Source organism: Streptomyces daghestanicus (assembly GCF_020521275.1).
Classification (GTDB): Bacteria; Actinomycetota; Actinomycetes; order Streptomycetales; family Streptomycetaceae; genus Streptomyces; species Streptomyces griseoviridis.
This window is the reverse complement of record NZ_BNDX01000008.1, coordinates 1-56,548: the sequence shown is the minus strand read 5'-3', so window position 1 is coordinate 56,548 and position 56,548 is coordinate 1. Positions and strand designations below refer to the sequence as shown.

Below are 56,548 nucleotides of genomic sequence, written 5' to 3'. Positions count from 1 at the left end.
CACAGCGTGCCGCGTCCCTCCGCGGTGCCGACGGTGCCGCCCAGGTACCACTGCGAGCGCGTCGTCCCGGGCTCGCGGTGCGCCAGCACGCCCCGGATGCCGCGCGCCCGGGTCGCGTACGCCTCGCGCACCCCGGTCCGTCCGGCGGCGTCCGTCGCGGGCAGGCCGGCGCGGCCCGGGTCGGTGCTGAACGGGTAACGCCACAAGCGGGAGACCCGGTCCGCGCCGGCCCGCACCGACTCGCCCGCGACCAGGCTGTCCGGCGCCGTGGAGCGGTCCAGGGAGAGCACCTCGGGGCGGGCGGCGCCAGGAGCGGCGGACGCCCGGTACGAGGCGACGGCGGGCAGCACATAGGGGTGGCCGTGGGCCGCCCAGCCGCCGGGCACCCGGCCCACGGCGTCGCCGTCGGCGGTGGCGCGCTGGATGCGGTGCAGGTCGTAGACGTAAAGCGCGTTGCGGTCCTTCGGGCCGGCGGTGACCAGCAGCTTGTCCTGGTACCAGACCATGCCGGTGACCGGCGAGGCCAGCGCCCGGTAGTCCCGGCCGCCGTCGACCGGCAGGACGAGCAGCGCCGAGGTGTAGGCCGGGTGGCCGGAGCCGTCGGGGGCGGCGGCGCCGGCGTCGACGAAGGAGACCCGGGCCAGCAGCCGGCCGGTGGCCGGGTCCTCCCGGGACCAGGCCGAGAGGATCACCCGGTCGTCGCCCCAGCGGCCGTCGTCGTCCGCGTCCGCCGAGGTGGTCACGGCCCCCGGGGACCAGCCGCCGGTGTCGGCGCGGTCCCAGCAGTAGGCGCGGGCCGCGGCGGGCTCCTTCGGCAGGGACTCGCGCTCGGCGTCCGTGCAGTCGTCCGAGGGGCGCAGGGCGTGGTCGGCGGAGGCGAGGACGGTGCCGACGCCCACCGTGCCGCCCATCGACGCGGAGAGCCGGCCCAGCCAGCGCCGCGGGACCTGCCGCTCGGTCAGGTCCAGGCGGGCGGTGTCGGCGGCGGCCGTCAGCTGCTTCAGCCCGCCGGGTCCGTCGGTGACCTTCGCCTGCGAGGCGCTGATCATCGTGGCGGCGGCCGTCAGGGCCAGGGCCGCGCCGGCCAGGGTCGCGCGCAGTGCCCTGCCCCGTCTGCGCCGACGGTGTCTGCCGCGATGCGTCATAGAACAACAACCTCCACAGGCAGCGGAACCAACTGCGCCCGTCGGATCGAGCGTTGACCGGGAGACAGGAGGGACGGCCCGGGCAGCGACTCTACGACAGACGGCACGCTCCGGGGGTGCGGGTCCCGTAAAAGAGTGGAAGAAACCCCGTCCGCGCCCCCTCCGTCCACCGTCCGGGGCACACTCCGCCCCCCTCGGGGCACACTCCGCGCCACCGTCCGGGGTGCGTCCGCCGCTCAGCGCGCGGTCGCCGGGCGGCGGTGTTCCGTGACCGCCGGGGCGGTGGAGTGGGGGAGCAGGTCACGGGGGTCGTCCGGCAGCAGCACCTCCACCTCCGCCTCCTCGCAGAAACGATACGGCCGGTGTGCCAGCAGCCCCCCGAGATACCGCCGTACCCGGGACAGCTCGGCCCGGACGGTCACCGTGCGGGCCGGGTCGCCGAACATGTCCGCGGCCAGGCCCGCGGCGCTGCGCCCGCCGCGGTGGACGGCGAGCAGATAGAGCAGTTCGGCGTGGCGGGGGCTCAGTTCATGGGTCCAGGCGCCCGCGCCGCCGCTCACCCGCACCGACCAGTTGCGCCGCTGGCTCAGGTCCAGCTCGACCCGGGTGACGCCCCGCGCCGCGGGTTCCCCGGTGGCCCGCACCAGCCAGCCGTCGCCCAGCGGCTCCACCGCGCACGGTCCCAGTGCCGGCAGCCGGCGCTCGCCGGCCGCGAGGGACTTGGGCAGTGCGATCCGCTCGGTGTACGGCATCCCGGTCACCGCCGCCGTCCACCCGTCCCGGTCCACCACCAGCGCCCGTCCGCCGGTCCGGGCGAGGACCGGCGCCGCCACCGCGCGCAGCCGCTCCAGCGACCGCGTGTGCAGCTCGCGCAGCCGGGCCTCGGCGAGCTTGGCCACCGCGCCGACCCAGGCGAGGGTCGCCGGGTGCGTCGTCTCCAGCGGCCCGCTGACGTCGACCACTCCGAGCAGCCGCCCGTCGCGCGGGTCGGTGATCGGCGCGCCGGCGCACGTCCAGGTGGCGTGCGAGCGGACGAAGTGCTCGGCGGCGAACACCTGTACGGGCCGACGGATCACCGCCGGGGTGCCGACGCCGTTGGTCCCGACGACGTCCTCCCGCCAGTCCGCGCCGAGTTCGAAGCCGAGCCCGTCGGCCTTGCGCAGCACCCGCGGACTGCCCTCCCGCCACAGCACCCGGCCCTCGTCGTCCGCGACGACCATGATGTGCTGGACGACGTCCACCGACGACAGCAGCCCCTCGCGCAGCACCGGCAGCACGTGCCGCAGCGCCGACGCCTCCCGCCGGCGCTCCACCTCCTCCCGGGAGAGCAGACCCGCCCGCACGTCGTGGTCCGGGTCGACGCCGCTGCGCAGCATCCGCTCCCAGGACCGCTCGATCACCGGGCGCGGAGCCGCCGGGGCCCGCTCACCGGAGAGCCTCGCGGACCGCACCGCGTCGAGCACGCGCGCCGCGTGCGCCGCGTCCACGGCCGCCACCTGCGTCGCATCCATCGGTGAGGGCGTCATCGGTCTGCGTCCTCTCGGGAGGTGGGTGGGAGGAGGGGCCCGCACAGCGTCCGGCGGATGCGTCTCATTCTGACCGCTTGCCCCCGCCCGAGGGGCACAGTCCGCGCACAGCGGGCGGGTAACTTGCAACCCTCTGCAACCCTGGTGGAGCGCCCGCGCGGTGAACCAGACTTGTCCCGCGCCGCCTTGGGCGGCGTACGCGCCCTGGAACGGGCGGGAGCGCGGGGGTGGTGCCGTGTCGGCGCGGCACCACCCCCGTTCGCGCCCCGCGTGCGACCGTCCGGATCAAGCCACCGGCCGGGCCCGCTCCACCACGGACGCCAGGTCCAGGGTCGCGGGCAGCGTGCCGAACGCCGCGCCTCCGTCGCCGCCGAGCCGTCCCGCGCAGAACGCGTCGGCGACCTCCGGCGGCGCGTACCGCACCAGCAGCGCCCCCTGGAGCACCAGCGCCAGCCGCTCCGCCAGCCGCCGCGCCCGCGCCTCGGCGTGCGACAGGTCGGCCAGGTCGGTCAGCAGGTCCCGGATCGCGGCGTCCAGCCGGCGGTCGGCGCCGCGCGCCCCGCCGACCTCGGTCAGATACGCGTCCAGCGCCGCCGGCTCCCGGGTCAGCGCCCGCAGCACGTCCAGCGCCTGCACGTTCCCGGCGCCCTCCCAGATCGAGTTCAGCGGCGACTCGCGCACCAGCCGGGGCATCCCCGACTCCTCGACGTACCCGTTGCCGCCCAGGCACTCGGCGGCCTCCACCGCCAGCGGGGCGCAGCGCTTGGTCACCCAGTACTTGGCGGCCGGCACCGCCAGCCGCAGCAGCGCACGCTCCCGTTCGTCACCGGCCTCCGCGGCGTCCTGGGCCGCCGCGAGCCGCAGGCCGAGCGTCGTCGCCGCCTCCGATTCCACGGCGAGATCGGCCAGCACATTGCGCATCAACGGCTGGTCGATGAGTTTCCTGCCGAACGCCTCCCGGTACGCCGTGTGGTGCGCGGCCTGCGCGACGGCCTGCCGCATCAGCCCGGCCGAGCCCAGCACGCAGTCCAGGCGGGTCGCCGCCACCATCCCGATGATGGTCCGCACCCCGCGGCCCTCCTCGCCGACCCGGCGGGCCCAGGTCCCCGCGAACTCCACCTCGGCGGAGGCGTTGGACCGGTTGCCCAGCTTGTCCTTCAGCCGCTGGATCAGGAACACGTTGCGACCGCCGTCCGCCAGTACCCGCGGCACCAGGAAGCAGGTCAGGCCGCCCGGCGCCTGCGCCAGCACCAGGAACCCGTCCGACATGGGCGCCGAGCAGAACCACTTGTGCCCGGTCAGCTCGTATGTCCCCGCCTCGGCCAGCGGCCGGGCGGCGGTGGTGTTCGCCCGGACGTCGCTGCCGCCCTGCTTCTCCGTCATTCCCATCCCGAACAGCACGCCGGCCTTCAGGTGCGCGGGCCGTGCCTCCCGGTCGTAGACCGTGGAGGTCAGCCGCGGCTCCCACTCGGCGGCCAGCGCCGGGTCGGTGCGCAGGGCGGGCACCGCGGCGTGCGTCATCGACAACGGGCAGGTGGTGCCCGCCTCGACCTGCGTCCACAGCAGGAACGCGGCGGCCCGCCGGACGTGTCCGCCGGGCCGGGACCAGGCGGCGGTCAGCCCCGCCGCGACGCCCTTGCCGAGCAGCCGGTGCCAGGCCGGGTGGAAGTCGACCTGGTCGACGCGGTGGCCGTACCGGTCGTGGCTGCGCAGCACCGGCGGCTCTCCTTCGGCCTGCGCGGCCCACTCCTGGACCTGCGCCGAACCGCAGCTGCGGCCGAGGCCGGACAGTTCCGCGGCCGCCTCCTCGCGCAGTTCGGCGGGCAGGTGCCGGGCGACCGCCTCGGTCAGGGCCCGGTCGGTGGCGAAGACGTCGTACCCGACGAGCGGCGTGGCCTGGTTCGTCACGGTGTGGGTGCTGCCTGTCATGGGGTGCAACCTACCCGCGCCGCCGCCCGCCGTGCCTCGCCGTGTCCGCCGGGCGGACCGCGGGATGAGGGGCGGCGCGCGCGGCGGATACCTTTAGGTCGTGCAGCCAGCAAGTGAATCCCCCGAGCGGCCGTCCGGACGGCTCCACCGCGCCCGTGCGCTCTACCGCAACGTCTCCAAGCGCAGGACCGCCTGGCTGCTTCTGAAGGACACCGTCAACTCCTGCATGGAGTACCGCATCCTCGGCCTGGCCGCCGAGGCGGCGTTCTTCACCCTGCTGTCGGTGCCGCCGCTGCTGCTCAGCCTCCTCGGCCTGCTCGGCTACGTGGACCTGTGGATCGGCGCCGACACCACCGACAGCCTGCGCGCCAACATCCTCGACGCCTCCCGCGCGGTCCTCTCCGAGCGGGGCGTCAAGGAGATCACCGAGCCGATCCTCGCGGACGTGATGAAGGGCGGCCGGCCCGACGTCATCTCCCTCGGCTTCCTGCTCGCGCTCTGGTCGGGCTCCCGCGCGGTGAACGTCTTCATCGACACCATCACCGTGATGTACGGCCTCGACGGCGTCCGGGGCATCGTGAAGACCCGGCTGCTGTCGTTCGGGCTGTTCATCGTGGCGCTGCTGATCGGCTCGGTGGCGCTGCCGCTGATGGTGGCGGGCCCGGACGCGGTGGTGCGGATCGTGCCGTGGTCGACGACGGTCGTGCAGGTGCTGTACTGGCCGGTCGTGCTGGTCCTGTCGGTGGTCTTCCTGACCACGCTCTACCACGTGTCGGTGCCGGTGCGCTCGCCCTGGATCGAGGACGTCCCCGGTTCGCTGGTCGCCCTCGCCATGTGGGTCCTCGGCAGCTTCCTGCTCCGCATCTACCTCACCAGCACGGTCGAGGGCCCCACCATCTACGGTTCCCTCGCCGCGCCGGTCGCCGTCCTGCTGTGGATCGGCGTGTCCGCGTTCGCGGTGCTGGTCGGGGCGGCGGTCAACGCGGCCATCGACCGGGTCTGGCCGGCCGCCGCCACCGCCGCCGCCCGTGAGGCCAACGAGCGCATCCGCCAGGCCCAGGTCGCCGAGTACGTCGCCCGCACCGCCGCGGCGGGCGAGGCGGACCCCGACATGCCCTCGGAGTTCCCCGAGCGCTGGTCCCGCTTCCTCCCCCCGGAGGACGTGACCTCCCGGCTGCGCGCCCACACCAAGGGCGGCGCGTCGTCGGAGAAGTGGGACGGGCCGTCGCAGTAGTCCGGCGGCCGGGGCTTTCCCCGTAAGGGGCTCCGGGGCCGGTGCGAACGCCGTGCAGTGGCCGGCATTTCGGTATCCGGGTGCCCACGGGGAGAGCAGCATGTGGACCGCCCGCACGGCGCGGGACGACGGCGGGCGCATCGCCACCGACGGCCTCAGGGGCTGGCCGGGCCGTCAGCGGGACCTGCGTGGTCGCGTGAAGCGGGAGCCGGCGGGGGGCGCCCACGCCGGGCACCATGGGCACGGCCACCGAACCGATCACCGGGCTGCTGGCGCCGGGAGGCGTGGCCACCGTCCTGGCCGCGGCGGTCGTCACCTGGGTGCGGAACCGCACCGGGAGCCGGACCGTCAGCGTCGTCCGGCCCGACGGCACGGAGGTCACGGTGACCCCGGACCGGGTGAAGGGCCTCACCGCCGAGCAGACGGGTGAACCCGCCCAGCGGATCGCACGGCAACCCGGGCCGGGGGAGCAGCGGCCGCCGGAGCGCCCGGACCAGCAGGACCCGGAGAGCAGGCAGCCCCTTGAGCCGTCGGCCGCTGAGCCGCGGCAGTCCTCCGCGGGGTCGCGGACAGCGCGGACGCGGCAGGCACCGGAGATCCCGCACGCCCCCGTGCCGCCGCGGCCCTCCGGGCAGGCGCCGACAGCACGGCCGCGGTCATGCGGTCACCGCAGGCGGCGCCCGACCGGCCGGTCTTGAAGGAATCGGACGCGGTGACCGGGCTGTTGCGGTGTCACAGCCCTGTGCGGGTCCCTACGCGGACACGACGCGGCGGGCGTCGCCCGGAGTCCCCGAGGGCACCCGGGCTCACACGGAAACGTGAGCGGCACCGATCCAAGGAGCGACCATGCGCGCCAAGAAGTCCACCCTCCTCGCCGTCGCCTTCGCCGCCGGCCTCTCCCTCACCGCCTGCCAGAGCGACGACACGGCGTCCACGGATGCCGGCGGCAGCGCGGCGGCCCCCGTCGGCGACAGCGGCACCACCACCCCGGACCCGGGCACGGAGACCTCCGCTCCCGCCACCTCCACGTCCCCGGAGTCCGGCGCGAACGCGGACTCGGGCGTCGGGACCTGCTCCGCCGACCAGCTCGCCCTGAGCCAGAACCACGGCATGGGCGAGGGCGACATCCTCGTCCACCTGAAGAACACCGGTGACGTGAGCTGCCGGCTGAAGGGCTTCCCCGGCGTCGACCTGAAGGGCGCGGACGGCACCGTGAGCGCCGACCGCAGCGACCTGGCCGCCCCGCTGGTCACCGTCGCCCCGGGCGACGAGGCCCGCTTCACGCTGCACTACACCCCGAACCTCTCCGGCGGCAGCGGCGTCACCTACACCACGATGGTCGTCACCCCGCCGAACGAGACCCACTCCCTCTCCGTCCCGGTCACCGTGAACGTCGCCGCCACCGACAGCCCCGGCGCCACGGTGAGCGTGGACCCGGTGGGGACCGGCAAGTAGGGCGTACGGGGCAACTGACGGTGCGTCAAGGCGGTGCCGGTGCCCCCGGACGGACCGGCGCGCGGGCCGGCTTCGACGACGGCCCGCGCGAGGTGCCGGCGCACCCCGCCGGGGCGCCCCCGGCGGGGTGCGCGCGGGCTCCCACGGGCAGGACGGCCCCGGCGGACGCTCAACCGCCCGCCGGTGCCGCCGAGCTCGCCCGGCGCACCAGCCGGGTCGACAGTTCCGTGCGGGTGCTCTCCGGGCGGGCGCCGTCCATCATGCGCAGCAGCAGCCGCAGCGCCGTCGCCGACATCTCCGCCAGCGGCCGGCGGACCGTGGTCAGCGCCGGTGTCGCCCAGCGCGCCTCGGGCAGGTCGTCGAACCCGACCACGCTCACGTCCTCCGGCACCCGCAGCCCCCGCTCGGCCAGGGCCTCGTACGCCCCGAGCGCCATCGCGTCCGAGCAGACGAAGACGGCCGTCGGCGGCACCGGTAGCGCCAGCAGTTCCCGCATCCGCAGCCGGGCCGCCGCCCGGTCGAAGCCCGCGTGCCGGACGTACTCGGCGCGGTGCGCCACCCCCGCCGCCGCCAGCGCCGACCGATACCCCGCGACCCGCGTCCCGCTCACCGCCGCCCCCGGGTCCCCGGCGATCACCGCGATCCGCTCGTGCCCCAGCCCCAGCAGGTGCTCGGTCGCCGTCACCCCGCCCTGCCAGTTCGCCGCGCCCACCGACACCACGCCGGCCGGCGGCTCGGCCACCGGATCGATCAGCACGAACGGCACCCGGTGCCGCGCCAGCCACGCGTACTGCGCCCCGGTCAGCTCCGCCAGGTCGAACAGCACCCCGGACGAGCCCCGCGCCCGCAGCTTCTCCAGCCAGCCGCCGCGCTCCGCGGCCCCGCCCCGGGCCCGCTCCAGCCCGGCCGACACCACGACCTCAAGACCCGCGTCGTACGCCGCCTCCTCGACCCCGTGCAGCACCGCGCCCGAACCGGAGTCCGTCAGCGAGTGCACCACCAGGTCCACCATCCGGGGCCTGCGCACCGCGTCGAACCGGGGCCGGCGGACGTACCCGAGGCGGTCCAGCGCCTCCGAGACCCGGCGCCGCGTCTCGGGCGCCACGTCCTCGCGCCCGTTGACCACCTTGGACGCGGTCGGCACCGACACCCCCGCCTCCCGCGCCACCACCGCCAGTGTCGGTCCGGCCGCCGTGCTCGCACGCGCCGTACGGACCATGGGGCACCCACCTCCGAGGCCGAGGCTGTAGAAAGCGCTTCCTAAGCGCCCCCAATGTAGATCGCCCCGACCCCTGCGGGAAGACCCCGGGTCGGCCCGGATGGCCACCGGCCCGGTCCCCTCCGGGCGGCATACCGGCGCCCGGTGCGGGGTCGCGTCGCCGCGGAACCTAGTGCGCCAGGCGCAGGAAGGCGGTCCAGGCTTCGGGGGTGACGGTGAGGTGGGGGGTGGTGGGGGTTTTGGAGTCGCGGATGTGGATCACGGAACGCTCGTGGGCCACCTCCACGCAGTTGCCGCCCTCGTCGCCGCTGTGGCTCGACTTGCACCAGACGTGGGCGACCTCCAGGCACTGGCCACCTTCGCTGCCGCTGTAGCTGGACTTGAACCACTCGAGTGCGGTGCCGCTCATGCTTCTCCCGAAAGGCGATCCAACAGGTCCCGCGTGTCCTCGGTGTTGAGGGCTTGCGTTCGCAGCATCGCATACTTCTGAGTGAGCACCCCTACCCCGTTGGGGTCTGCGATCAAATGGCTTCCGCGCTGGGCCTCCATGTACGCGATCCGCTGGTGGTCGGGGGTTTCGAAGAGGACGAAAGGGCCGTCGAGACCGGCGTGCGTGGTGCGGCCCAGAGGCAGGATCTGGAAGCTGACGCAGGGCAGATCCGCGTACTCGCGCAGCTTCTGCACCTGTTCCATGAACACGTCCTGGCCCGGTCGAACTCCCCACCCGTGCGCGTACGTTCACCCGCGCGCGCCCGTACGAACCATCCGTACGGGATCGCGCACTGTCTCATCATGGGCACACAGCGTGACCATCGTCACGTGAACAGCGAAACTCCACCCGGGCCACGCGCCCGGTTCTACCGTCGTGAACGCCAGTCCGTGCCCGCCGCGCGGGCGTTCACGTTCCGCGCGCTCGCCGACTGGGGCGTACGCGGGCGCGCGGACGACGTACTGCTCTGTGTCAGCGAACTGGCGACCAACGCCCTGCTGCACGGCGTTCCGCCGGGCCGCGGCTTTCTGCTGCGGCTGCTGCCGTACGGCGACCGCGCCGGCCTGCGGATCGAGGTGCACGACAGCGGGGACGGCGTTCCGGCGCTGCGGGAACCGGACGAGGGCGGGCGCGGGCTGCTGCTGGTGTCGGTGCTGGCCGACAAGTGGGGGGTCGAGGACCGCGTCCCCGGCAAGATCGTGTGGTGCGAGCTGGAGCTGACCCGGGGGCGCGCAACCGCCGGGACACGCCCCCGTGAGCGCCCCTGATCAATCCCGTAGGGCCTCGGCGACGGCGGCGGGCGCCTCCAGGGGCAGCAGGTGGCCGACGCCGGGGACGATCGTCAGGGTGGCCTGCGGGACATACGGCAGGAGATGGGACCGCAGCACCTCCGGCGGTTCCACCACGTCGTGCTCCCCGGCCAGTACCGTCACCGGCACCTCGATGTCCCGTGCGGCGGCGGTGATGTCCTCGGCGATCCCCCGCAGCGGCCACTCCCGCCGCGCCTCCGCACCGGCGGCGAGGCTGTCCCGTACGGCCGTCGCCCGCACGTCGTCCGGCAGTGGCGCGGCGGTGAGCACCTGCCCGAGCGCGTGCGCCACCGACTCCGGCGAGTCGTAGGCGTGGGAGAGGCCCTGCCGGTACTCCTCGGTCACCGCGGGGGCCGGCCGCGGCGGGGCCGGGGCGACCAGCACCAGCCCGGCCAGTCCGGCCGGCCGGCGTGCCGCGAGCAGCTGGCTCGCCTTGCCGCCCATGGAGTGCCCCACCAGCACGTACGGCCGCCCCGCCAGGCACCCGTCCACGACCCGCGCGAGATCGTCGGCGAGCCGCTGGAGGCCGTACGGCCCCGGCAGGTCCCGCGACCGGCCCCAGCCGCGCTGGTCGTAGCGGACCGTGGCCCGCCCGGCCGGCAGCTGGGCCAGGACGCCGTCCCAGGTGCCGGCGGAGCCGCCCCAGTAGTGGAGGAACACCAGCGCGGGACCGTCGCCGCCGTTCACCCGCACGTCCAGGGACCCGCCCTCGACCTCGACCCGGGTTGTCGTTTCCGTCATCGTCATGCCTTCCCTTGCGTCTGCCCGCCTGTAGGGCAGGTCTTCGACGCTAGGTGGCGCGGCATGCGCGGCGTGGCGATGAGGGACACTGGGATTGTGGAAAACGGACACGATCGCGGCGGTGGCGTACGGCAACTGCGCTATGCGCCGGCCGTGGGATCGGCGTACGGCGTGGAGGTGCTCGACTTCGCCGCGCTGCGCCGGATGGACCCCGAGCGCCGCCGGGTCCGGCCGCAGCGCCCCGACTTCCACGTCCTCGCCCTGGTCGGTTCGGGCACCGGCGCCCATGAGGCGGACTTCCGGGACCACGCGCTGACGGCGGGCAGCGTGGTGTGGATCAGGCCGGGCATGGTGCACCGCTGGAGCGACGTCGACACCTGCGACGGCCCGCTCGTCCTCTTCCGTCCCGGCTTCCTGCCCGGCTTCACCGCTGCGGAGGCGGCCACCCCGGCCGGCTGGGACCTGGACGGCCCGCGCCTCTGTCTCGCCCTGCTCGCCGCCGACCACCTCCGCCGCGAGCACGACGCGGCGGTGACCGGCCCGGCCCTGGGCTCGCCCGCGCTCCTCGCGCACCTGCTGGCGGCCCTGCTCCTGCGGGTGCTGCCCGCCCCGCCCGCCCCCGTGGCACCGGCCGGCGGTCCCACCGCCGTCTTCCGTGCCTACCGTGCCGCCGTGGAGGCCCACTTCGCCACATGGCACCAGGTGGCCGACTACGCCCGCGCGCTGGGCTATGACGTGCGCACCCTCACCCGCGCCACCCGCGCCGCCACCGGCACCGGCGCCAAGGCATTCCTCGACCAGCGCGTCCTGCTGGAGGCCAAACGCCTGCTCGCCCACACCGACCTCCCGGTCGGCGCCTGCGCCCGCCGCCTGGGCTTTCCGGACACCGGCAACTTCACCACCTTCTTCCGCCGGCAGACCGGCCGGCCGCCGGGGGCCTGGCGCGCGGACCGGCGGTCGACGGCGGCCTTGCAGGAGGGCGCCTGACGCCTCGCTCGCCAGGTGCTCAAGCCCGTGGTCCCGGCCCGAGCGGCGTACCGGCCCCGTCCGCCCCGGTGAGCCGGGCGGTCAGCCGCGACAGCAGGGCGACGCACTCGCGCAGCCGCCGCCGCTCCTCGGGGCTGAAGGTGTCCTGGATGGCGGCGTCCACCGCGTGGGCCCGCCGGGCGCGTTCCTCCCTCAGCCGGGCCCGGCCGGCGTCGGTGATGTGTACCAGGAGCTTGCGGCCGTCACTCGGGTGCGGCTCGGTGCGCGCCAGCCCGGCGCCGGTCAGGTCCTTCACGGACTTGGCCGCCGACTGGTGCGTGACTCCGCGCCGGTGGGCGAGGTCGGCCGTGGTGAGAGGGCCGCCCCGGTCGAGGAAGCCGAGGACGGCCGCCTCCCCGGGCGACATGGTGTCCACGATCCGGACGGCCCGGACCAGCTCCCCGATCGACTGCCGCAGTTCCTCGGCCAGCGTGTCCTCGTCCATGGCCCCAGCTTAGGTAGCTCCGAGAGCCCACTTGCACAATTCAGTTGTACAGTTTAGTTGTGTAGCTTAGTTGTGCAGTTGTGCAGTTGTGCGGTTGTGCGGTTGTGCGGTTCGGCTGTGGGTTTCTCGAACGAAGGGCGTCATGTCATGCGACTCACCAAGTACGGTCACGCCTGTGTCCGCGTCGAGCGGGACGGCCGCCGCCTGGTCGTCGACCCCGGCGGTCTGACCGACCCGGCGGCCCTGGACGGCGCGGAGGCCGTCCTGGTCACCCACGAACACTTCGACCACTTCTCCGAGGAGACCCTGCGCCGCGCCGCCGAGGACAACCCGGCCCTGCGCGTCTGGGCCTGCTCCTCCGTGGCCCGGCAGCTCGACGGGCTCGGCGGCCGGGTCACCGCCGTGGGGGAGGGCGAGGCGTTCGAGGCGGCCGGCTTCGACGTGCGGGTCCACGGCACCTGGCACGCGCCCCTCCATCCCGACATCCCCCGCGTGCCCAACGTCGGCTTCCTCGTCGACGGCACCCTCTTCCACCCCGGAGACGCCCTCACCGTCCCCGGCAGCCCCGTCGACACCCTGCTGCTCCCGGTGCACGCCCCCTGGTCCACCATCGGCCACCTGATCGACTACGTCCGCGAGATCGCCCCGCGCGACGCCTACGCCGTCCACGACGGCGCCCTCAACGGCACCGGCACCGCGATGGTCGGCGGCTTCCTGGGCGACCGGGGCCCCGGCACCGGCGCGGCGTACCACCGGCTGGCGGCGGGGGAGTCGGTGGAGATCGGGTCACCGCGGAACTGAGGCCACCGCGACCTACGGAGCCGGAGCCAGCGCCCGCGCCACCCCGCCGATCGCCGCCGGCCCCACCCGGCAGCACCCGCCGATCAGCCGGGCCCCGGCCGCCCGCCAGCCCCGTACCCGCTCCGCGTCGAACGCGGCCGGGCCGGTCCAGGTCCGGGCGGTGGCGTCCCACGTCTCACCGCTGTTCGGGTAGGCCACGACCGGCTTGCCCGTCACCCGGGCCGCGACCGCGACCGCGTGGTCCACGTCCGCCGGGACGCAGCAGTTCACACCGACCGCGATGATCTCCGGCGCGTCCGCCACCAGCGCGAACGCCTCCTCCAGCGGCTGACCGGCCCGCGTCCGGCCGCCCGCCACGGTGTACGACAGCCAGGCCGGCACCCCGAGACCGCGCACCGCCCGCAGCAGCGCCGCCGCCTCGTCGGCGTCCGGGACCGTCTCCAGCGCGAGGACGTCCGGCCGGGCGGCGGCCAGCACCTCCAGGCGGGGGCGGTGGAACCGCTCCAGCTCCGCGACGGTGAGCCCGTAGCGGCCCCGGTACTCCGAGCCGTCGGCGAGCATCGCCCCATAGGGGCCCGCCGACGCCGCCACCCACAGCGGGCGGGCGGCGCCGGACCCGCGGGCGGCCGTACGGGCCAGTTCCACACTGAGCGCCATCAGCCCGGCCGCCCGCTCCCGGCCGGTACCGCGCGCCGCGAACCCCTCGAAGGTCGCCTGGTAACTCGCCGTGATCGCCACGTCCGCGCCCGCCTCGTAGTACGCGCGGTGCGCGTCGACGACCGCCTCGGGACACTCGTCGAGCAGCCGGGCCGACCACAGCGCGTCGCTCAGGTCGTGCCCGGCGGCCTCCAACTGGTTGGACAGGCCGCCGTCGAGGACGAGGGGCCGCGCGGCGAGGGCGTCGGCCAGGTCGGTGGACATGCCTGTGACGCTAACCGACGACGCGCGGGCGGTGCCGGTCGGCGGTCGAGCGGGGGCCGCACCCCGTGGGCGCCTCGTACGGCGCCCGGCGCAGGGTCCTGCGATGCTGGAGGGAGGAACGCGCGGACCTGTACGAGGAACGACCGGACAGACGGAACGACCGGGCGGTGGACGATGTGCCGTTGGCTTGCGTACTCGGGCTCCCCGATCCTGCTGGAGAACATGATCTACAAGCCGGCGCACTCGCTGATCGACCAGAGCCTGCACGCCAAGATGGGCGTCGAGACGACCAACGGCGACGGGTTCGGCGTCGGCTGGTACGGGACGTCCGGCACGGACGACGGGGGCCCGGCCGTCGTCCGGGAGATCGGCCCCGCCTGGAGCAACCGCAACCTGCGCGAGCTGGCCGGCCACGTCCGCTCGCACCTGTTCTTCGCCCACATCCGCGCCTCGACGGGCTCCGCCGTCCAGCAGACCAACTGCCACCCGTTCCGGCACGGCCGCTGGATGTGGATGCACAACGGGGCGATCGCCGAGTTCCCGCGCGTACGCCGTGATCTGCTGCTGGCCGTCGACCCGGAGCTGTTCCTGCACATCGAGGGCTCCACCGACTCCGAGGTGATGTTCTACCTGGCGCTCACCTTCGGTCTGGAACAGGACCCGCCGGGCGCGGTCGCGCGGATGGCCGGCCTGGTGGAGGAGGTCGGCCGGGCGCACGGCGTGGAGCACCCGCTGCAGATGACGGTCGCCACCACCGACGGGCAGTCCCTCTGGGCGTTCCGCTACTCGACCCAGCGGGCGTCCCGCTCCCTCTTCTACAGCACCCGCGTCGAAGCCCTCCGCGCCCTCCATCCGGACCTCGCCTTCCTCCGTGACGCCTCCGACGACACCCGCCTCGTCGTCTCCGAACCCCTCGGCGACCTGCCCGGCATGTGGAACGAGGTCCCGGAGAGCACCTACGGGGTGGTACGGCCGGGAGGCGGGGAACGGCTCCCGTTCGCACCGCGGGTGCCGTGACGGGCCCTGCCGCCGAAGGCCGGCTCCGTCGTCGCCCGGTCGCCGGCCCACGTGCCCCGATCGGCCTTCGGCCTTTCGGTTCATGACCGGCGACAGGTCACCGGACCGGTTCGGTGCGCATCGTCCGCGTGCCCGGCGCCGTCAGCAGCGCGAGCTTCTCGGCGGTGCCGGTGCCGGTGCGCGGGGGGAACCAGAGCAGTCGCTGGCGGCCGTCCTCGCTGAAGAGGTTGAGGCAGTCGAGGTCGAGCAGGCCGACGGCGGGGTGGATGATCCGCTTGCGCTCGTTCCTGCGTACCTCCACGTCCTGGTCGGCCCAGAGGGTCCGGAACTCCGGCGAGCGCCGCAGCAGTTCGTCCACCAGTTCGGCCGCCTCGGTGTCGCCGGGGCGGCGGCGCCCGACCGCCGCGCGCAGGTCGGCGACGAACGAGCGGGACTGCGGGGCGTGGTCCTCCAGCGGGTAGATCCGCCGCGCGGCCGGGTCGGTGAACCACCGGTGGATGAAGCTCGCCGCGCGGCCGCGGTGCGCGGACAGGTCGCCGAGCATCGCGAGGGCGAGCGGGTTCTGGACCAGAACGGTGTGCAGGTCGGTGCTCACCATCGCCGGGGTCCCGCCGATGCGGGTCAGCAGGTCGAGCATGGCCGGGTAGACGTGTGACGCCGACCCGCCCCGGTGCGGGACCGGGCGGTTCGCCAGCCGGTGCAGATGGTCGCGTTCGTCACGGCTGAGGCGCAGGGCACGGGCGAGCGCGGCGAGCATCTGGTCGGAGGGCTGCGAGCCGGCACCGCGCTCCAGCTCGGTGTAGTACTCCACCGAGGCGCCGGCCAGGACGGCGACCTCGTCGCGCCGCAGACCGGGGACGCGGCGCCGCGGGCCGGGCACGAGCCCGACCTCCTCGGGGCGGAGCCGCTCGCGTCGTGAACGCAGGAAGCGACCGAGTTCCGCGTACCTCGTGTTCGACATGGGCACAGCTTCCCCGGGCCGCGCCGCCGGCGCCAGAGGATGCCGTCCCCACCTTCGCCGCAGGCGGGCGGCCGGCCCGGTCCTCGCGGCGTCCCGGCCGCCCGTGCGCCGCCCAGGCGGTCGTCACGAACCTCGCACGTGACGCCGCCTGCCAGGGGACGGCGTCCCCACCTTCGGCGGCAACTGCCGCGGGCCCGCGCCGCGCTCCAGAGTGGACGCCATGAACACCGCACTCACTGACACACAGACCGGCCCCGGCGCCTCGCCGGCCGCGGGAAGGACGGTGCTGATCACCGGCGGCACGAGCGGGATCGGCGCCGCGACCGCCCGGCTCCTGCTCGGACGCGGCCACCGGGTCGCCGTCACCGGACGCGACCCCGGCCGGCTCAGGACCTTCCTCGGCGAAGCCGGCCACCCGGACCGCGTCCTCGGCCTGGTGGCGGACGCCTCCGACCGGGATGCCACGGACACCGCGGTCGCCCGCACCGTGGAACGCTTCGGGGCGCTCGACGCGGCGATCGCGAACGCGGGCAGCGCGTCCGCGGACCACTTCCGGGCGGGCGGTGCCGGCGTCGTCGACGACGGTGATCCGGAGCTGTGGGCGCCGATGGTGCTCACCAACGTGCTCGGCCCGGCCCTGCTGGCCAAGGCCGCCCTGCCCCACCTGGAGCAGTCCCGCGGCCGGCTGGTGCTCATCGGCAGCGTGGCCGGGATCAAGAACAGTCCGGGCAACCTCTACTCCGCCACCAAGTGGGCCGTGGTCGGTTTCGCCGAGAACCTCCGCCTGCACGCCACGACCCGCGGCGTCGGCGTCACGGTCGTGAACCCCGGCATGATCGACACCGCGTTCTGGCACGGCCAGGCGCCCCCCGTCGCGATGGGCCCGGACGCGGTGGCCGAGGCGATCGGGTTCGCGCTCGACCAGCCGGCCGGCGTCGACCTCAACACGGTGACGATCCGCCCGGTCGGCCAGCCCGTCTGACGCCGGAGGGCGGCGTGCCCGGGGCGCGGTCGGCCCCGCCCGGTCACGACAAGGAGGCGGCCCTGGCGGCGGTCGACGCGGCGATCGCCGGCTTGCGGGCGTCCGCCTACACCGCCGGCACCGTGCTGCGCGTCGACGGGGGGATCGGAGAACTCGCGTACTGGCGCCGCGCCGCCCCGGCCGGGGGGCGAGCCGGTCGCACGCGCGGACACTTCGGCCGGGACCGAACCGACCGGTGCCTACCGTTGCGGACATGGAACACACGCACCCGCGCACCCCCGCCGAAGCCGTCGTCCACACCGTCGACCACGTCCTCGCGCTCGCCGCCACCTGGACCCGCTGGGACGGCACGCCCGCTCATGCCGACGGCCGGGTCTACACGCCGCACAAGGCGGTCCGCCGGGTCGCCGACCATCTCGTCGACCACCTCGCCGAGCTGGAGGACCGGCTCGCCGGGCGCGATCCGCTGCCCGACCGCTGGCACGCGTCCGGCAGTACCACCGAGGCGGACCTCGCGCGCTTCACCGACGAGGATCTCGACGAGGCCCGCAGCCGGCTCACCCGGCTCGCCCGCGTCTGGGCGAACCGGCTCGACGCGCTCACCGACGAGCAGCTCGACCACTCGCCCGGCGAGGGCTGGAGCTTCCGCGAACTCGCCCGGCACCTCACGGAGTCCGTCTACTACGCCGACGCCGTGGGTGATCTGTCGCGCACGCCCCGTTGACCTCACCCCGGCACCCCCCTACCGTGTCGGCGTTCGTCATGTCAGATGACGTCCGCGATACCGAACGGGGAGCGGAGATGCTCGGTGTGAGGCAGGGGACGCGGGTGTACACGGGCCGGGTGAGGCGTTCGGGAAGGCCATGGGCGGCCGTCGCGGCGGTGGCCGTCGTGCTGGCGGGCGGGGCCGGCGTGCCCGCCGAGGCGCGCGAAGGACGGCCCCCCTCGGGCGTGGAGCGGTGCGCCGCCGGCACCTGTCACTTCGACGTCGGGCCGGGCACGTACGACGTCCAGGTGCTGCTCGGCGGCGACGCGTCCTCCCGTACGGCGATCAGCGGGGAGACCCGGCGGGCCCTGCTGCCGGAGACGGCGGTGGCGGCGGGGGAGCGGGCGGTCCGCTCCTTCACCGTGGACGTGCGCACGCCGGAGGGTGAGCCCGCCGGGCCGGACGGCACCCCCGGCCTCGACCTGGTCGTCGGCGGGCCGGCGCCCGCCCTGGCCGGCATCCGGGTGACCCCGGCCCGGCACGCCCGGCAGCTCCTCCTCGTCGGCGACTCCACCGTCTGCGACCAGCCGGGCGAGCCGTACACCGGCTGGGGGCAGCGGCTGCCGCAGTACCTGCGCAAGGGGCTGTCCGTCGCCAATCACGCCGACTCCGGGGAGAGCACGGTCAGTTACCTGGCCGACCCGCGGATGTGGGCCACGGTCCGGCCGCTGATCCGGCCCGGCGACCTGGTGCTGATCCAGCTCGCCCACAACGACAAGACGACCGACGAGGCCACCTACCGGGACAACCTGCGCACCCTGGTCGACGCGGCACGGGCCGAGGGCGGGCGGCCCGTGCTCGTCACGCCGGTCGTGCGGCGCTGGTTCAACGCCGACGGGACCCTCGACAACGGCACCGCCCTCCTCGTCAACGGCCTCGGCGTCGACCACCCCGCCGTGATCCGGTCGCTCGCCGCCGAGGAGGACGTGCCGCTGATCGACCTCACCGCCCGGACCAAGGCGCTCGTCGAGTCCCTCGGCGTCGAGGAGTCCAAGGCGCTCTACCTCACCGACGAGAAGCGCGACAACACCCACACCTCGGCGTACGGCGCCACCCTTTACGCCGGTCTGGTCCGGGACGCCCTGCGCGATCTGGGTCTCGTGCCCCGGGGACTCATCCGGCGGTGATCCGCAGCACGCCCGTGACGGTGCCCTGGAGGTAGGCGCCGTCGGGGGTGATCGTCCCGGCCATCTGCAAGGTGTCGTAGAGGGAACCGACGCCGACGCGGGCGCTGCGCACCACCGTGCCGGTGGCCGGGTCGATCTCCGCGTACCGGTAGGGGTCGAGCAGGCTCGTGCCCCCGGTGCCCGGGACCAGCGGATCGCGGAGCACCGTACGGAGCAGGCCGTCGGCGGTGGACAGCTTCGGGACGGCGGCGGAGCGCAGCGTGTTGTCCCAGACCAGGGAGCAGCCCGAGCCGTCGGCGGCCACGTCCACCCGGGTCAGGCCGCCCGCGAAACCGGCGCTCGCCGGGACGCTGTCGCCGGCGCCCTCCGGCACGGCCGGGTACGGGTAGCCGTACGTCCCGGCGACGAAGACGCTGCGGCCCGCGGCGACCGGGGAGTTCTCGCTGGCCGGCCCGGCGGCGGCGCGCAGCACCGGCACGCGGCAGATCCGCGTCCCGTCCGCCGAGCGGTACACCTCCAGGTGGGCGGCGTCGTCCGCGTTGTCGACGATGGTGACGTACTCCGTGCCCGAGACGGGGCCGAAGAAGGTCGGCGTGGAGCCGCTGCCCCAGCTCAGCAGGCCCGGCTTGCGGGCGCTGCCCCGGTCGTACGGCGCGCGCCAGGAGATCCTCGGGGTGCCGTCGGCGCCGGCGGTGAGGAGATAGGTGGCGTGGGTGGTCGTCACCGCCGTGCCCCGCGGAGCGGTCGAGATGCTGTTGGCGACGCGTTCGCCGGCCGGGAGGGTCAGCGCGCGGACGGTGCCGGTGGTGTCGTCCGCCGTGCCGACGACACCACCGCCGGTCGCGAACCAGACCCGGCCCCGCCAGTCGGGGGAGAGGCCGGTCACCGCGTCGCCCGCCGGGACGGCGGAGGCCAGGGAGAGGCTGCGGTCGACGGTCAGCTCCCAGGAGCCGTCGGCGGCCCGGTGGTGGCCCACCCGCAGCAGGCGGTTGCCGCCGTCCGCGACGACCAGCCGGTCCTCGTGGTCGAGGTAGGCGTACACGCCGCCCAGCAACGAGCCCTTGACGAGGGCCAGTTCGGCGAGGGAGGAGCCGTCGTCCGGATCGAGCAGGTGGACCGTGGGGACCTGGCCGAAGATCGGGGTGCACAGGGCGACGGGGTAGCCGTCGCCCCCGGCCAGCACGGTCGGGCAGGCCGAGGCGAGCGCGGTCCGCTTCGCACCGAGGGTGCCGGCGCCGGGGCCGGCCAGCGGGGTGGTGTCGGAGGAACCGGTGTCGCCGTGCATGGTCGCGGTGCCGTCCGGACCCGCGTACGGATTGTGCGGCGGCACGGGGGTGAAGTCGCCGGCGGCGTGCGCGGTGGCCGGGGTGAGGGCGAGGGCGAGGGCGGCCAGGAAGGTCACGGCGGTGTGCCGGTACGGTCTGCGGCGGCGCGCGGGGGTGCGGGGCATGGCGGAGGAGTCCTCTCCGGGACGGGTGGACCTGCGGGACGAGAACGGACACGGACGCGACAACGGACGGGGACGTGGAAACGGGCACGGGCACGGGCACGGGCATGGGGCATGGGCACGGGCACCGGCATGGGGCACGGGCAGGGGCACGCGGCCAGGGCCCACGGCGCGCGCGTACGCGCGCGGGAGGGGCGATGCCGTCGCGGCAGGAAGGGCGCGCGGCTCAGCGGCCGTCGCGACAGAGGGCGCCGGCCGTGCGCGCGAAGTCGACGTGGCGTCGTCGCGTGAGGGTCCGGCGGCAGGTCATGCGGCGATCGAACCAGAGCGGCTGACGCACGGTCAAGAAGGTGTCCGGCGTACGGTCACGCGTCCCGCGGGCGCCCGGTCACGACCCGGTGGGCCAGTTCACCAGCGCCACGTGCAGCGCCTCGACCGCCGTGTCCCAGGACGCCTCCACCGACCGGGGATCGTGGAAGCCGCCGGCCGCCTCCAGCGCGCAGTACCCGTGGAACGTACTGCGCAGCAGCCGTACGGCGTCGGTGAGATCCGGCTCGGCGAGACCGTAGGCGCGGAGCATGCCGTAGGTGATGTCGGCGGTGCGGCGCAGCGCGGGGGAGCCGGCCGCCGGCGCCGGGTCGACGCGGGTCTGGGTGGCGGCGTAGCGCCCCGGATGCTCCCGCGCGTACGCCCGGTACGCCCCGGCGAAGGCGGTCAGCGCGTCCTTCCCGGCCCGCCCCGCGACCGCCGCGGCGATCCGGTCGATCAGCTCGCCGCCGGCCCGCAGCGCCATCCGGGCACGCAGTTCGCCGAGCCCGCCGACGTGCGCGTACAGACTCGCGTCCTTGACGCCGAAGCGCCGGGCCAGCGCGGACAGGGTGACGCGCTCGAACCCCACCTCGTCGGCGAGTTCGACGGCGGCGGAGACGAGGCGGTCGGTGGTGAGGCCGGCGCGGGGCATGGCCTCAATGTAGGGCACGCTCCTCCGCGATCCGCATACTCTGCGCAGGTGAGACACATGCGTATCTGCGGGGCGGCGCATTACCACACGGTCCGGCGCCCCCGCCGCGCGAAGCGGCGAGCGGACGTGTCGACTACCTCCGCCGCTCACCCCGAGGTCGTTCGAGCTTCACCTCGCGCATCGATTCTCCTCAGGCGGCCCGAGCGGCACACGGGTCCGCAGCGACACCGCCGCGGCGACACGGCGGCCATCCACGAGGAGCGACATGGGTCACGGGCACGCGCACGGACACGGGCATCACCACCACCACGACCACACGCACGAGACGGCGCCCCTGCCCGCGGCGTTCGACACCTCCGTCCCCGACGAGGCGCTCAGCCCCGAGCAGCAGTCCCGCCGCACCCTGCTGCGCCGCGCCGGCCTGCTCGGCGCCGGTCTGGCCGCGAGCAGCGTGCTGACGGGCGCCGCGAGCGCCCCCGCGTTCGCCGGCGGCCGGAACGGCGGCGGCAGGAAGGGCTTCCTGTGGCTGGCCGGCGACCACCACATCCACACCCGGTACAGCAGCGACGGCAAGTACCGCGTCAGCGACCAGGTCCGCCAGGGCGCCCGGCACGGCATGGACTGGCTGGTCATCACCGACCACGGCAGCGCCACCCACGCCAAGATCGGTGTGGAGAAGGTCAACCCGGACATCCAGGCCGCCCGCAGCGCCCACCGGGACACCCTCGTCTTCCAGGGCCTGGAGTGGAACATCCCGGCCGCCGAGCACGGCACCGTCTTCGTCCACCCCGGCAAGAACGAGGTCTCCGTCCTCAAGGCCTTCGAGACCGGGTACGACGGTGCCGTGAAGGCCGCCACCGGCTCGTCGCCCGCCAACGAGGCGCTCGCCGTCTCGGGCCTCGCCTTCCTCGCCGACCAGGTCAAGCGGCGCAAGGTCAAGGACGCCCTGATGCTCGCCAACCACCCGGCGCGCAAGGGCATCGACTCCCCGCACGAGATCCGCGGCTGGCGCGACGCGACCTCCGCCGGGCACCGCATCGCCGTGGGCATGGAGGGCGCCCCCGGCCACCAGGCCGGCGGCCTGCCGGCGCCGCTCGGCCCCGGCGGCGCCCGTGGCATCTACGACAACAGCCCCGGCTCCGACTCCTTCGCCGACTACCCCCTGGAGTCCTACCGCACCTGGGGCGGCTTCGACTGGATGACCGCCACCGTCGGCGGCCTGTGGGACAGCCTCCTCGCCGAGGGCAAGCCCTGGTGGATCACCGCCAACTCCGACTCCCACCAGGTCTACGGCGACACCGCGGCCCGCGGCGGCGGCGACTTCAACGCCAACGGCCGCTACGACGACCCGGTCTACGGCGGCCGGATCGACGTCACCGAGAACGACTACTGGCCCGGTTACTACAGCCGCACCCACGTCGGCGCCGACGGCTTCTCCTACGCCGCCGTCATGGACGGCATCCGCGCCGGCCGGGTCTGGGTCGACCACGGCCAGCTCGTCTCCGGCCTCGACGTCCGCGTCTCGGGCGGCGGCCGCTGGGCCACCCTCGGCGGCGCCCTCCACGTCAAGAAGGGCACCCGTGTCACCCTCGGCGTGGACGTGGCCCTGGCCGGCGGCCCCAACTGGGCCGGGTTCCAGCCCACCCTGGCCCGCGTCGACGTCATCCAGGGCGACGTCACCGGCGAGGCCGAGGACAGGGACACCTTCACCGCCCCGTCCGCCAGGGTCGTCAAGTCCTACGAGGTGAACAAGAACGCCGGCACGGCCACCCTCACCTACGACCTCGGCCGCGTCGACCGCCCCGTCTACCTCCGCCTGCGCGGCACCGACGGCAACCGGTCCGCCGTCGGCGCGCGGGGCGCCGCCGTCGACCCGCACGGTCCCGCCATCGACGTCGTCGGCGACGCCGACCCGTGGAAGGACCTGTGGTTCTACTCCAACCCGGTCTGGGTCCTGCCGTCGTGACCCCGCCGCCGTACGTCGTCGGCGTCGACACGGACGTGACGACCCTGCGCGACGCCGACCACCTGCTGCGGGAGCTGGCCGCCGTGTTCCCCGGGCGCGAGGACCTGTACGGCTGCACCCACCTGGTGCGGCGGGGCGGCCGGCGGCGGGTGGCGCTCTCCCTGGGCAGCCGGTCCCGTACGGCGGTCGACGCCGCGCGCGGCGCGCTCACGGCCGGGGGGCACACGGTGACGGACGGCGCCTGGGACGACCGGGGGCGGGCGGTGCTCTACCCGGGCGCCGCCGCCCTGACCGGCACGCTCACGGTCGCGGAACTGCTGGACCGCTCCGCGATCGAACGGGTCCGCGTGCTCGGCACGCCCGGCGCACCCGACCCGGCGACCCCGCTCGTCACCCGGGAGTTCGTCCGCCCCCACTGGGAGGACGGCACCCTGGTCCTCGCCGCGATGCCGCACATCGGCGCCACCCTCGTCCCGTTCGAGGACCCGGCCCCGACACCCTGCTGCGCGGACCACTGACGCGGCCCACCGGGGTGCGCCTCCCCTCAGGGGCGCACCCCTAGCCGGCCAGTACGTCCCGCACGAACGCGTTGGTGAACTTCCCCTCCGGGTCCAGCTCGCCCACCAGCGCCCGGAAATCCCCGAGCCGCGGGTACAGGGCGCGCAGGGCCGCCGGGGAGGCCGTGAACACCTTCCCCCAGTGCGGCCGGGCCGCGAACCCCTCCAGCGCCTCCTCCAGCAGCCGCACCACCGGCAGCACCGCCGCCGTGTCCGCGACCCAGGTGAAGTGCGCCGCCACCGTGTCCCGCCCGTACGCCGGGCTCAGCCACTGCGCGTCGGCGGCGACCGTGCGCCACTCGCAGGTCTGCGTCACCGGAGCCAGCACCTCCCGTATCCCCTCCAGCGCGCGCAGCGCCGCCAGGGCGTGCTCGCGGGGCATCAGGTACTCCGACTGGAGCTCGGCGCCGCTGCTCGGGGTGAACTCGGCACGGAAGTGCGGCAGCCGCTCGTGCCAGGGCCCGGGCACGCCGAACTGCTCCGTGCAGTTCTCGGCCGGCATGCCGGGCACCGGGTGCATCTTCACCTTGGCCGGCACCGCCCACGGGAACGCGGACAGCGGCTGGTCGGCCCGGCGCTTGAGCCACACCTGCCGGAACCCCGGGTCCCGCCAGTCGGTGAACAGGCTCACGCTGTACGCCGCCGACAGCACCGCTTCCAGCGCCTCCGCGTCCAGCCCGGCCGACGGCAGCTCGGTGAAGACGTGCTGCTCGACCTCGTAGGCCGGCTCCAGGTCGAGGGTGAGCGAGGTCACGACGCCGAGCGCGCCCAGCGCGGTGACCGCCCCGCCGAACCGCTCATCGCCCCGCGCGACCGTCACCGTCGTACCGTCCGCCGTGACCAGCTCCACCGCGCGCACCGCCGACGCCAGTGAGCCGTTGGTCACACCGGAGCCGTGGGTGCCGGTCGCCACCGACCCGGCCACGGAGATGTGCGGGAGCGAGGCCATGTTCGGCAGGGCGAGGCCGTGCGCGTGCACCACCCGGGCCAGCTCCGCGTACCGCACACCGCCGCCCACCCGGACGGTCCGGGCGGCCGTGTCCACGTCGACCACGGACGGCAGGTCCGCCAGGGACAGCAGGACCCCGCCCGCGCCCGGCTCGGCGATCTCGTTGAAGGAGTGGCCGCTGCCCAGCACCCGCACCCGCGCGCTGCCCGCCACCAGCGACCGCACCGCGTCGAGCGTGTGCGGCCGGTGCAGTTCCTCGGCCGTGTAGGTGATGTTGCCGGCCCAGTTGGTCACGGTGGTGTCGGTCATCCCGAAGCCCTCCTGAAGTTCCGTCGAGGACCCGTGGTCCTCCGCCGGAAACCTACCTGGCTCGCCGAGAGGGCCCCCGGCGGGGAAGACGCCCGGGCGGGGGCATACCGTGAGAAGTCGAACGCCTGACCCGGGAGGAGACACGGATGGGCAGCCGTACCGCGCTGGTCGAGGATCTGATGGAGCGCTTTCCGCACGTTCCGCGGGAGGCGGTCTTCAAGGAGGACCTGCTCCGCGGCGGGGTGGCCTTCGACCCCAGCGCCCTCAGCGACAACGAGGGCGGTGAGGTCAAACCCAAGTCGTACTTCATCTTCTCCTTCGACCACGGCACCCTCCCCGAGCTGGGCGAGGCCGCGCTGCGCCGCCCGCCCGAGGAGATCATCCTCACCGGCGGCCCCTACGACCTGCGCCGCACGGTCGTCTCGGTCCGGGTGAACCCGTCCTCGCCGTACCGCGTCGCCGCCGACGAGCACGGGGTCCTCGGCCTCTACCTCGACGGCAAGCGGATCGCGGACGTCGGCGTGCCGCCGATGCCGGAGTACTACCGGCACACCCTCGGCAACGGGAAGTCGGTCATGGAGGTCGCGCCCACCATCCAGTGGGGCTACCTGATCTACCTGACCGTCTTCCGGGTCTGCCAGTACTTCGGCGCCAAGGAGGAGTGCCAGTACTGCGACATCAATCACAACTGGCGCCAGCACAAGGCGGCCGGCCGGCCGTACACCGGGGTGAAGGACGTCGAGGAGGTCCTCGAAGCCCTGGAGATCATCGACCGCTACGACACCGCCAAGGCGTCCACCGCCTACACCCTCACCGGCGGCGCCATCACCTCGAAGGTCTCCGGCCGCGACGAGGCCGACTTCTACGGCCACTACGCCAAGGCCATCGAGGAGCGCTTCCCCGGCCGCTGGATCGGCAAGGTCGTCGCCCAGGCCCTGCCCAAGCCGGACGTCCAGCGCTTCAAGGACTACGGCGTGCAGATCTACCACCCCAACTTCGAGGTGTGGGACGAGTACCTGTTCAAGCTGTTCTGCCCCGGCAAGGAGCGGTACGTCGGCCGCGACGAGTGGCACCGGCGCATCCTGGACTCGACCGAGGTCTTCGGCCCGCGCAACGTGATCCCGAACTTCGTCGCGGGCGTCGAGATGGCCGAGCCCTTCGGCTTCAAGACCGTCGACGAGGCCATCGCCTCGACCACCGAGGGCCTGCGCTTCTTCATGTCGCACGGCATCACGCCCCGCTTCACCACCTGGTGCCCCGAGCCCACCACCCCGCTCGGCAAGGCCAACCCCCAGGGCGCCCCGCTGGAGTACCACATCCGCCTGCTCCAGGCCTACCGGCAGACCATGGAGGACTTCGGCCTCTCCTCGCCCCCCGGCTACGGCCCGCCCGGCGCCGGCAACGCGGTCTTCTCCGTCAGCTCCTTCATGGACAGCCTCCCGGCGGACACGCCCGTCGAGGTCTGAGCCGGGCGGCCGGCGCTCCGGCCCGGTTCGCGCGGGCGTACGCCCGGCGGCCGGGCCGCCGCCGTTCCCGGCCCCGGCGCTTGTCAGCCGCGCCGGGCCCGTGGCAAGCTCGCCCCTTGCCGCGAGGTATCACAACTCCGCCATCGGCGTGGTGAGTTGGCCTCGCCCGTGGACGCGGGAGTTCCATGTCCGACCTGCCGATCCCCCAGTCCGCCGCCGGGGCGGGGCCGTTCGCCGAGTGCTGGGACGCCGTCCTCTCCTACGCCGACCTGTGCGCCGACGGGTCCGCCGCGGCAGCCCGGCTGGCCACGGAGGCCCTCGCCCGGCGCACGCGCGAGGCGGGCGGCACCGGCTCCCGTACGGCGTCCGGACCCGCCCACCGCCCGGTCCGGCTGCTGCCCCGCGTCCCCCTGCTGCTGACCGCCGTACGCGCCACCGCGGCGGCCTGGGAGGCCGGCGGCCGGGGCGACGACCTCACCCCCGGCCTCCGGCTCTGGCTGCGCTCCGGACCCGCCGCCCGCCACACCGGGCCGGCCGCCCGGCGCCCGCTCGCGCTGCGCGCCCTGCGGGGCCTGCCGCCCGCGGACGCGGAACTGCTCTGGCTGGCCGAGGTCGAGGCGCTGCCGCTGCCCGTGGTCGCCCGCCGGCTCGGCCTCGACCCGGCCGCCGTCACCGCCGAACTCGCCCAGGCCCGCGCCCTGTTCCGGGACCGCTGCCGCCGCGGCCACCTCGACGGCCCGCCGGACGACCCGTGCGTCCCCTACGCCCGCCTCCTGGCCGGCGCCGCCGCCTCCGGCACCCCGGTCACCCCCGACGACATCTCCCGTCACCTCGCCCGGTGCGCCGGCTGCGCGGAAGCGGCGGGCTGCTTGTGCACCGATCCCGGATCACTGTCCGCCGCCCTCGCCGACGGGGTGCTCGGCTGGGGCGGCCTCGCCTACCTGGAACGCCGGCGCCGGGCCGCCGAGGCACGCCTCGGCGCCGCCCTTCCGGCCCCGGCCTGCCCGGACGACGGCCCGCCGGACGACGGCAGCCGCCGTACCCGCGCCGTACGCCGGGCCCTCCTCTCCACCGCCGTCCTGGCGTCCCTGCTGGCCCTCACCGCGTCCCTGCGCCCCTTCGGTGACGCCGACGCCTCCGACACCCTGACCGGGACGCCGGCCACCCCGGCGGACCGCGGCCGACCCTCCGCCCCGCCGACCCCGGCCTCGCCCCCCACTCCTGGCCCCACGTCCACCCCGGCCCCGCGCCCCGCCCCCGCCGGCTCCGAGTCCGCCACGCCCCTGCGCACCCCGGCACCCCGGACATCGGCACCCCGGACCTCCGAACCCCGGACCACCACCCAGGCCGTGCCCTCCCCGCCGTCCTGCCGGGCCCACTACGACCTGGTCACCCAGTGGCCGGCCGGTTTCCAGGCCACCGTCACCGTCGCCACCGCCCGCCCCCTGGACACCTGGCGCGTCACCTGGTCCTTCCCCGACGGCCAGCGCGTCGGCCGGATGTGGGACGCGACCCTGTTCCAGTCCGGCCCCCACGTCACGGCCACCGCCGCCCCCTACAACGCCACCGTCCCCGCGGGCGGCACCCTGACCTTCGGCTTCCTCGCGTCCTGGGAGGGGAGGAACGGGGGGCCGGAGGGGGTGGCGCTCAACGGGCGGCCCTGTGCGGTCAGCTGACCCGGAGACACGGCCGTACCGGGGATACGACCGAGGGAGGAGACCCGCTCCCCCCGCGGTCGCACCGGCAGCCGCCGCGCGGCGCGCCCGCATGAGACCCCGGTCGCACACGAAGGAGACCCGGGACCGACGCGGCGGCGCCCGCCCCGCGCCGAGGATGGCCGGATGACCGAGATCATCGCGGGGCTGCACCTGTCCCCTCCGGAATGCCTCGCCCTGCTGGGTGCCGTCGCGCTGGTGGTGGCGCGCTGGCTTCCCCCCGCTGCCCGCCCACGCGTCACGGTCGCGGCGGGCGCGGTTCTCGTGCTGTCCGCCGGCGTGCTGGCCGCGGTGGGGTTCCGCTGGCAGATGCTGCCGGTCCTGGCGGCCGTCGCCCTCGTGTCGCCGTTCGCCGTCTCCCCCCTGCTGCGCCGGCGCGGCGGCCGGCCGGCGTGGCGGGCCCGGTGGTGGCTGGCGCTGCCGGGATCGGTGGCCTGCCTCGGCCTGATCGCGGTGGGGCCGTCGGCCGCCTGGGCCTTTCCCGTACCCGGATTCCCCGAGCCGACGGGCCGTTTCGCGGTCGGCACCCACGTGGCGCAGTGGACCGATCCACGCCGTCCCGAGACCTTCACCGCCGACCCGCACGACCGGCGCACGGTCGTGGTCCAGCTCTGGTACCCCGCGCGGAAGAGCCCCCCGGGCGCGGAGCGCGCCCAGTACCTCGGACGCACGGAGCACGAGGCGCGTACTGTCTCCGACGCCCTCGCCCGCCAGGTCGGCCTGCCCGGCTTCCTGGTCGACGGCGTCCCGCGGGCCCGCACGCACGCGGTCTTCGACGCCCCGGTGGCCGGCGGGGGCGGACGGTTCCCGGTGGTGCTGTTCTCTCCCGGGTCGGGCGGCGTGCGGACCCAGAACACCGCCTGGGCCGAGGAACTGGCCGCCCACGGCTATGTGGTCGCCGCCCTCGACCACCCGTACGACTCCGCCGCCGTCGTCCTCACCGACGGCCGGACGATCCGCAGCAGGACCGCCTCCACCGGTGACCGGGACAAGGACGAGGAACTGGCGGCCGACTGGACGGCTGTCCGGGCCGCCGACCTCGGCTTCGTCCGCACCCAGCTGGACCGTCTGGACGGAGGGGAGATCACCGGCCCGCTGGCCGGACGCCTGGACACCGCCCGGACCGCGGTCACCGGCCACTCCATGGGCGGCGCCGCCGCCCTGCTGGCGGCCCGGCACGACCGCCGTTTCGACGCCGTCATCGATCTGGACGGCTACCCCCACGGCCCCGCGTCCCCTTCCCTCCATCAGCCGACGCTCGCGCTCACCCAGGCCCTCACCCGCGCCACCGACCCGCGCTACCTGCCCCGCCTCACCGAGGCCCTCGAGCGCAACAGCGCCACGAGCTACCGGCTCACCGTCCCCGGCGCCGCCCACCTCACCTTCATGGACGGCCCCCTGTACCTGCCGCCGGTGCCCTCGATCGTCGGCTCCCTGGGCCGCACCAGGAGCCCACGCGTCGTCGCCGCCACCACGCTCGCCTTCCTGGACGCCACCCTGCGGCCCGGCCCCGGTGACCCGGCCGCCGCCCTGACGGCCTACGGCGACCTCAGCGTCCACCCTCCGGGCGACAGCCGCTGACCGCCCCCGGCCGGTGCCGGAGCGGCCGGCCACCCCGCGAACGGACCCGCGGTCGGTCGGGGTGTCCGCAGCGGCGGAACTGGTACGGGTGGGCAGCAGGTGTCATCCGGCCGGAGGGTTGGGGTCCCAGCGGTGGGCCATGGCGCCCAGTACAAGGCTGTCCTCCTTGCCTTGCTGGAAGGGCGGTTGCCATGTGGTCGGGGCACTGGTCACCTTCGGGGTGGAAGCCATGTCGATCTTGAAGGCTCTGCTCTCCGGATTCGGGGTGGTGCGGTAGTTGACGTAGTAAACGGTGTCCTGGTCCGCGACGGGCCATGGCTGGGCGTACGACTCGTATGTGCCGCTCCATGTGGCGAATCCTGCTCCCTTGAGGAACGTCGGCGGCACCTCAGGTTTGTTGATGTCCCCCCAGTAGACCCCCCAGTCGTAGGGGGCGTCATATGGATTCGTTTTCTGGTGCCCGGGGCGGACCCACCGTCCCTTGGTGGTGAAGGCAGGTCGTCCCCACATGTAGTAATTGCCTTCGGGCAGCTTGATGTCGTCGACGGCGGAGTTTTCCAGGTTGAAGCGGTACATGGTTCCCTTGTTCTCGTCGATCCGCCCGCCGCAGACGGCGACGAGGTATTGCTGGGGGACGATGCCGCGCCCCTCGACCCAGCCGTCGGCCAAGTGGAGGAAGCGAGGGGGGTCAGGGAAGCGGTAGTGGGGCTCGGTCTCCGCTCTCGGGCCGGTTTCGGAGTCGAGTCCGCTGAGGTGGTGGACGGTCAGGTAGCTCTGTTCGGCGGTCATCACCAGCGTGTAGGCGATGGCGTCGTAATCGCCCTCTTCGTCGGGACCGACCACCATGTCCGGCACCGACAGGATGATGTCGTCTTCGACGGTGCTGGGGATGTCGTACGAGGCGATGGGTGCCGTTCCGCAGCGGGTGCCATCGACCGGTGGGCCGTAGACCCGGATGACGTAGCTACTGTCGGACTTCTTCTCCAAGGTGTAGAGGGCCGAGTCGAGCGGCATCCAGTAGACCGCCTCACAGAACGTGCTGGTGTTCATCTGCCTGTACGTATTCTTCCTGGTCGCCTCGTAACAGCGTGCCCTGACGTCGACGTGGTAGGCGAGGTTGTGCGCGGTGTCCCAGGTGGCGGAAAGCGTGGTCTTCCACAGCCCTGCGGAACCGGACCCCGCAGCGGTTTCCGGCGGGACGCTGCGGAACTCTTCGCCTCGCGTTGCCTCCTGCCTGGTCGGCGCAGTGGCCGCTTGGCGGTGTATGTCGAACTGCGCCCAGTTCTTCGGGTGAAGGACGTTCAGCGCGAGGTCTAGTTGACCGAGTCGCGCGAACGGCTTCTCGGTCGTGGTGACGATGTCGTCTGTCGTGGCCATGGTGCATCCTCTTGTTCTGGTGGCCTGTGGGTGACGTCGGGACGGTAGGGGCGCGGACTCCGGACGGCCCTTCAGGGCACGATGATGTTGTCGGGCACGGCGATGTTGTTGCCTGTCGAGCACAGTTGCGTGTCCGCGGAGATTCCGCTGGACAAGGGGCAGACCGTGTAGAGCTTTTTGCTCCGGTCCAGCAGGAGGACTGTTCCGCCGGGACCTGCGAAGGCAGCATCCGTCGACCAGGTGGATGTGATGGAGCGGACGGTGAGGAAGTTCTTCGTGATGGCCGTGCTCGAGAACTTGGTGTTCTTGTGCGTGTTTCCGTTCAGCAGGCAGACCCATTGATTGCTCCCGCCGGATGCGGGGATGAAGTTCGCAGCCGCCGAGAAGGGCACGTATCCGTTGCTCATCGCGGGGAAGAGTTCCTTGTTCTTGGCAGGGTCCTGGGCGTTGCGCTTCCTTCCCCGCGCGTCCGTCGTGAAGTGGATCTGATACGTGTCGAACAGCAGGTGGAAGTCGGTGCGCGCGTCGGAGAAGGAGTGCTGCCCGGCGATGGCGGTGCAGAACGTCTGGTTCTGCATGACTTGGCTTCCGAGAGGGCGTTTCAGCTCGGGCCAGATGTCCAGAAGGCTGCTGTAGCCCTGGTCCGCCTGGCGGCGTACCCCCTTGGTGTCCGTCCAACTGGTACGCCACGTGCCTTGCGCGTCGAGGTAGCGGCGCTGCGCCAGCGGTGCCTCGCCGGTGACCCATCGGATGAAGTGGATCGACCACACGACGGGCTCCTGGTCGTTCGCCTTGGTGGCGCGGGCGCGCCCCGCATAGGCGGGGAAGGCGGCGTAGACAGGGTTCGGGGCGCTGTCCATCATGCGGTGCCCTTTCGCGGTGAGGCGGTGGTGCCGAAGGCGGTCCAGTGCATGCTCAGAAGGTGGGAGTGGGTGTAGTGGGGCGGGGTCAGGGTGAGCGCGGTGCCCCTGGGCAGGGGGAGGGTGAGCGCGGTACGGCTGGTGACCGGCCACTCCCTGCTCCCGGCAGGACCGTCCTCGGTGGCGTCCCCTTGCGGGACGCCGACCTTGAGCTTCAGGACCCCTTCATGGCCGCGCTCCGGTGAGGCGCCGGCGCAGTGGACGGTGAGCAGTCCGTCGGTGTGGGTCTGCGCGTACCAGTTCTCGAAGAAGGCGTCGAACTGCTCCGGAGCGATGACGTGGCGGCTGCCGTCGATGACGCCCTCAGCCTTTCGGAGCCCTGCCTGGGGAACGGACAGGAGGAGGTCGTCGAAGAGCCGCTCGGCGGGGGAACCGAGCAGGCGGACGGTTCCGGTGACGGTGAGCGGCCCGGTGGAAGCGGCTCCGCGTCGTACGTGGACTTGCGTCCACTGGGAGAGGCCGACCTCGCCGATGGTGGCGGTCACGACGAACACCACGGCCTGGTCGTCCAGCCGCGGCGTCGTCCAGGAGTTCTGCTGGTACTTCTTCGGGCCGGTGGTGCTGTACGGCGTGCGTCCGGTGCCGGCGTAGGAGACGGTGAGGACCGGGTCCGTGGAGGTTCTGGTGAGGTTCCAGGTGAGCCGGGTCGTCTGTCCCCGGGAGACGACCGGGTCGTCAGGTTCGAGGTCGGTGAAGGACAGCTCCGCGGTGGATTTGGGCAGGGTGTGGGAGGCGAGTCTCTGCTGCCTCTCACCCCCCTTGGACACCTGGTAGACCGCGAGGTCGGTGTCGTGGGGCGGGAGGCCGACGGCGATGTCCTCCAGGGTGATCCGCTCCACGGGCACGCTGGTGTCCCAGGTGGATGCTCGCCGGGCCCGGATGGCGGCCCTGCCGTTCTTGTCGTCGAAGGCGACCTGGTCGAAGGTCCAGCGACGGGCGTTGGTCGCCTTGGGCCTGATCGCTCTCGCGCCGTCTTTCGTGGTCAGTGCGCCGGGGCCGGCTCCGAAGGGAAAGTCGAGATCGAGGATGGCGCCGGTCTTCGCGTCGTAGTCACCGCGCCGGCAGCTCACCTGGATCGATCCGGACTTCCCCGCCAGCAGGGGATTGGGGTCGGGCAGGTATCCCTGGATCGTCACAGGGGTGGGGAGTGTCATTCCGGCTCCTCACCTGGTCCGGCAGAGGTGTTCGTGCCGCCCAGCGGGTGCGCGCCGCCCATGGCGTGCCACTGGGTGGTGAGCTTCCGCGTGCCCTTCCAGTACAGGGGGGTGTGGAATGTCACGCTGCTGCCGCAGAGGACGGGGACGGTGAAGGTGGTGTCCGGCTGGATGTGCCACTCCTTGAGCGGAGCGACGAGAGGCGCCGCGTTCTGCCGGGTGTGCAGCTCGGTGCGGTGGACCGGTGGCGGCGGGATGATCTCCAGGAGGAGCGACGGGCATGCCGTGCCTTCGTCCTCGGTGTAGGCGATGGTGAGCAGCCCGTCGGACGTCGCCGTCCCCGCATACGGAAAGACCAATTCGGTGTACGTGTCCACGTCCCGCCCGTTGACCGCCCCTTTGACCTTCCTCCTTCGGTCGAGTCCGTCGCCCGGCGCGGTCCCGGCGACCTGGTCTTCGGCGCTGTCGATCAGTTCGAGTTCCGTGAAGATGTCCTGGGCGCGGTGGACGATGCGGACGCTGCCCTTGGCGTCGAGGTCACCGAACTCGACGGCGGCGTCCTTGACGAAGACCGGTGTCGCCGCGCAGTGCGCGTCGGCCCCGTGGTGGGCGGTGAGGAAGAACATGACGACCCAGTCGTCCAGCCCGGGGCTCTCCCAGGAGCATCGGCCGTCATCGAGCACCTTGGGCTTCAGCTGGTCCTTGCTGTAGTAGACCGGCTTCATCCGAGGGCCGGCCAGACATCCGCTGTACGTCACGTCCTTGGTGTTGACCCCGGTGATCTTCCATGTGTACGTGGCAGTGGCGTTCTTCTGGATCGCCACGTCCTTGGCTCGCAACCCGGTGATCACGGGGACGGTGGTCACCTCTGGTTCGGCCAGCGTCTCGAAGCCCGCGGCGCCGGGCGCACGCACGCTCACCGCGCAGCGTGCGGTGCCGGCGGTGGCGTTGAGCCTGAGGTTGCGGAGCCGCAGGCGGAGCGCGGCTGGCGGCCCGGTGGCGGTCAGGCGCAGACGGGAGCCGTCGAGCTCCGGCCCGTCGACGTGCCAGCCCTCGGCGTCCGCCGCGGCGTCGACGGCGCGGGCGTCACCGGCGCTGACGAGATCCGTGTCGCTGTCGCCGACCGGGAGGGTGACCATGACGGTACAGGTCTGCCCGGTGTGTGAAGGGGGGCCGGTGGTGCCGGGGGTGAGGGCGAGCGTGAGGGCCGCGGTGTGCCCGACGACGGCAGGTTCGGGGGCGATGGTGCACGTCGCGCCGGTCCACGGTCCGCGGGGGGACCGGTGAGGAGACTGCGCTTGCTCGGTCACGGGGCCTCCTCGCGGTTCCCGGCGAGCGGGCGGCGGCGGTCGGTCAGGTTGAGGAGGAACCCGGCGCGGGCCGGTGCGCGCTCCGGCGGCAGATCGGTGTCGGGGACGGCCGGAGCGATGCCGTGGACGCTCCATGCCGTGCCGCCGGACGAGGTGCGCGGGGGCTGCGTCCACTGCCATGTGCCGGTCCATCCGGAAGGACAGGGCATGACCACCTCCGGGGGCCGGCCGGGTTCCGCGGGGGCGGCACGGGCCAGCAGGGGGCCGAGTGCGAAAGGCACCTTCAGATGGCTGAGGACCGGCCTGGCCTGGCCTTCCGGAAGCCGCAGCGTGGTGACCGGAAGGATGTCCGTGACGGCTCTGACGCCTTGCCAGGGGTCCATCAGGAGCGTCACACAGTGGTACGGCCGGACGGTGAGCGAGTCGTCGGCGGGACCCGCCCGCAGCAGCAGCGCGGGGTCCTGGCTGTCCGGGTCCCCGTCCACGACGCGGCGGATGTAGGCGGTGTCGGGCGGTACGGGCCACAGGGCCTGAGGGGCCCACAAGGTGTCGGCGGCATCACCGTCGCAGTAGGCCACCAGTCCGTCCTCCGGCAGTTCCGCGGTTCCCAGACGGACGGGCCACCGGTGGTCGGCCAGCTTGAGAGCGCCCGCCTGGCCGAAGGAGCTCTTGGCGCCCGCGGGCGGAGTGCCGTTGGTCTCCAGGCGCAGTCCGGCGCGGACCACCGCGATGGGCCGCCCGGCCAGTACGGCGGCGTTGTCGTGCTCGTACCGCGAGCGGGCGAGCGAGCTGAGCTGCTGGTCGATCAGGCTCAGCAGGTCATCGAAGTCGTCGGTCGTACGTGTGCGGGGAACGGCGAGGAAGGGGTCGAGGAGCTGGACCAGGCGCCGGGGCAGAACGGCGCGGGCCTGTGTCCAGGTCTCCGCCGGGGGACGGGGCGGCAGCGCCCGCCAGACCGTGGTGCGCACCACGTCACCCGGCCCCGAGGGCTGGTGGTGGATCTGGACCTGCCCGAAAGCGGTACCGTCCGGGTGGTAGACGATCAGTGTGTGGTCGACACGGTTGACCAGCAGCCATCCGCACAAGGGGTTGAGGACGGGGCGGAAGGCGGACGGCGGCTGGTCGGCGTGCGGATCGAGGATGTCGAAGCGCAGCCGGGCGCCGTGGGCGATCCGGGGCGGAAGCTCCGCGACGGTGGCCCGGTCGTGCCCCCCGTGGACGTAGCCGGAGCTGAGGCGGGTGGCCGGGGAGCAGTGGATGGCCCGGATGCCGTGATTGTTCTTGCCGATGATCTCCACGCTGCGGCCGAAGGCGTCCACCAGGGTCAGCGAGAGGAATCTGACCTGTCCGGCGCGGACCGGCGTGAAGTGCTGCTGTGAGGTCTTCGTGGGCTTGGGGGCCTCGTTGCCGCTGTACGCGGCCGCTGCGCCCCTGGCCAAGTGCGCCGTCGGGGCCTGCTGCCGGAAGAAGGCGTTGACCCCGTTGAGGGTCTGGCACAGCAGGTCGCCCTCGCCCAGCAGCCGCGCCAGCTCGCGGTAGGCCCGCGCCTGCTCGGGGTCGGGTGCGTTGTCGGCGTGCTGTTCCGCCGTCCGGCTGCCGGCGTACTGCGGCAGCGGCGTGAGCAGGCTCTTGCCCGACAGCACGCCCGCGTCGCCGACGGCCGCCGTCGCTGCGTGCTTCTCGACGAGCCGGAAGCGGGTGCCGTCGAAGCTCCAGTACCGGGTGCCGTCGCGCGCGTACGCGAGCGGCTGGCACTGGAGGGTCCACTCCAGGTACAGCGGGATCCACGGCAGCGTCCAGACGCGGATACCGCGTGCGGCCGCCTCGTCCGCACGGGTGTCGAGGTGGTCCTGGAGCGTGGTCGGCGGCGTGGCGGCCGGTCCGGCGGGGGTGAGCGCCCGGTGCAGCAGGGAGAACTCGGTGAGCACCCTGAGCATGGCGCTCCGGTTGTGCACGGGCAGCACGTCGGCACACCAGGCGCCGGGCATCGGGGATTCGGGCTTGAGGTCACCCAGCTCGTCCAGGGTGTGCTCGCCGGTACGGCATGCCAGTGCCGTGTCGCCGGTGAGGGGGTCGGTGACCTTGGTGCCCTTGAGGAGGACGACGGGATCGCTGACCTCGTGGAACTCCTGGTCCGGCGCGGCGAAGGCGCCGGACGGAACGATCGACAGGCGGTCACGGGCCTCTTGCGCCGCCCCGGTCGCCGACGCGAGCGCCTTCTCCCAGCGTTCGCGGTGCCGCCGGCACACCGTGTCGTCGAAATCGTCGCCCGTGTAGTAGCCGTTGTCCTTGAGGCCCTTCAGCCACCACAGTTCGAACAGATTGCGGCGGGCTTCGTCGATCCGCCGCAGCGCGGCATCGAGGTCCCGCTGAGCGTCGTTGGGGTCGTGCAGATGCCGTGGCCCCGGTGAACCGCCTGTGGCGTCGCCCCCGGTGGGGTCCGGTTCGAGGCCGCCGGTGGCGCGCTGGGACCACACGCTGCCGCCGTCCGAGCGGGAGAAGCCCCGGCGGTGCTGCTCCTCCTGGGTACGAAGATCGCCGTCGGCTTCCCCCAGGTGCTCCAGGGTGTCGTGGTGGAAGGCGTTGAGAGCGTTCAGCCAGGCCCGCTCGGGTGCGGCACCGGCGTGGGCCGCGCCGAAGCGGTTGTCGAGGGCGTACTTGGCGTCGGCCCAGGTCTGGCCGAAGCCGACGTCGATCGCCTTCGCGTTCGGCATCTGGTCGTCGTGCCCCCGGGTGTCCGGGGCGGCTGCCGTACGCCACCGCACCGCGAGCGTGGTGCCCGAGCACAGCGTGGAGCCCTAACCGTCGACCCTGCCCGCCTGCAGATACCAGCCCAGCCCGTGCAGCAACTGGTCCAGGGTGGCCTCCGAACCCGGCGGCGGGGTCAGGGGGTCGCCGGCGAGGTGGGAGTACCAGCCCAGGACCAGGTAGCTCAGCGTGTGGTCCTGGGTGCGGTCGATCCCGGTGAGGCGGTCGTGGAAGGAGAACACGTCCTCGTTGTAGGGCTGGTACATGCTGAAGGCGGTCAGGCCGGCCCCGAGAGCGGTCAGGAAGAGCGCTGTGTCGGGGCGCGGCTCACTCCAGGAGTCCTTGTTCTTCAGTTCGGTGTGACGGCCGATGAACGTCGCCTGCGGCTTCCCGTCGTCGCCGTACCGCAGGTAGGGACTGGTGCCGTCTTCTGCGACGTGGTCGCTCTCGACGACCCAGCCATGGGCGGTGCCCGGTGTCTCGGAGCGCCGGACGATCAGCCAGCGGTTGGGGACGGTGGGGAAGTCGGGTGTGCCGCCGGGGTCCGTGCGGCCGCGGCGCAGCGCCCCGGGCAGCCGCCAGTGGAGGTAGACGCCCTCCTTCTCCGCGTCGAAGTCCTCGTAGGTCATGTCCAGCGGATCCTGGAACCGTTCGGCTTTGGAATAGGCCGGCATCCAGCGGTGCCACAAGTTGCCCTTGCGGACGCTGCCGGAGACGGGGAGGGCGTCCACCCGGAGGGGAACCAGGATCGGCGTGGGGTGGGGGGACGTCATCGCGGATCACCGTCCTTGGTCCGGCGGGTCAGGTCGAGGGTCAGCGGAGAGCGCAGCAGTTGCAGCGCGAACTGCCCGGGGCTCAGGGTGTCCGGGAAGGTGTCGCCGTGGTGCTGCTTCTTCCTCAGCTCCGTGGACAGATCGCTGAGCAGGCCGGTGCCGTTCTTGGTCCCGCTGCCCAGGTCGAGCACTTCCCGCAGACGGCCGCCGGACACGGGTGTGCGCAGATGCGTGTCGTCGAGCGTCAGCTTGGTGCCGAACACCTGGCCGTTGCCGGGGTCCGGTGTGCCCTTGTGGATGCTCTCGCGCACGGTGCAGCGCCTGAGGCCGATGGCCGGCCGGTCCGGGGATCCGGCCGAGCCGAAGTGGATCCCGTGGCCCGGCTCGCGGAAGGTGAGGCTGCCGGGGACCCCGGCGAACAACATCATCAGCACGTCACCGGTCATGTCCCGGCGCAGCGCCGCCGTCGTGCCGCTCGCCTCGACGATCAGATCGGGGTAGTCGCTCAACAGCCGTGTGCTCAGCAGCAGCCCGGTGAGGGGAGTGGTGGAGACGGGCAGCGCCTGGCTGAGTCCGTCGGTGAGTTCCTCGTCCAGTGCGGTGCCGATGCCCACGCTGAGCGCGCCGTCCTGGAGGCACTTCAGCCAGTCGGCGTCCACGGTGAACAGGCGCAACCCGTCCCGGCCGAGCCCTTCGAAGCCGTCGTCGAGCGGGCCGGGGCACGACTGCGGCCGGCCTGCCGGGGGCACGGGGTCCAGGAGCATGCCGCGGTCCGGCACCAGGTAGCAGAACGGCACCCGCGGCAGCAGCGCGGGTCAGGTCAGACCGGTGCCGGCCGGCACGTACGCATCGAGGTCGTCCTCCGGCGCGGGCGGGCACAGCAGGGACAGGTCCTGGGTGTACTCGTCGACCTCTGCGGGGACGAGGGTGCGTGCCATCCGGGTGCGGATCACCTCGCGTACCCGCGGTTCCCGCCACGCGGACAGCAGACGCCCGTGCGCCGGCCGAGCGTCCGTGGCCGGGGAGTGCGCAGCGGCGGTGGCCGCGGGGTCGTCGCCGTCATCGGTGCGGTCACCGCCGGCCAGGTGCTCCAGCAGTCCCTGCCGGAGCACGGACGCGAACCGGGCCGGCCCGGACCGGCTCTCCAGATGCCGGGCCAGGGCCTCCCGGTCGGCGCGGGGATGGAGCCGCAGGTAGGCAGCGGCTGCGCGCAGGTCCTCCCAGCCGTGCGTGCGGGCCCGGTCCACCTGCGCCGCCAGTTCGGGATCGGCCAGTGCCAACGCCCTGCCCAGCGACCAGGCGGCGGCGTAGCTGATGTCGAAGACGCCTTGCTCGTCGATGAAGATGTGGCACTGCTCCGCGCTGCGGAAGCGCCGGGCGCCTCCGCCGTCGGGCGTGGGCAGCGGCTTGGGTGTGAAGGGCGTGAGCGGGCCCCGGTACCAGGCGGGCATGACCTCGCCGGAGTGCGTCTGGTACCGCACGGGCACGTAGCCGTGTTTCAGGCGGCCGGACGGCGGCCACGGGTCGGACGACAGGGGCGTGTCCGCGCCCGGCGTGTTCGCCTTCTTGCCGGACGCGTGCAGCACCAGGTCCAGGCGGTGGGGGTCCTGCTCGGCGCAGCGCACCAGATCACGCAGTGTCTGCTCGAACCCCGCCCGGCTCGCGGCCGGCCGGTTGCCGAACGTCCATGCGTGCAGCGAGAACAGGCGCAGCGGCTTGTCGCCGGCGTCGGCGGGTGGGAGGCGCTTCTCCCAGCCTTCCAGGGACACCAGATGGGCGACGTACCGCCCGTCGCCGCGTGGCAGCCTGTTGCCGAGGACGACCGCGAAGGTCCCCTCCCGCAGCTCCTCCCTCCGCCCGTACCAGGGTGCCGCGCTCTTGACCGTACGGACGATGCGGCTGTGCGCCAGGTAGCGCAGCTCCTCCAGACGAGGGGCGACTTTCGTGAACACGTCCGGCGGGACGTCGATGGTGTACCAGGCGTCCTCATCGACGTCCCCGCCCTCGAGGTCGGGCCGCTGCACCTCCTCCCGCGCCGGGCGGGTACCGGCCGTGCGGGTGTGCCGCAGCCGCAGCCCCTCGGCCCCGGGGTCCGCGGGCAGCTCCCCGGCTGCGAAGACGAGCAGCGCCAGCCAGGGCGTGCGCGGCGTGCCGGAGTCCTCGGTGAACGGCACCGATCGCGAGCTGCTCAGGGCACGGTCCCAGGGCAGGGAGGCGCGGGACAGCGTGATGTGCGGCAGGACGCCGTGGTAGAGGCCGCTGGCGCCGTCGGGCGGGTTGACGGTGTGGACCGCGTCCGGGGGGAGGCAACGGCGGGCCGCGGTGACGGTGAAGGAATGGGTGACCGGCGTCAGCGGGTATTCCCCGGGCGCCGTGCCGGACCCGGCGTCCGCCCCGGCGGCGGGTGCCCAGCGATGAGCCAGTTCGGCCTCGTAGTCGCCCGTCTCCGCCGCCGGCAGCCGCTGGTCGCGCAGGTCCACGAGCAGCGGGGGCCTGGACTCGGTGAAGTGGTGTGCCATGGTCCTCAGCTTTCGATCGGACGGGCGGTCAGGCTCCGGCGGCCACCAGCGGTGGGTCGGACCACACGTCGCGTACGAGGTCCGGCAGACCGGTCAGTTCCCTGTCGTGGTCGAAGCCCGTGATGCCGAGCGACTCCAGCTCCGCCATCAGGGCCGTACGAGCCGCGGACTTCTCCTTCAAGGAGGTGCTGACCCGCGTGCGGGTCCGACTGTCGGCGCACCGGGCCTCGGGGCCGGAGGGGGCCGTGGCAGCGGGCGGCAGGACATCGTGGCGCTTCAGCTTGACGGGCGTCGTCGCGACGTTGGCTTCGGGAACCTCCAGCGCCGCCGGTGAGGTGCGCGGGGAGGCCACCACCCGCAGACCGGTGAGGACGTCACGCTCCATGTTCCGGTCGGTGTTCAGCGGCAGGTTGTCGCCGCTGCGCTGGAACAGCGCGGTGGGGTGGTTGGACAGCACCCGGTAGATGCGCCAGCCCTGCTCGCGCACGACATCCGCGTCCGCTGCGGGTGATCCCGCGGAAGGTGCTGTGGCGGTACGCGTGACGGTCAGCGTGTGCTCGGAGCGCAGCCCCCGTCCGGCCTTGCCCATCGGGACGAGGTCCCACGTCGCGGGATCATCGTCGATGCGCTGGTGGTCTTTGTGGTCGGGGTCGTGGGCCGGCTGCCACTTCGCGCCGTTCACCCGCAGGGTGCTGACCGGAGCGCCGGCGTCGGTGTCGAAGACGAACCCCCCGGTGTCGTACACGGTGGATGCCGCGGGAGCGTCGTGGTCGTCCGATGAGCGGGTCCTCAGTCTGGTGGACTTCTTGTTGCCGACCTGCAACGGCGATGCGGACTGCCGCTGGAACTCCGTCCAGGAGACGGCTGGTTTGTCCGCGGGAAGGGGGTCTCCCCACGAGCCGTCGAAGTCGAGGGCCCAGGCGTGCAGCGACCACGACCCGCCCTTGTGCATCTGCCCCTGGTCGTCCTCGGCCCACCACAGTCCGATGGTCACGCCGAACTCTCCCGAGACGTTGCACTTGACGGGGCCTTTGCGCAGCGTCGCGGCCAGTCCCAGGCTCACTCCGATGTCGCCGCGCAGCCAGAAGGGCTTCCACTCGTGCCAGATGTCGATACTGGCGCTCACCCACCACCGCCACCAGCCGCTGTCACTCGCCAGGGACAGCGCTCCGCCGAGCATCAGCGCGCGGCTGGTCCCCGCGAGGTAGCCCTCCAGCCGGTAGGTCATCCATTCGCCGATGTTCAGGATCGCGCTGACCCGCGGCACCTTGGGGTAGTGGTCCGGCTTCTTGAACGCCGGGCTGTAGCCGCCGCAGCTCATGACGTGCTCGCCCGCGTGCTCGCCGCGCGTCCACAAGTACACGGCGGTACCGCCGGTGACCTTGCACTCGTCGTCCACGACGTAACTCTTGTCCGTCAGCTCGGTGGCGATCGCTATCTGTCCCGACGCCCGCTCGTACTGGGCCAGGACCTGCAGCTCGATGCTGAGGTACGGCTTGTGCTTCTTCTTGTCGCCTTCGGGCGCACGGGGCAGCTCCGCCGTCAGCATGCCGATCAGGGCGGCGGTGAAATCCTCTGTACCGCCCCAGTCCAACAACGCCAGAAGCCGGCCCTGAACGGCCTCTTTCACCATCACGTCGATCCCGAGCGCACCCCAGGACCGTCCCTGCTTGGGGGTGACCCACGGGTTGGGCGAGTCCGTGCCGCACAGTTTCTTCAAGATGGCATGCGGTTTCGTCTCACCGTCCACCGTGCCGCTGTCCAGACCCACGAGGAACGGGAAGGTCCACGCCTTGTCCACGGTGGGGACGCGTACCGCGCTGTTGAACCCGCCGCCGCCCATGAAACCGTTGACGGTCACCGGAGGAAAGGTGAGTCCGAGTCCTCTGACATCGAGGAAGCCGAAGAAGGAGCTGAACGCCGGATCGTTCTTCGGTTTCACATAGGCGTAGGAGCCGGCGAGCTGGGCGTCGATCTTCGGCGTCGATACCAGTACGATGCCGTCGAACTTCCAGGAACCCTGCCGCCAGGCTCCGGTGTCGATGAGGATCGCGCCGGCGAAAGCAATGCCGCTTCTCGTTCCGTCGTCTGCCCTCTCCTTCCTCCCTTTCGTCTCGCCGTTGACGGACAGGCCCTCCAGGGGAGGAAGGAAATGGAGCGGGTCGGCGTCCTTGTCGAACGGCAGGGTCACTCCGGCGCCGATCGCCGACACCTCGACCGGGCCCTGCTTGACCACCGTGTCCATGGTGACGCGCACCGCGGCGGGGACTGCCACCCTCTGCAGGCTCTTCTCCGCGGGGATCTCCGGCAGATACCGGGCGGACACCTCGATCCTGCTGCCTGTGCTCACCTTGGCGTCGGTGACCGGCTCGGCCGGCGCGTCCTCCGCCGGCTCGGCGCCGCCCTCCTTCGTCTTCCGGCGCAAAGCGAAGGTGACCGGGGGGATCTTCTGCTCGCCGATCTTGCACCCTGCCGAGACGTACAAGCCGCTGGCCCACTCACTCCCCTTGCGCCCGGTCAGCTTCGGTACCGATGCGGGCTTTTCGTTCTTGTCCGGCTCGGGGCCGTACTTCTTGATGTAATCGTTGACCTTCTTGATGGCGTCCTTGTCCAGCGGGCGTGTGACGGCGAAGAGCTGGCCCCCGGTGATCTCTCCCCCGATGCGCTCGCCGATCCACGGAATCTGGCTGAGCGGACGGTTCTCGTTCTTGAGCAACAGGTCGATGAGGACGACGTATCGGCGAGCGTTTCCCCGGCCGGGACTGATGAGCGTGGAGACGACGGTCAGGCGCAGCTGCCGCACCACCGGCTCTTCCTTGCCGGGGGCGTACGGGAAGACGTCTCCTGGCTTTTCTGCCCGCAGTGTGCCGGTGAGCAGATACGTCTTCTCCCTGTCGTCCGCCGACTGCGGGCCCTTGAGGGTCGCATCCGCCACCTGGAGGGTGAACGGCGGGGGCACGGCGGATCCCTCGGGGAGAAGCGAGTCCAGCTTCGTCTCTCCCTTCTTGATCTTCTCCAACTTCTCTTCCGACGACGTGAGTGCCCCAGCGGCAGACCTGTCCGGCGTATCCGTCATCGTTCCTCCGGCGGCAGAAAGTCATGGTGTGCGACAGCGGCCGGCTGGGCCGGTGGGGCGCGCCGGTTCCGCAGGGGGATGGAGGCGGCTGATCGTGATGGCCGCGTCCAGCACGGCCCTCGTCCCTCTCGGCGCAGCACGCGGGCGCGGTGGAGGAGGGCTGTATGCCGCTGATTCCATGCTGGGACGGATCCATGGCCGCCGCATCTCGGCGTGTCCGGCCCAGCGGTGACGCCGCCCTCGTGCGCCGCGGTGGCAGCGGCCGTCGGCCGCGAGGTGGGCCTTCGTCAGTCCGCCGCGCGACCGCGAGCCCGAACCGTCCGTACGGGTCCCCGCGCGGTGAACCGGTGCGCTCCCTGGGCGCCGGTTCACCGACGCACGTCGGCCAACGGTCGATGACCCGAGGCCGGTGAGGGCCTCGTGAAGGCCAGGCGCCCAGCCGGCCGGCACGTCCCAGGTATCGTCGACGTACCGCCATGGGGTGGCCCGGGGTATCTCGAAACCGGCTCCGAGCTGCGCGAACGTCTCGTTCTTCCGCGGCTGGACCAGGGTGAGCAGCGCCTGCTGGAAGCAACCGGGCCCGCGCCGGCGCGTGTTGCGGGCCCACCTGGTCCGGCAGGCTCCGCAGCAGCCGCACACACCCGGCGCTTCGCGGTCCAGCGGCACTACGAAGGTCCGTGGCGCGAGTTCTCCGTGCCGGGCGCAGCGAGCCCGTTGCGGACACCGGTGCGCCGTCCGGCCACGTGCCGGCCGGTCCCGGTCAGCGAGGCGGTGAGCCCAGTCGGGGCCGACGCGTGGCAGGTCGGCCTCGGTCGGAAAACCACTCGCGACCGGTGGCGCGGGTGGCTAGGCTCCCTTTCGTTCCCGCGGCCGTTCGCGTGCCGCTGCTGTCCGCTGTGCGTGATCTTGGAGGTGTCGACCGATGGCTGTCGCCGCGACGGGCGTTGCCCGCATCCGGAAGTTCGTCAAGTCCACCTCCGTGGCCGCCGGCTGACCTCACTCCTTCTTCCGTGCCCGTGGGCGCGGTGCCGGGGCCACCCTTGTGAAGGGTCACCCCTTGTCTTCCTCTTCTCTCCCGAGCCCGTCCGCCTCGCATCCGCTCCAGCCGTACGGCTGGGACGCGGGCTGGGAGGACGAGTTCGCCCCCTACGCCCCGCAGGGGCTCGTGCCCGGTCGGGTCGTCCGCGTCGACCGGGGCCGGTGCGACGTCGTCACACCGGGCGGCACCGTCCGGGCCGACACCGAGTTCGTCGTCCCCCGCGACCCGATGAAGGTCGTCTGCACGGGGGACTGGGTCGCCGTCGACCCCGAGGGCGGTGATCCGCGGTACGTGCGGACGCTGCTCCCGCGCCGCACGGCGTTCGTCCGGTCCACCTCCTCCAAGCGGTCCGAGGGGCAGATCCTCGCCGCCAACGTCGACCACGCCGTCGTGGCCGTCTCCCTCGCCGTCGAACTCGACCTCGCCCGCGTCGAGCGGTTCCTCGCACTGGCCTGGGAGTCCGGTGCGCAGCCCGCCGTCGTGCTCACCAAGGCCGACCTCGTGCCCGACCCGGTGACGCTGGCGCACCTCGTGCGGGACGTGGAGACCAGCGCGCCCGGCGTGCCGGTGCTCACCGTCAGCGCCACCCTCGGCGAGGGGCTGGACGTCCTCGAAGCCGTCGTCGGCAGGGGGACCGCCGTCCTGCTCGGGCAGTCCGGCGCCGGCAAGTCCACCCTCGCCAACGCCCTGCTCGGCGCGGACGTCATGGACGTCCGGGCGGCCCGGGACGTCGACGGCAAGGGGCGGCACACCACGACCACCCGCAACCTCCTCGCGCTGCCCGGCGGCGGCGTGCTGATCGACACCCCCGGCCTGCGGGGCGTCGGACTGTGGGACGCGGGCCACGGAGTCGGTCAGGTCTTCGCCGAGATCGAGGAGCTGGGCGCCGACTGCCGGTTCCACGACTGCGCCCACGAGAGCGAACCGGGCTGCGCGGTGCTCGCCGCCGTCGACACCGGTGAGCTGCCCGTGCGACGGCTGGAGAGCTACCGCAAACTGCTGCGGGAGAACCAGCGGATCGTCGCCAAGACCGACGCCCGGGTCCGGGCCGAACTGCGCAAGGAGTACAAGCGCCGGGGCGCCCTGGGCCGGGCCGCCATGGAGGCCAAGCGGGGGCACCTCGGCTAGCCGCCACCTGGACGCCGTGTCCGATTTCCGCCAGCCGGAGCCGTCCGGCTGACGGAGACTGGACGGCATGGAGGACGACGACAGCAGGTACGAGGCGGTGCGCAGCCGGGACGGACGGTTCGACGGCGCGTTCTTCTTCGGCGTGACGACGACCGGCGTGTACTGCCGGCCCAGCTGCCCCGCCCGTACGCCGCTCCGCCGCAACGTGCGGTTCTTCCCGACGGCCGCCGCCGCGCAGGGCTCCGGGTTCCGGGCCTGCCGGCGGTGCCGTCCGGACGCCGTGCCCGGCTCGGCCCAGTGGGACGTGCGCGCCGACGTCGTCGGCCGGGCCGTACGGCTGATCGGCGACGGCGTCGTCGACCGCGAGGGTGTCACCGGGCTCGCCGCCCGCCTCGGCTACAGCGCCCGGCAGGTGCAGCGGCAGCTCACCGCCGAGCTGGGCGCAGGACCGGTCGCCCTGGCCCGCGCCCAGCGCGCGCACACCGCGCGCGTCCTGCTCCAGACCACCGGGATGCCGGTCACCGAGGTGGCCTTCGCGGCCGGCTTCGCCAGCGTCCGCCAGTTCAACGACACCGTCCGCGCGGTCTACGCCGACACCCCGAGCGCGCTGCGCGCCGCCGCCCCCGCCCGGGACCGGGCGGCCGCCGCCGCGGCCGGCGCGATACCGCTGCGGCTCGCCCACCGGGGCCCCTACCGGGCCGGCCCCGTCTTCGACCTGCTCGCGCGGGAGGCCGTCGCCGGCGTGGAGGAGGTGAGCGGTCCTCCCGGCCGCCGCGTCTACCGGCGCACCCTCCGGCTGCCCTACGGCACCGGTGTCGCCGCCGTCGACGAGCGGACCGGCGCGCCGCGCTCCGGCAGCGGCGGCTGGCTCGACGCGCGGCTGCGCCTCACCGACCCGCGCGACCTGACCAGCGCCGTCCGCCGGCTGCGGCGTCTGTTCGACCTCGACGCCGACCCGTACGCCGTCGACGAACGGCTCGGTGCCGACCCCCGCCTCGCCCCGCTGGTCGCCGCCCGCCCCGGGCTGCGCTCCCCGGGCGCCGTCGACCCCGAGGAACTGGCGGTCCGGGCGGTGACCGGCCGCCGCGAGGCGGAACGGCTGGTCCGGGCGTACGGCAAGCGGCTCGACGCGCCCTGCGGCGGGCTCACCCACCTGTTCCCCGAACCGGCCGCGCTCGCCGGGGCCGAACCGGACGGCCCCGCCGGGCCGCTCGCCGCCGCGCTCGCCGACGGCGCCGTACGCCTCGACCCCGGCGCCGACCGGGACGAGGCGTGCCGCGCCCTGCGCGCGCTGCCCGGCCTGGACCCTGCCGTCATCGCCACCGTCCGCACCCGTGCCCTGGGCGACCCGGACGTCGCCCCGCCCGGCCTCGACACACCCGGCACCTGGCGCCCCTGGCGCTCGTACGCCCTGAACCACCTGCGCGCAGCAGGAGAGTCGGAGTAGCTCATGGACACCCTCACGTACTGGACCGAGATCGGCAGCCCGCTCGGGCCGCTGCTGCTCACCGCCGCCACCGACGGGGCGCTGACCTCGCTGTCCGTGCCCGGCCAGAAGGGCGGGAGGACCGTCCAGGACGGCGTGGGCCGGTCCGATCCCGGTCCCTTCCGGGAGGCCGCCGAGCAGCTCGCCGCGTACTTCGCCGGGGAACTGACCGAGTTCCGGCTGCCGCTGCGCGCCGAGGGCACCGCCTTCCGGACGGCGGTCTGGGAGGCCCTGGACGCGGTCCCCTACGGGACGACCACCACCTACGGGGCGATCGCGGCCCGCGTCGGCGCCTCCCGGGCCGCCGTACGGGCCGTCGGGGGCGCGATCGGCGCCAACCCGCTGCTGATCCTGCGCCCCTGCCACCGGGTGATCGGCGCCGACGGCTCGCTGACCGGGTACGCGGGCGGACTGGAGCGCAAGACGCGGCTGCTGACCCTGGAGGGGGTGCTCGCAGGGGCCGGACCGCTGGGGGATCAGCCCGCGACCACCGCGCCCAGCCAGGCCCCGGTGATCAGCAGGCAGGCGAACAGCTCGGTCAGCACGCTCCAGCCGCCCGAGCGCATCGCCGACCGCAGCGCCGCGACCGCGTCGCCGTGACGGCCCAGGCGGTGCCGTTCGGCCAGGTAGACGCCGGCGAGGAAGCCGGGGACGGCGCCCACCACGGGAAGCAGCACGAAACCGAGGAGGGCGCCGCAGCCGCCGTACACCGTCAGCCGGCCCTCGGAGTCCGTGGCCCGCAGCCGGTGGGACGGCAGGGCCCAGCGCACCGCCAGGGACAGCAGCAGCACGGCCGTCGCGCCCACCAGCACCGCCCAGGCCAGCGGCCGGGGGTCCTTCAGCGCCCACCACAGCACCGCCGCCCACACCAGCCAGGACCCCGGCATCCCGGGCAGCAGGACACCGCACAGTCCCAGCAGGACGACCAGTCCTACCAGCAGGAGGTCCACCGCTCCCATCCGACCAGGGTGCCCCGGGCGGCGGGCCGCCGCCTCCGCAGACCGCGCCCGGCTCACCGGTCCCGTGCGACCCAGCCCCGCTCGTAGGCGTGCCAGCCCAGTTGCAGCCGCGTGGTCACCCCGGTCAGCTCCATCAGCCGCTTCACCCGGCGCTGCACGGTACGCAGCCCCAGGTCGAGCTGTTTGGCGACGCTCGCGTCGGTCAGCCCGGCCAGCAGCAGGGAGAGGATCTCCAGGTCGGTGGCGTCGGGGCCGTCCGGGGCGTCCTCGCTCACCCCGCGGCTGCCGAGCCGCAGCGGCAGGGCCTCCCGCCACACCGTCTCGAACAGGCCGGTGAGCAGTTCCAGCAGACCGCTGGCGTGCACCACCAGCGCGGCCGGTTCGGCGGAGCGGGCGGTGAGCGGTACGAGGGCGAGGGTGCCGTCGGCGACCACCAGTTTGGTCGGTACCCGGTCCACCACGCGTACCTGCTCGCCGCGGTCGAGCGCCGCCGTCAGCTCCGTGATGCCGTCCGGCCGGTCCAGTACCGCCCGCTCCACCACCGCCCGGTAGCGGACGCCGCGCGCGGTCGCCTCCTCCTCCGCGTGGTTCTCCATGCCGGTGACGGCCACCGGGGAGCCCGTGACCAGCGCGCACACCTCCTCGGCCGCGCCGAGCTGGAGCTGGAGGAAGCGCCGGGTGACCGCCGCCGCGCCGGTCACCACCTCCACCAGGTCGTGCACCGCGGGCTCGCCCGCCGCCGCCCGGTACTCCTCCGCCAGCAGCGCGGCGGCCAGCTCCGCCCGTTCCAGTTCGTGCCGGTGCTGGGTGAGCAGCGCGCCCAGCGCCACGCCGGGCGGCGCCGCGACCCAGCGGCCCGGCCGGCCGGGCGACTGGGCCGCCAGACCGTTCTGCTCCAGCCGCCGCAGCGCCCGCTCGGTGTCCTGCTCGCCGAGCGCCAGCCGCCGGGCCAGCTCGGGCACGTCGGCGGCGCCCACGGACACCAGGACGCGGTACGCCGACTCCTGAGCCTCCTCCAGCCCCAGCACTCCCAGCATCAGACGCCGTCCCTCCCCTGGACCCAGCCTCCGGGCCGCCCGCCGTGGCGGAAAACGGCCACGGCGCAAACCCGCCTGCGCACATCATCGCCGTACCGCCCGGCACTCTGCCAAGGTGACCTGCGGCGACGCGTTCGCCGCCCGTGCCGTCGCCGGGCGGTTCTCCCGTGGGGGGTGGGACCGCCCGGCGGCTTCCAGGGCGCCGGATTTCGCGGACGCGCCGTTTCCAACCGGCCCGCGCGGTGGACAATCGGAGGCATGAGTCAGCAGGGGGCACGTCCCAACGGCCGGGAGGACGACTGGTGGCGGGAACTCTACGACGACGCCCGCGACGACACGGGGGGCACGGCGGCGGCCGACTCCCTGGACGACCGGTTCGCTTCGGCGACGGGGGCGCTGGACGGGGACCCGTTCGCCTCGGAGACGGAGACGGAGACGGAGACGGAGACGGGGACGGGGACGGCGGACGCCGGCCGGCCCGGTCCCGGGGCGCCGGAAGCGGACCGGTACGCCCCGGGGGCCGGGGCACCGGACGCCCGACCCGACCGCCGCGATACCCCCGACCGGCCTCCCCGACCCGACCGGCGCGCCCCCGGCGGCCCGGTGTCCGTGCCCCCGCCCCTCGATCCGCCCCGCACACCCCCTGATCCGACCGGCCGGGAGAGCGCCGGCCCACGGCCTCCCGCCCCGCGCACCGGCTCACCGGAATCCGCCGCCCCGCCCCGCCCCGTCCCACCGCCGAGCCCGGTCACTCCTCCACCGCCCGCCCCGCTCGCACCACCGCCCCCCGCCTCGCCCCCGCCTCCGCTCCCCGCCGACTGGCCCCCGGCCGACCCCGGCGCCGTGAGCCCCGCCCCGCTCCATCGCCCCGCCCCCGCGGATCACGCCGGCTCCGGGCCTCCCGCCTACGACGCCGAGCCCGTCGCCCTGCCGGCCGCCGATCCCGACGCCCTGGACGACCTGGTGCCGGACACGGTGCTGGACGGCGCCCGGTACGGGTCCTGCACCCTGCGCGCCCTCTCCGCGCGCGGCGACTCCGCCCGCTTCCGCGGCGAACCGCGGCGTGACGCGCTGCTCACCGCCCGGTTCGGCACGGGCGACGACGCCCTGGTCCTGGTCGCGATGGCCACCGGCGCCCGCGCCGCCGCCGGTGCGCACCGCGCCGCCGCCGAGGTCTGCCGCTGGATCGGCCGGGCCGTGGGCCGCGACCACCTCCGGCTCGTCGAGGACCTGCGCGCCGCCCGCCGCGGCGACCTCAAGTCCGGCCTGCACCGCCTCACCGACCGCAGCCTCGGCCGGCTCCGCGCCAGCGCCGCCGAACAGGGCCTGGCGCCCGAGGAGTACACGGCCGGACTGCGCTGCCTGCTGCTCCCCGCCGACCCCCGCTGCCGTACCCGGGTGTTCTTCGGGGTCGGCGCGGGCGGCCTGTTCCGGCTGCGGGACGGCGCCTGGCAGGACCTGGAGCCCCGGCCCGCCGGCGTCACCGGCGCCCCCGTGGCCGGCTTCGGCCCGCCGCCGGCCGGGACACCGGACGGCGACCGGCTCACCCTGGACCTCGGCGTCACCGCGCCGGCGAACCCGCACCCGCACCCGCACCCGGGCCCGGACCCGCGCCCTTCCGCCGGGCCGCCCCGCGAACCCTTCCGGTTCCGTGCCTCCCTCGCCCGCCCGGGTGATGTCCTGCTGCTGTGCACCGCCGGACTCGCGGACCCCCTGCGGGACGAGCCCGGACTGCGCGGGCTGCTCGCCGGGCGCTGGGCCGGCCGTACCCCGCCCGGTCTCACCGCCTTCCTCGGCGACACCCGGACCCGGGCCGAGGGGCACGCCGACGACCGCACGGCCGCCGCAGTATGGGAGGCATGAGCCGGGCGTTCGTGCGTACATGGACAGCATGGCCAAACAGAACGTCGCAGAGCTGTTCGTCGACACCCTCGTCCGCGCCGGAGTGGAGCGCCTCTACGGCGTCGTCGGCGACAGTCTCAACCCGGTCGTGGACGCCGTGCGCCGCCATTCCGGCATCGACTGGGTGCATGTGCGGCACGAGGAGACCGCCGCCTTCGCGGCCGGCGCCGAGGCGCAGATCACCGGCAGGCTGACGGCCTGCGCCGGCTCCTGCGGCCCCGGCAACCTGCACCTGATCAACGGCCTGTACGACGCCCACCGCTCCATGGCCCCCGTCCTCGCCCTGGCCTCGCACATCCCCTCCAGCGAGATCGGCCTCGGCTACTTCCAGGAGACCCACCCCGACCACCTCTTCCGCGAGTGCAGCCACTACTGCGAGATGGTCTCCAGCCCGCAGCAGATGCCCCGCCTGCTGGACACCGCCATCCAGAACGCCGTCGGCCGCTCCGGCGTCAGCGTCGTCACCCTGCCCGGCGACATCGCCGGCGCGCCCGCGCCGGAGGGCGCCACCGAGACCGCGCTGGTCACCGCCCGGCCGTCGGTCCGTCCCGGCGACGAGGTCATCGACCGCCTGGTGAAGCTGATCGACGACGCCGACAAGGTCACCCTCTTCTGCGGCAGCGGCACGGCGGGCGCGCACGCCGAGGTGATGGAGTTCGCCGGCAAGATCAAGAGCCCGGTCGGCCACGCCCTGCGCGGCAAGGAGTGGATCCAGTACGACAACCCGTACGACGTCGGCATGAGCGGTCTGCTCGGGTACGGCGCCGCCTACGAGGCCACCCACGAGTGCGACCTGCTGATCCTGCTCGGCACGGACTTCCCGTACAACGCCTTCCTGCCCGACGACGTGAAGATCGCCCAGATCGACGTCCGTCCGGAGCACCTGGGCCGCCGCTCCAAGCTCGACCTCGCGGTGTGGGGCGACGCCAAGGAGACGCTGCGCTGTCTGATCCCGCGGGTGAAGGAGAAGAAGAACCGCAAGTTCCTCGACCGCATGCTGAAGAAGCACGCGGACGCCCTGGAGGGCGTGGTCAAGGCGTACACCCGCAAGGTCGAGAAGCACACGCCGATCCACCCGGAGTACGTCGCCTCGGTGCTGGACGAGATCGCCGCCGACGACGCCGTCTTCACCGTCGACACCGGCATGTGCAACGTCTGGGCGGCCCGGTACATCTCGCCCAACGGACGGCGGCGGATCATCGGCTCGTTCTCGCACGGGTCGATGGCCAACGCGCTGCCGATGGCCATCGGCGCCCAGTTCACCGACCGGAAGCGGCAGGTCGTCGCCATGTCGGGGGACGGCGGCTTCTCCATGCTGATGGGCGACTTCCTCACCCTCGTCCAGTACGACCTGCCGGTGAAGGTCGTGCTGTTCGACAACTCCTCGCTCGGCATGGTCGAGTTGGAGATGCTGGTCGCCGGGCTCCCCTCGCACGGCACCGCCAACACCAACCCCGACTTCGCCGCCGTCGCCGAGGCGTGCGGCGCCTACGGGGTGCGGGTGGAGAAGCCCAAGGACCTCGCGGGCGCCCTGAAGGCGGCGTTCAGGCACAAGGGCCCGGCCCTCGTCGACGTCGTCACCGACCCCAACGCCCTGTCGATCCCGCCGAAGATCAGCGCCGACATGGTGACCGGATTCGCCCTCTCCGCCTCCAAGATCGTGCTGGACGGCGGGGTCGGCCGCATGCTCCAGATGGCCCGCTCCAACCTGCGCAACATGCCCCGCCCGTAAGGCACCCGCGGCCGCCGCGCAAGCCCGGGTGTTCGGCCATTTCCGTGGCCGAACACCCGGCCCCCGGGGTATCCGGACGACTGCCCGGCTCCGGACGGGGCATGGACTCCCGTGAACGTGTTCGAGCGCGAGGACATACGGGGAATCCGGCACCGGCACGCGAGTGGGGGACATGGCAATGCGGGTACACGGGGGAGGCGCCGCCACGGCGGGCGTCCGCCCGGTGGGCGAAGCGGTGGAGGAGAAGGCCGACGACAGCATGGACGCGGCGCCTCAGCTCAGGCGCAGGCTCCGGCGCTCCGATCTGGGGGCGGTGTCCGAGGCACGCCGGGCGCTGCGTGAACTGCTGCGGCACCGGGAGTGGCCCGGCGGGTCGGAGGTCGCGGAGCTGCTCGCCAGCGAACTGGTCACCAACGCGCTGGTGCACACCGACCACGACGCGGTCCTGACGGCCGTCGTGGGACCCCGGGCGCTGCGGGTGGAGGTGCGGGACCTCGTCTCCCTGCGTCCCCGGCCGCGCGCCGTGGACGCCGCCGACAGCACGCACGGCCGGGGCCTGATGCTGGTGCAGTCCCTGGCCGACGCCTGGGGCGTCCGGGCGCACGCCGTGGGCAAGTCCGTCTGGTTCGAGCTGGAGGCGGGCACCGCCTGACCGCGCGCCCGCCACGGGAACGGAACGCGACAGGGGCGCGGCCCGCGGGCCGCGCCCCTGTCCACCCGGCTGCCTCCGGCGGTCAGCCGAACTGCTGCTCGAGGTCCTTGAGCTTGCGCTCCAGGGAGTCCAGACGCGGCAGCGCCTGGGTGTCGTCCTCCGCGGTGAGGTCCACGGTGACCGGGTCACCCGCGCCGCGCGCGGGCTGCAGCGAGGGAAGACGGCGGCGTGCGGGCAGCGGCTCCGGAGCCCCTATGGCAGGCTCCGCGGCGGTCTGGTCGGAGCCGCGCTCCACGGCCTGCACCTCGACCTCCACCTGGCGTCCCCCACGCCCCGGGAAGCTGCGGTGACCGCGGCTGATGGCCTTCAACTGCGCCCGCTCCATGCGCTCGTGCTCGCGCCGGCGCTGCTTCGCCTCGTCCTTCTTGCGCTTGTCGTCGCGCACCTCCTCGACCGCCTCGTCCAGGCTGCGCACGCCCTCCAGGAGCATCAGCGACCAGGCGCGGTACGTCTCCCGGGGAGCGCGCAGCCAGCGGACGATACGGATCTGCGGCAGCGGACGCGGCACCAGGCCCTGCTCGCGCAGCGCGGCCCGGCGGGTCTGCTTCAGCGCCCGGTCGAACAGCACGGCCGCCGACAGGGACATGCCCGCGAAGAAGTGCGGGGCGCCCGCGTGGCCGATGCCCCGGGGCGCGTGCACCCAGTTGAACCAGGCCGCGGCGAGGGCGAACGTCCACACCAGTATGCGGGAGCCGAGCGCCGCGTCACCGTGGCTGGCCTCGCGCACCGCGAGGACGGAGCAGAACATCGCCGCCCCGTCCAGGCCGAACGGCACCAGGTACTGCCAGCCGTCCGTCAGGCCGAGGTTCTGCTCGCCGAACCCGACCAGACCGTGGAAGGAGAGGGCCGCGGCGACGGCGGCACAGCAGAAGAGGAGGATGTAGGAGAACGTTCCGTACAGGGCCTCCTTGCGCCTGCGGCGCTCCTCGGCACGCTCCCACGAGTCGTCCGCGCTCGTGTCCTTCCCCGAGGAGCGCTTGCCGCGCGCGAGCACCGCCACCGCCGCCAGCACGCCCAGGAGCAGCACGGCGCCCGGAAGCAGCCAGTTCAGCGATATGTCGGTCAGTCTCATCTAGGGGTCCCTTGCATTGGGATAGGGCGTAACGCCCGCCATAGTGGCCCAATCCCGCCTGCCCTCAGGGGTTTTCGGGGCAAGAGGCCGCCAAGGGAGTGCGCGGGGACGGTCCGGGGCGGCGCTCTGCTCGAACTAGCGCTTGGGGCGCGGGATTTGAGTTCGAACAAGGATACCCGTACGGGTGGTTCCGTGGAAACTTGCGGCGCCCCATGGGGAAGGTGTGAATCGGTGGTGACGGTACGGGGGCCGCCCGCGCGGATGATCTTACGGGGTCCCGCGGGGCGCGGTGGCCCACGGCCCCGGTCGAACGCCGACCCCGCCGCGTCAGCCCGCCTGGGCGAGGAGCCGGCCGACGCGGTCCGCCTCGGGGACGCGCGGGCAGGCCGCGCAGATCTGCTCGGGGCGCAGCGTGTAGAACATGCAGCAGCTCGCCCGGTCCCGGGTGGGCAGCTTCTCCCCGTCCGGCCCGGTCAGCTCCCGGAACGCCGCGGTGCCGACGTAGGGCCGGGTCGCCCCCGGCAGCAGCAGCTCCAGCTCGCGGCGGGCGCGCTCCGGCTCCTCCTCGCCCAGCAGATGGGCGACGTACCACAGGCCCTCCACGACCTCGTCGGTCGCCATGCCCCACAAGGCCCGCCCGCGCCGGCGCATCCGGGGGCCGAATCCGGCCAGTACCGGTGTCAGGTGGTCCGCGACGGCGGCGCGCAGCTCGGCGCGGAGCGCCTCCTCGTCCGCGACGACCCGGGCGCCCGGCAGCGCGGCGGCCGGATCGCCGGGCAGACAGGCGAAGCCGTCGACCCGCACGGCCAGGCGGCCCAGCGGCAGCCCGGCGGCCGCGCGGTCGTAGGCGACGTGGGCCGCGGGCAGCCGGGGGACGCGGCGGTGCAGGAACCAGGGGACCGTGAACAGCAGGCAGGCGGGCCAGGCGTAGCGGTGCAGCCCGAAGGTCGCGATCACGTCCGGCCGCGCCCGCTGCCCGTAGTCCCGGGCCACCTGGGCCTCGTCCCAGGCCAGGAACGCCTCCAGGGCGGTTCCGCCCTCGGCGAGCGCGGTGGCCGGCACCCAGCCGCCGCCGTCGGGCAGCGCCTCGTCGGCGGTCAGCTCGGTGACGGCCAGCGAGGGCAGCACCTCGCGCAGGCGGGCGTAGGAGTCCGTGACGGACGAACGGGGCACGGGCACGCGGAACCACCGATCCGGTCGGTCGAGAGGTAAGCCTCACCTTACCGAACATTCTCCGGATTTGAACTGACGCGATGTGCGCCTAGGGTGCTTGACGGACGAGTAACAACCCGTCGTAATGACCCCAAGTACCGACACGTCCCCAGGAGGACTGCGTGGACCCCGTGGACCCCGTGAGGGAGGGCACGCGGAGCGGTGGCTCCGCCGGGACGGGGACGCCCGCCGTACGGACCGCGCCGACGGTTCCGGCGCCCGTACGCGGAGAGCACACCCACGCCGGACCCGCGCCGCGGCGCGCCCGGACCCTGGTGCGGCGGTCCTCCGTGCGCGGGCAGGTCCTGGACGCGCTGCGCACCGCGCTGGTCGCGGGGGAGCTGCGGCCCGGCGAGGTCTACTCGGCGCCGGCGCTCGGCGAGCGGTTCGGGGTCTCGGCCACGCCCGTCCGGGAGGCGATGCAGCAGCTCGCGCAGGAGGGCGCCGTCGAGGTGGTGCCTAACCGGGGGTTCCGGGTCGTCGAGCGGGGCGCCCGCGAGCTGGCCGAACTGGCCGAGATACGGGCGCTGATCGAGGTCCCCGTCCTGCTGCGGCTCGCCCGCACGGTCCCCGCCGAACGCTGGGCCGAGCTGCGCCCGCTGGCCGAGGCGACCGTCCGGGCCGCCGCCGCGGGCAGCCGCGCCACCTACGCCGAGGCCGACCGGGCCTTCCACCGGGCGGTGCTGGCGCTGGCCGGCAACGAGCAGCTCGTCCGGATCGCCGACGACCTGCACCGCCGGGCCCAGTGGCCGCCGGCCGGCGGCCCCGCCGGGCGCGGCCGGGCCGACCTGGTCGCGGACGCCCGTGAGCACACCGCGCTGCTGGACGCGCTGACCGCCGCCGACCA

46 protein-coding genes and 4 pseudogenes (1 of these 50 cut by a window edge) are annotated in these 56,548 nt (G+C 73.8%); 22 read left to right on the top strand and 28 right to left on the bottom strand.

The window, feature by feature from the left end; translation table 11 throughout:
- The 3 genes from Sdagh_RS09745 to Sdagh_RS09735 form a co-directional block, all read right to left on the bottom strand.
- Nucleotides 1–1,145: the 5' portion of a hypothetical protein gene (locus Sdagh_RS09745; RefSeq protein WP_189423412.1), read on the bottom strand. It extends 178 nt beyond the left edge of the window; only the first 1,145 of its 1,323 coding nucleotides appear in the window; the start codon lies at nt 1,143–1,145; the stop codon falls past the left edge of the window.
- 236 nt (nt 1,146–1,381) lie between these two features.
- Nucleotides 1,382–2,671, bottom strand: a complete 1,290-nt coding sequence (locus Sdagh_RS09740) for a GAF domain-containing protein (RefSeq protein ID WP_190077745.1) — start codon at nt 2,669–2,671, stop codon at nt 1,382–1,384.
- 285 nt (nt 2,672–2,956) lie between these two features.
- Nucleotides 2,957–4,600: an acyl-CoA dehydrogenase family protein gene (locus Sdagh_RS09735; RefSeq protein ID WP_190077744.1), complete on the bottom strand. Its 1,644-nt coding sequence runs from the start codon at nt 4,598–4,600 to the stop codon at nt 2,957–2,959.
- 100 nt (nt 4,601–4,700) lie between these two features.
- Between Sdagh_RS09735 and Sdagh_RS09730 the strand changes: the two genes are divergently transcribed.
- From Sdagh_RS09730 to Sdagh_RS09720, 3 genes and pseudogenes are all read left to right on the top strand, one after another.
- The gene (locus tag Sdagh_RS09730; RefSeq protein ID WP_189423432.1) at nt 4,701–5,834 is read left to right on the top strand and encodes a YihY/virulence factor BrkB family protein; all 1,134 of its coding nucleotides are present in this window, start codon (nt 4,701–4,703) and stop codon (nt 5,832–5,834) included.
- A 224-nt stretch (nt 5,835–6,058) separates the two neighbouring features.
- Nucleotides 6,059–6,532: pseudogene (locus tag Sdagh_RS09725) on the top strand (effector-associated constant component EACC1); the annotation flags it as partial.
- 148 nt (nt 6,533–6,680) lie between these two features.
- Nucleotides 6,681–7,289: a DUF4232 domain-containing protein gene (locus tag Sdagh_RS09720; RefSeq protein ID WP_189423438.1), complete on the top strand. Its 609-nt coding sequence runs from the start codon at nt 6,681–6,683 to the stop codon at nt 7,287–7,289.
- Between the two features lie 169 nt (nt 7,290–7,458).
- Here the strand turns inward: Sdagh_RS09720 and Sdagh_RS09715 are convergent, their stop codons facing one another.
- From Sdagh_RS09715 to Sdagh_RS09705, 3 genes and pseudogenes are all read right to left on the bottom strand, one after another.
- Nucleotides 7,459–8,508 (bottom strand): LacI family DNA-binding transcriptional regulator, encoded by a 1,050-nt coding sequence (locus tag Sdagh_RS09715; RefSeq protein WP_189423442.1) that lies wholly within the window; start codon nt 8,506–8,508, stop codon nt 7,459–7,461.
- Between the two features lie 169 nt (nt 8,509–8,677).
- A complete protein-coding gene (locus Sdagh_RS09710; RefSeq protein WP_190011234.1) occupies nt 8,678–8,917 on the bottom strand; it encodes a DUF397 domain-containing protein in 240 nt (79 codons plus the stop codon).
- Nucleotides 8,914–9,216: pseudogene (locus tag Sdagh_RS09705) on the bottom strand (Scr1 family TA system antitoxin-like transcriptional regulator); the annotation flags it as partial. The gene Sdagh_RS09710 and the pseudogene Sdagh_RS09705, both read right to left, overlap by 4 nt.
- 111 nt (nt 9,217–9,327) lie before the next feature.
- Here Sdagh_RS09705 and Sdagh_RS09700 point away from each other — a divergent pair.
- Nucleotides 9,328–9,765 (top strand): ATP-binding protein, encoded by a 438-nt coding sequence (locus tag Sdagh_RS09700; RefSeq protein ID WP_360019167.1) that lies wholly within the window; start codon nt 9,328–9,330, stop codon nt 9,763–9,765.
- On the opposite strand, the gene Sdagh_RS09695 is transcribed toward Sdagh_RS09700, so the two are convergent.
- On the bottom strand, nt 9,766–10,554 hold the full coding sequence (locus Sdagh_RS09695) for an alpha/beta fold hydrolase (RefSeq protein ID WP_372478434.1): 789 nt from the start codon (nt 10,552–10,554) through the stop codon (nt 9,766–9,768). It abuts the gene before it with no gap.
- A 90-nt stretch (nt 10,555–10,644) separates the two neighbouring features.
- Between Sdagh_RS09695 and Sdagh_RS09690 the strand changes: the two genes are divergently transcribed.
- Entirely contained in the window at nt 10,645–11,535 is an 891-nt protein-coding gene (locus tag Sdagh_RS09690) for a helix-turn-helix domain-containing protein (protein WP_190077741.1), read from the top strand.
- Nucleotides 11,536–11,554: 19 nt separating this feature from the next.
- Here Sdagh_RS09690 and Sdagh_RS09685 read toward each other — a convergent pair whose 3' ends face one another.
- Nucleotides 11,555–12,019, bottom strand: coding sequence for a MarR family winged helix-turn-helix transcriptional regulator (locus tag Sdagh_RS09685; protein WP_189423457.1), 465 nt, complete (start codon nt 12,017–12,019; stop codon nt 11,555–11,557).
- 147 nt (nt 12,020–12,166) lie between these two features.
- Between Sdagh_RS09685 and Sdagh_RS09680 the strand changes: the two genes are divergently transcribed.
- A complete protein-coding gene (locus Sdagh_RS09680) occupies nt 12,167–12,820 on the top strand; it encodes an MBL fold metallo-hydrolase (RefSeq protein WP_189423459.1) in 654 nt (217 codons plus the stop codon).
- A 12-nt stretch (nt 12,821–12,832) separates the two neighbouring features.
- Here the strand turns inward: Sdagh_RS09680 and mmuM are convergent, their stop codons facing one another.
- Nucleotides 12,833–13,741 (bottom strand): homocysteine S-methyltransferase, encoded by a 909-nt coding sequence (mmuM, locus tag Sdagh_RS09675; RefSeq protein ID WP_189423461.1) that lies wholly within the window; start codon nt 13,739–13,741, stop codon nt 12,833–12,835.
- Between the two features lie 174 nt (nt 13,742–13,915).
- Here mmuM and Sdagh_RS09670 point away from each other — a divergent pair, with 174 nt between their 5' ends.
- Nucleotides 13,916–14,758, top strand: a complete 843-nt coding sequence (locus Sdagh_RS09670) for a class II glutamine amidotransferase (RefSeq protein ID WP_189423463.1) — start codon at nt 13,916–13,918, stop codon at nt 14,756–14,758.
- 97 nt (nt 14,759–14,855) lie between these two features.
- Here Sdagh_RS09670 and Sdagh_RS09665 read toward each other — a convergent pair whose 3' ends face one another.
- The gene (locus tag Sdagh_RS09665; protein WP_189423465.1) at nt 14,856–15,719 is read right to left on the bottom strand and encodes a helix-turn-helix transcriptional regulator; all 864 of its coding nucleotides are present in this window, start codon (nt 15,717–15,719) and stop codon (nt 14,856–14,858) included.
- Nucleotides 15,720–15,939: 220 nt separating this feature from the next.
- On the opposite strand from Sdagh_RS09665, the gene Sdagh_RS09660 reads away from it, so the two are divergent.
- From Sdagh_RS09660 to Sdagh_RS09650, 3 genes are all read left to right on the top strand, one after another.
- Nucleotides 15,940–16,701 (top strand): SDR family oxidoreductase, encoded by a 762-nt coding sequence (locus Sdagh_RS09660; protein ID WP_189423467.1) that lies wholly within the window; start codon nt 15,940–15,942, stop codon nt 16,699–16,701.
- A gap of 253 nt (nt 16,702–16,954) precedes the next feature.
- Entirely contained in the window at nt 16,955–17,425 is a 471-nt protein-coding gene (locus tag Sdagh_RS09655) for a hypothetical protein (RefSeq protein ID WP_190077740.1), read from the top strand.
- A 119-nt stretch (nt 17,426–17,544) separates the two neighbouring features.
- Nucleotides 17,545–18,594 (top strand): rhamnogalacturonan acetylesterase, encoded by a 1,050-nt coding sequence (locus tag Sdagh_RS09650; RefSeq protein WP_372478433.1) that lies wholly within the window; start codon nt 17,545–17,547, stop codon nt 18,592–18,594.
- Here the strand turns inward: Sdagh_RS09650 and Sdagh_RS09645 are convergent.
- The 3 genes from Sdagh_RS09645 to Sdagh_RS09640 form a co-directional block, all read right to left on the bottom strand.
- Entirely contained in the window at nt 18,581–20,044 is a 1,464-nt protein-coding gene (locus Sdagh_RS09645; RefSeq protein WP_190077739.1) for a hypothetical protein, read from the bottom strand. The two genes, Sdagh_RS09650 and Sdagh_RS09645, sit on opposite strands and share 14 nt — an antisense overlap.
- 223 nt (nt 20,045–20,267) lie before the next feature.
- Complete coding sequence (locus tag Sdagh_RS36935; protein WP_360019180.1) at nt 20,268–20,351, bottom strand: putative leader peptide; 84 nt, start codon at nt 20,349–20,351, stop codon at nt 20,268–20,270.
- Between the two features lie 78 nt (nt 20,352–20,429).
- On the bottom strand, nt 20,430–21,002 hold the full coding sequence (locus Sdagh_RS09640) for a TetR/AcrR family transcriptional regulator (protein WP_189423475.1): 573 nt from the start codon (nt 21,000–21,002) through the stop codon (nt 20,430–20,432).
- Nucleotides 21,003–21,267: 265 nt separating this feature from the next.
- Between Sdagh_RS09640 and Sdagh_RS09635 the strand changes: the two genes are divergently transcribed.
- The gene (locus tag Sdagh_RS09635; protein WP_189423477.1) at nt 21,268–22,968 is read left to right on the top strand and encodes a PHP domain-containing protein; all 1,701 of its coding nucleotides are present in this window, start codon (nt 21,268–21,270) and stop codon (nt 22,966–22,968) included.
- A complete protein-coding gene (locus Sdagh_RS09630) occupies nt 22,965–23,486 on the top strand; it encodes a hypothetical protein (RefSeq protein ID WP_189423479.1) in 522 nt (173 codons plus the stop codon). Before Sdagh_RS09635 ends, Sdagh_RS09630 begins: the two co-directional genes overlap by 4 nt.
- Before the next feature lie 40 nt (nt 23,487–23,526).
- On the opposite strand, the gene Sdagh_RS09625 is transcribed toward Sdagh_RS09630, so the two are convergent.
- A complete protein-coding gene (locus tag Sdagh_RS09625; RefSeq protein ID WP_189423481.1) occupies nt 23,527–24,783 on the bottom strand; it encodes an FAD-binding protein in 1,257 nt (418 codons plus the stop codon).
- A gap of 146 nt (nt 24,784–24,929) precedes the next feature.
- Here Sdagh_RS09625 and Sdagh_RS09620 point away from each other — a divergent pair, with 146 nt between their 5' ends.
- The 3 genes from Sdagh_RS09620 (at nt 24,930) to Sdagh_RS09610 (ending at nt 29,545) form a co-directional block, all read left to right on the top strand.
- A complete protein-coding gene (locus tag Sdagh_RS09620) occupies nt 24,930–26,249 on the top strand; it encodes a radical SAM protein (RefSeq protein WP_189423483.1) in 1,320 nt (439 codons plus the stop codon).
- Nucleotides 26,250–26,434: 185 nt separating this feature from the next.
- Complete coding sequence (locus Sdagh_RS09615) at nt 26,435–27,925, top strand: cellulose binding domain-containing protein (RefSeq protein WP_190077738.1); 1,491 nt, start codon at nt 26,435–26,437, stop codon at nt 27,923–27,925.
- A gap of 165 nt (nt 27,926–28,090) precedes the next feature.
- Entirely contained in the window at nt 28,091–29,545 is a 1,455-nt protein-coding gene (locus Sdagh_RS09610) for an alpha/beta hydrolase family protein (RefSeq protein ID WP_190077737.1), read from the top strand.
- A 102-nt stretch (nt 29,546–29,647) separates the two neighbouring features.
- Here Sdagh_RS09610 and Sdagh_RS09605 read toward each other — a convergent pair whose 3' ends face one another.
- The 10 genes and pseudogenes from Sdagh_RS09605 to Sdagh_RS09560 form a co-directional block, all read right to left on the bottom strand.
- Nucleotides 29,648–30,922 (bottom strand): hypothetical protein, encoded by a 1,275-nt coding sequence (locus tag Sdagh_RS09605; RefSeq protein WP_190077736.1) that lies wholly within the window; start codon nt 30,920–30,922, stop codon nt 29,648–29,650.
- 71 nt (nt 30,923–30,993) lie between these two features.
- Nucleotides 30,994–31,785 carry a hypothetical protein gene (locus Sdagh_RS09600; RefSeq protein WP_190077735.1) on the bottom strand — a complete coding sequence of 264 codons (792 nt, stop codon included), beginning with the start codon at nt 31,783–31,785 and terminating at the stop codon, nt 30,994–30,996.
- A complete protein-coding gene (locus tag Sdagh_RS09595) occupies nt 31,782–32,996 on the bottom strand; it encodes a hypothetical protein (protein WP_190077734.1) in 1,215 nt (404 codons plus the stop codon). Before Sdagh_RS09595 ends, Sdagh_RS09600 begins: the two co-directional genes overlap by 4 nt.
- On the bottom strand, nt 32,993–34,306 hold the full coding sequence (locus Sdagh_RS09590; protein WP_190077733.1) for a hypothetical protein: 1,314 nt from the start codon (nt 34,304–34,306) through the stop codon (nt 32,993–32,995). The genes Sdagh_RS09595 and Sdagh_RS09590 overlap by 4 nt, the downstream gene beginning before the upstream one ends.
- Complete coding sequence (locus Sdagh_RS09585) at nt 34,303–37,020, bottom strand: hypothetical protein (RefSeq protein ID WP_189423497.1); 2,718 nt, start codon at nt 37,018–37,020, stop codon at nt 34,303–34,305. The genes Sdagh_RS09590 and Sdagh_RS09585 overlap by 4 nt, the downstream gene beginning before the upstream one ends.
- A gap of 84 nt (nt 37,021–37,104) precedes the next feature.
- The gene (locus Sdagh_RS09580; protein ID WP_189423499.1) at nt 37,105–37,827 is read right to left on the bottom strand and encodes a hypothetical protein; all 723 of its coding nucleotides are present in this window, start codon (nt 37,825–37,827) and stop codon (nt 37,105–37,107) included.
- On the bottom strand, nt 37,824–38,624 hold the full coding sequence (locus tag Sdagh_RS09575) for a hypothetical protein (RefSeq protein WP_190077732.1): 801 nt from the start codon (nt 38,622–38,624) through the stop codon (nt 37,824–37,826). The genes Sdagh_RS09580 and Sdagh_RS09575 overlap by 4 nt, the downstream gene beginning before the upstream one ends.
- An 18-nt stretch (nt 38,625–38,642) precedes the next feature.
- The gene (locus Sdagh_RS09570; protein WP_190077731.1) at nt 38,643–40,346 is read right to left on the bottom strand and encodes a hypothetical protein; all 1,704 of its coding nucleotides are present in this window, start codon (nt 40,344–40,346) and stop codon (nt 38,643–38,645) included.
- A gap of 28 nt (nt 40,347–40,374) precedes the next feature.
- Entirely contained in the window at nt 40,375–43,365 is a 2,991-nt protein-coding gene (locus Sdagh_RS09565) for a DUF6603 domain-containing protein (RefSeq protein WP_190077730.1), read from the bottom strand.
- A gap of 456 nt (nt 43,366–43,821) precedes the next feature.
- Nucleotides 43,822–44,031, bottom strand: a pseudogene (locus Sdagh_RS09560) (transposase family protein); the annotation flags it as partial.
- 448 nt (nt 44,032–44,479) lie between these two features.
- Between Sdagh_RS09560 and rsgA the strand changes: the two are divergent.
- The 3 genes and pseudogenes from rsgA to Sdagh_RS09545 form a co-directional block, all read left to right on the top strand.
- Entirely contained in the window at nt 44,480–45,589 is a 1,110-nt protein-coding gene (rsgA, locus tag Sdagh_RS09555; RefSeq protein ID WP_189423505.1) for a ribosome small subunit-dependent GTPase A, read from the top strand.
- A gap of 67 nt (nt 45,590–45,656) precedes the next feature.
- On the top strand, nt 45,657–47,036 hold the full coding sequence (locus Sdagh_RS09550) for a bifunctional transcriptional activator/DNA repair enzyme AdaA (RefSeq protein ID WP_190077729.1): 1,380 nt from the start codon (nt 45,657–45,659) through the stop codon (nt 47,034–47,036).
- A gap of 3 nt (nt 47,037–47,039) precedes the next feature.
- A pseudogene (locus tag Sdagh_RS09545) lies at nt 47,040–47,528 on the top strand (methylated-DNA--[protein]-cysteine S-methyltransferase); the annotation flags it as partial.
- Between the two features lie 23 nt (nt 47,529–47,551).
- Here the strand turns inward: Sdagh_RS09545 and Sdagh_RS09540 are convergent.
- Complete coding sequence (locus Sdagh_RS09540; RefSeq protein WP_226534964.1) at nt 47,552–48,034, bottom strand: DUF456 domain-containing protein; 483 nt, start codon at nt 48,032–48,034, stop codon at nt 47,552–47,554.
- Between the two features lie 53 nt (nt 48,035–48,087).
- Nucleotides 48,088–49,071 carry a helix-turn-helix domain-containing protein gene (locus Sdagh_RS09535; protein WP_190011216.1) on the bottom strand — a complete coding sequence of 328 codons (984 nt, stop codon included), beginning with the start codon at nt 49,069–49,071 and terminating at the stop codon, nt 48,088–48,090.
- A 258-nt stretch (nt 49,072–49,329) separates the two neighbouring features.
- Here Sdagh_RS09535 and Sdagh_RS09530 point away from each other — a divergent pair, with 258 nt between their 5' ends.
- The 3 genes from Sdagh_RS09530 to Sdagh_RS09520 all read left to right on the top strand — a co-directional run bounded on the left by Sdagh_RS09530 (nt 49,330) and on the right by Sdagh_RS09520 (nt 53,357).
- The gene (locus Sdagh_RS09530) at nt 49,330–50,934 is read left to right on the top strand and encodes a protein phosphatase 2C domain-containing protein (RefSeq protein WP_190077728.1); all 1,605 of its coding nucleotides are present in this window, start codon (nt 49,330–49,332) and stop codon (nt 50,932–50,934) included.
- 28 nt (nt 50,935–50,962) lie between these two features.
- Entirely contained in the window at nt 50,963–52,705 is a 1,743-nt protein-coding gene (locus Sdagh_RS09525; protein ID WP_189423516.1) for a pyruvate dehydrogenase, read from the top strand.
- A 235-nt stretch (nt 52,706–52,940) separates the two neighbouring features.
- Nucleotides 52,941–53,357: an ATP-binding protein gene (locus tag Sdagh_RS09520; protein WP_226535304.1), complete on the top strand. Its 417-nt coding sequence runs from the start codon at nt 52,941–52,943 to the stop codon at nt 53,355–53,357.
- Between the two features lie 82 nt (nt 53,358–53,439).
- On the opposite strand, the gene Sdagh_RS09515 is transcribed toward Sdagh_RS09520, so the two are convergent.
- The gene (locus Sdagh_RS09515; RefSeq protein WP_189423518.1) at nt 53,440–54,489 is read right to left on the bottom strand and encodes a DUF2637 domain-containing protein; all 1,050 of its coding nucleotides are present in this window, start codon (nt 54,487–54,489) and stop codon (nt 53,440–53,442) included.
- Nucleotides 54,490–54,816: 327 nt separating this feature from the next.
- Entirely contained in the window at nt 54,817–55,668 is an 852-nt protein-coding gene (locus tag Sdagh_RS09510; RefSeq protein WP_190011214.1) for a (2Fe-2S)-binding protein, read from the bottom strand.
- Nucleotides 55,669–55,823: 155 nt separating this feature from the next.
- Between Sdagh_RS09510 and Sdagh_RS09505 the strand changes: the two genes are divergently transcribed.
- The coding region (locus Sdagh_RS09505; RefSeq protein ID WP_372478432.1) for a GntR family transcriptional regulator at nt 55,824–56,548 on the top strand (725 nt) is incomplete at its 3' end.

Excerpts from the sequence above, each read along its gene's own strand:
- Sdagh_RS09740 (WP_190077745.1), bottom strand. The coding sequence starts at position 2,671 with ATGACGCCCTCACCGATGGATGCGACGCAGGTGGCGGCCGTGGACGCG.
- Sdagh_RS09735 (WP_190077744.1), bottom strand. The coding sequence starts at position 4,600 with ATGACAGGCAGCACCCACACCGTGACGAACCAGGCCACGCCGCTCGTC.
- Sdagh_RS09720 (WP_189423438.1), top strand. The coding sequence starts at position 6,681 with ATGCGCGCCAAGAAGTCCACCCTCCTCGCCGTCGCCTTCGCCGCCGGC.
- Sdagh_RS09715 (WP_189423442.1), bottom strand. The coding sequence starts at position 8,508 with ATGGTCCGTACGGCGCGTGCGAGCACGGCGGCCGGACCGACACTGGCG.
- Sdagh_RS09710 (WP_190011234.1), bottom strand. The coding sequence starts at position 8,917 with ATGAGCGGCACCGCACTCGAGTGGTTCAAGTCCAGCTACAGCGGCAGC.
- Sdagh_RS09695 (WP_372478434.1), bottom strand. The coding sequence starts at position 10,554 with ATGACGATGACGGAAACGACAACCCGGGTCGAGGTCGAGGGCGGGTCC.
- Sdagh_RS09685 (WP_189423457.1), bottom strand. The coding sequence starts at position 12,019 with ATGGACGAGGACACGCTGGCCGAGGAACTGCGGCAGTCGATCGGGGAG.
- Sdagh_RS09680 (WP_189423459.1), top strand. The coding sequence starts at position 12,167 with ATGCGACTCACCAAGTACGGTCACGCCTGTGTCCGCGTCGAGCGGGAC.
- mmuM (WP_189423461.1), bottom strand. The coding sequence starts at position 13,741 with ATGTCCACCGACCTGGCCGACGCCCTCGCCGCGCGGCCCCTCGTCCTC.
- Sdagh_RS09670 (WP_189423463.1), top strand. The coding sequence starts at position 13,916 with ATGTGCCGTTGGCTTGCGTACTCGGGCTCCCCGATCCTGCTGGAGAAC.
- Sdagh_RS09665 (WP_189423465.1), bottom strand. The coding sequence starts at position 15,719 with ATGTCGAACACGAGGTACGCGGAACTCGGTCGCTTCCTGCGTTCACGA.
- Sdagh_RS09660 (WP_189423467.1), top strand. The coding sequence starts at position 15,940 with ATGAACACCGCACTCACTGACACACAGACCGGCCCCGGCGCCTCGCCG.
- Sdagh_RS09655 (WP_190077740.1), top strand. The coding sequence starts at position 16,955 with ATGGAACACACGCACCCGCGCACCCCCGCCGAAGCCGTCGTCCACACC.
- Sdagh_RS09645 (WP_190077739.1), bottom strand. The coding sequence starts at position 20,044 with ATGCCCCGCACCCCCGCGCGCCGCCGCAGACCGTACCGGCACACCGCC.
- Sdagh_RS36935 (WP_360019180.1), bottom strand. The coding sequence starts at position 20,351 with ATGACCTGCCGCCGGACCCTCACGCGACGACGCCACGTCGACTTCGCG.
- Sdagh_RS09640 (WP_189423475.1), bottom strand. The coding sequence starts at position 21,002 with ATGCCCCGCGCCGGCCTCACCACCGACCGCCTCGTCTCCGCCGCCGTC.
- Sdagh_RS09635 (WP_189423477.1), top strand. The coding sequence starts at position 21,268 with ATGGGTCACGGGCACGCGCACGGACACGGGCATCACCACCACCACGAC.
- Sdagh_RS09625 (WP_189423481.1), bottom strand. The coding sequence starts at position 24,783 with ATGACCGACACCACCGTGACCAACTGGGCCGGCAACATCACCTACACG.
- Sdagh_RS09620 (WP_189423483.1), top strand. The coding sequence starts at position 24,930 with ATGGGCAGCCGTACCGCGCTGGTCGAGGATCTGATGGAGCGCTTTCCG.
- Sdagh_RS09615 (WP_190077738.1), top strand. The coding sequence starts at position 26,435 with ATGTCCGACCTGCCGATCCCCCAGTCCGCCGCCGGGGCGGGGCCGTTC.
- Sdagh_RS09610 (WP_190077737.1), top strand. The coding sequence starts at position 28,091 with ATGACCGAGATCATCGCGGGGCTGCACCTGTCCCCTCCGGAATGCCTC.
- Sdagh_RS09605 (WP_190077736.1), bottom strand. The coding sequence starts at position 30,922 with ATGGCCACGACAGACGACATCGTCACCACGACCGAGAAGCCGTTCGCG.
- Sdagh_RS09600 (WP_190077735.1), bottom strand. The coding sequence starts at position 31,785 with ATGATGGACAGCGCCCCGAACCCTGTCTACGCCGCCTTCCCCGCCTAT.
- Sdagh_RS09595 (WP_190077734.1), bottom strand. The coding sequence starts at position 32,996 with ATGACACTCCCCACCCCTGTGACGATCCAGGGATACCTGCCCGACCCC.
- Sdagh_RS09585 (WP_189423497.1), bottom strand. The coding sequence starts at position 37,020 with ATGCCGAACGCGAAGGCGATCGACGTCGGCTTCGGCCAGACCTGGGCC.
- Sdagh_RS09580 (WP_189423499.1), bottom strand. The coding sequence starts at position 37,827 with ATGACGTCCCCCCACCCCACGCCGATCCTGGTTCCCCTCCGGGTGGAC.
- Sdagh_RS09570 (WP_190077731.1), bottom strand. The coding sequence starts at position 40,346 with ATGGCACACCACTTCACCGAGTCCAGGCCCCCGCTGCTCGTGGACCTG.
- Sdagh_RS09550 (WP_190077729.1), top strand. The coding sequence starts at position 45,657 with ATGGAGGACGACGACAGCAGGTACGAGGCGGTGCGCAGCCGGGACGGA.
- Sdagh_RS09540 (WP_226534964.1), bottom strand. The coding sequence starts at position 48,034 with ATGGGAGCGGTGGACCTCCTGCTGGTAGGACTGGTCGTCCTGCTGGGA.
- Sdagh_RS09535 (WP_190011216.1), bottom strand. The coding sequence starts at position 49,071 with ATGCTGGGAGTGCTGGGGCTGGAGGAGGCTCAGGAGTCGGCGTACCGC.
- Sdagh_RS09530 (WP_190077728.1), top strand. The coding sequence starts at position 49,330 with ATGAGTCAGCAGGGGGCACGTCCCAACGGCCGGGAGGACGACTGGTGG.
- Sdagh_RS09525 (WP_189423516.1), top strand. The coding sequence starts at position 50,963 with ATGGCCAAACAGAACGTCGCAGAGCTGTTCGTCGACACCCTCGTCCGC.
- Sdagh_RS09515 (WP_189423518.1), bottom strand. The coding sequence starts at position 54,489 with ATGAGACTGACCGACATATCGCTGAACTGGCTGCTTCCGGGCGCCGTG.